This is a genomic window from Mycobacterium sp. NGS48 (assembly GCF_059812585.1).
Window position 1 is genome coordinate 1 of sequence record NZ_JCALCY010000019.1, and the last position, 56,961, is coordinate 56,961.

Sequence of the window (56,961 nt, forward strand, 5' to 3'; positions counted from 1 at the left end):
GCCGAAGCGCGGGTCATCGAAGAATACCTGCCTACCCCGCTCACCGAGGGTGAGCTCGCCGACGTCGCCGACACCGCGATCGCCCAGGTGGCCGAGCAGCTCGGCGAGCGGCCCAGCATGAAACAGATGGGCATGGTGATGAAGGCTGCCACCGCAATCGCGGCCGGCAAGGCCGACGGAGCCCGGCTGTCGGCGGCGGTGAAGGACCGCCTTTAGTCCCGGGCAATCGTTTGCCCTGGCGGTGCTGGGGTACCCGTCTGGAATGACACGGTTCGGCTACACCCTGTTGACGGAACAGAATGGCCCGAAAGACCTTGTCCGATACGCGATTTCGGCTGAGCGTCGGGGTTTTGACTTCGAGGTCTGCAGTGACCACTTCTCGCCGTGGCTCTCGTCGCAAGGACACGCCCCCAACGCCTGGGCAGTACTGGGAGCGGTCGCACATGCCACCGAACGGGTGGATTTGTACTCGTATGTGACCTGTCCGACGATGCGATACCACCCGGCGGTCGTCGCGCAGCAGGCCGCGACCGTGCAGATCCTTGCCGACGGCCGGTTCACCCTCGGGCTGGGCAGCGGCGAGAACCTCAACGAACACGTCGTCGGCCAGGGCTGGCCGGCGCTCAAGCAGCGCCAGGACATGCTGGGCGAAGCGATCGAGATCATCCGCGCTTTGTTCGGCGGCGAGTTGGTCGATTGGCGTGGGGACTACTACCAGGTGGACTCGGCACGACTGTGGGATCTGCCTGATGATGCGATCGGCATCGCGGTGGCGATGACCGGCGAACGGTCGATCGGCAAGTTCGCCACCCTCGCCGACCACCTGATTGCGGTTCAGCCCAGCGGAGACCTGGTCCGTGACTGGCACTCCGCGCGCCAAGCCGTCGGAATCGCCGGCGGCGGCCGGGTCGTCGGGCAGATACCGGTGTGCTGGGACCCGGACCGCGACGCCGCGGTGGAGCGCGCCCACGAGCAATTCCGCTGGTTCGGCGGAGGCTGGCATGTCAACGCCAACCTGCCGACGACGGCCGGTTTCGCCGCCGCCACCCAGTTCGTCCGCCCCGAGGACGTCGCCGAGAGCATTCCCTGCGGGCCGGACCTCGACGCGATCGTCGACGCGGTGCGGGCCTATTGGGAATCCGGGTTTACCGACGTCGCATTGGTGCAAATCGGTGGCGAGGCACAGGACCTGTTCTTCAAAGAGGCCGCCGAGCCGTTGCTCGAGGCGCTGCGGGCAGCCGACAACCAAGGGGGCGGTGATGACTAATCCGTCTTTTGCGAACAGCACCGCTCTGCTGGTGAAAGGGCTCGGTGGAGCGAGTCTGGCCTTGGGTCTCAGTGAATTGCTGGCGCCGGCGCAGGTTGCCGCGGTGGCCGGGGTCGACGACACCGACCGAACGCGGTCGGTGATCCGGGCGCTGGGTTTGCGTGAATGCGGACACGGCGCCGCGCTGCTGTTCGGGCCGGAGCGGCTGGTATGGACCCGCGTCGCCGGCGACGTCCTGGACCTGGCGCTGCTGGGCGTCGGGGTGGCCAATCGGGGGCCGGGGCGGCGGAAGCGGGGTGCAATCGCGGCCGCCGCACTGGCCGGCATCGGTGCTGCCGACCTCTACGCGGCGCTGCGCACCACTCGCGACAGTGGTGGACGACACGCCAACGGGCCGCGCCACCAGACGTTGCGGGCGGCGGTCACGGTGCGGCGCCCGCCCGCGGATGTCTACCGGTTTTGGCACGACCTGGAGAACCTCCCGTCATTCATGTTTCACCTGAAGTCGGTGACCGCCGGATCCGACGGTCGTACGCATTGGGTAGCCAACGCGCCTATGGGCCAGTCGGTGGAGTGGGACGCGCAGATCACCGACGACGAGCCCGATACCCGCATCGCATGGCAGTCGCTGCCGGGCTCAGCCATCGAAAACGGTGGCAGCGTCGAGTTCACGCCCGCGCCCGGCGGCACCGACACCGAGGTACGGGTGACGATGAGCTATCGCCTGCCGGGCGGCGCGCTGGCCAAAGCGGCGGCAACCGTATTCGGCGAGTCGCCGGACCAACAAGTCAACGACGACCTTCGTCGCTTCAAGCAGATTTTGGAGACAGGGCAGGTCACGCGTTCGGACGGATCGCCAAAAGGTGCCGCTGCCCGCAGCCAAATGCATCAGCAGCCCGGGCAGCCGAAAGGAACGGACCGATGAAAGCCACGGTGTGGGCCGGGCGTAACAGCGTGGAGGTGCAGTCGGTTCCCGATCCGCAGATCCTCAACGAGCGCGACGCAATCGTGCGCGTCAGTTCGACGGCGATCTGCGGTTCCGACTTGCACATTTACGACGGCTACATCCCGACCGTCAAGCACGGCGACATCCTCGGGCACGAATTCATGGGCGAGGTCGTCGAAGTCGGCAAGGCAGTGACGAAACTGGCGGTGGGCGATCGGGTGGTAGTGCCATTCCCGATTGCCTGCGGTGCGTGCTCGGCGTGTGAGCGCGGCCTGTACTCGCTGTGCGAGAACTCGAACCCGAACGCGGGCATCGCCGAGAAGCTGATGGGCCACTCACCTGCCGGACTGTTCGGCTACTCGCACATGCTGGGCGGATTCGCCGGTGGGCAGGCCGAATACGCGCGGGTGCCGTTCGCAGACGTGGGCCCGCTGAAGATCGAGGATGACCTGACCGACGAACAGGTGCTGTTCTTGTCGGATATCTTTCCGACCGGCTACATGGGTGCCGAGATGTGCGACATCAAGCCCGGTGATGTGGTCGCCGTCTGGGGCGCCGGCCCGGTAGGGCTGTTCGCGATGGCGAGCGCATATCTGCTGGGCGCGTCGAAAGTCATTGCGATTGACCGGGTTCCGTATCGGTTGGAGTTGGCTGAGGAAATACGTGCGGTGCCGCTCAACTTCGCCGAGGCGTCGGTGCTCGAAGAGCTTCGCGACATGACCGCCGGGCGCGGTCCGGACCACTGCATCGATGCGGTCGGTTTGGAGGCCCGCAGCGGGACCACCGTGGTGGACGCCTACGACCGGGTGAAACAGGCCGCTCGGCTGGAAACCGAACGGCCCCATGCCTTGCGGGAAGCGGCGATGAGTTGCCGCAACGGCGGCACGATTTCGATCGTCGGGGTCTACGGCGGGCTGATGGACAAGTTCCCCATCGGGGCGATCATGAATCGATCGCTGACCATCAAAACCGGACAATGTCACGTGCAGCGGTATATGCGACAACTGCTCGAGCGAATCCGCAACGGCGAGGTCGATCCGACGTTTTTGATCACCCACCGGCTTTCGCTCGACGAGGCGCCGCACGGATACGAGATCTTCAAACACAAACGCGACAACTGCACCAAGGTCGTGCTCAAACCCTAAGACGGCGAAGGAGAACCGCTATGTCACATGATCAACTGCAAGGCAAGAAGGTCGCCTTCCTGGCGGCGGACGGCGTAGAAAAGGTCGAACTCGAACAGCCGCGCGCGGCTCTGGAAGATGCGGGCGCGCGGACCGAATTGCTGTCGCTGAAATCTGGCGAAATCGAAGCGCGGAACCACGATTTGGAGCCGGCTGGGACATTTCCCGTCGACCGGGCGGTCAAGGATGTGTCGGTCGACGATTTCGACGCGCTGGTATTGCCCGGCGGCACCGTCAACCCGGACAAACTGCGGATGGACGATTCGGCGGTCTCGTTCGTGCGGGACTTCGTCACGTCGGGAAAGCCGGTCGCGGCAATCTGCCACGGCCCTTGGACGTTGGTGGAGGCCGGTGTGGCCAAGGGGCGCACGCTGACCTCGTATCAGAGCATTCGCACCGATCTGCGCAATGCCGGCGCCAATGTCGTCGACGAGGAGGTCGTCGTCGATGGAAATCTGATCACCAGCCGTTCGCCGTCCGATCTGTCGGCATTCTGTTCAACGATTGTCGAAAAATTCGCTCACGCACCCACGGGCGCCTGATCGGCTCTGGTTTCAACAACGTGGTTTACGGGCATAGTCACGCAAGCCGCGATCGACGTGGCAACGTGTCGAAAGGCCGCAGGTGACCACTTCCTACTTGGCGCCGCCCGTAACGGATTCGCTGGCCGCCGACGGCGTGTACCCGCCGCAACAGGACTCGCAACTGCTCGTCGACACGATGGAAGCCACTGCGCTCGTGCCGGGGCGCCGGGTACTGGATCTGTGTACCGGCAGCGGTTACATCGCGATCGCCGCTGCCGAATTGGGGGCGGCCAGTGTGACCGCATTCGACATTTGTCCGCACGCCGTGGCGTGTTCGCGAGGAAATGCGGTGCACGCCGGTGTCGATGTGGACGTGCGGGAAGGGTCCTGGGTGGGTGCGCTCAACTGCGCCCCCTTCGAGGTGATCATGTCCAATCCGCCGTATGTGGCGACCCCCCCGGCGGGCGACAGTGAGGTGATCCCGAAAAGCGCTGGCCCCGAATGGGCGTGGAACGCCGGAGTGGATGGGCGGCTGATACTGGATCCGCTGTGTGAGTCCGCATCGCGATTGCTCTGCGACGGCGGCTCCATGCTGCTCGTGCACTCCAGCTTGTCGGGTGTCGACCAGACGCTCGAGACATTGGGATCAACCGGCTTGAATGCCCGAGTCATTGCCTCCCAATGGATTCCGTTCGGACCGGTGATGTCGGCCCGGGCACGCTGGTTGGAAGAGACCGGCCGCATTCGGCGCGGTTGCTGTGTGGAGGAACTCGTGGTGATCCGGGCGGACAAGCCATGACCGGCTGCACGCGCGCCGGCGACGATGCAGAGCGAAGCGATGAGAAGGAGTGGCGCTGATGACTCGGGTGCAGGTGGTGCCCAACGGGCCGGTGCTGATAGCCGGGCCGGTGCGCATCGAGATGCCCGGGGGTGATGTCGTCGAGTCCGATCGGTTCATGGTGGCGGTCTGCACCTGTCGGCGCAGCAAGGACTATCCGCTGTGCGACACCAGCCATCGGCGCTGTCGCCGCACGCAGTCAGCGTCAGCCGAGCGGTCGTCGTAGCGAGCTCTGGCCGGCTTTCCACGCCGCCACCATCGCGTCACCGAGACGGTCTTCGACCTTCGCATGGGCGCGGATCCCGAACACCACGTCGCAGTCCAACTGCGGCTCCCGGCCGACCAGGTCGCCGACCACGTCGAGGCGCACCACCTGTTCGTGCACCGCGTCGGCCTCGACATGCTCGCTGTAGAACCGCACACACTCCGCGGGAGCCGCGAGTCGCTGCAGTGCCTCGACCAACCGGCGCGACCCCGGCGGAGAGGTGATCTCCGTCGACGCGAAATGCCCGATGGCCGCACCGCGCAACCGGCGGTGCAGACCGAACAGCGACATCAGGTTCACCACCGCCAGCGATTCGGCCGGAACCGCGTCCAGATAGGCCAGGTAGGCCGAGTCCAAACCCGCGGCGGTCAACAGGTCCGCGAACAGCTGTTGATGGACTCGCGGACCCTGCCCGGCGCCGTACTCGTCGAATTCGACCGCCACGAACGAGGCCTTGGCCTGGCCGGTGAGACGCGGGATCGCCCAGGCGTGCGGGTCGCCCTCTTTGAGGTGATACAGCGATCGATGCACAAAGTATTCGCACATCTGCGCCCAGGTTCCGTTGTCGCGCAGCCAGTATGACGGACCAGCGCCGTCGACGGATTCGACCGATAGAGCATCCATTTCGGCCGCCGCGGTGTGGCCGGGATCGATCGGACCAACATCTCGTTGCACGGCGGCCAGGAAAGTCCGCTCCAACTGGCCGCGCAGGTGCAGCAGCCCGGGATTCCACTCCCAGGTCGGGTCGACGCCGGCGAAGCCGCGGTAGTGCAGCTCGTAGCACATGTACAGCGCCAGCTGCAGGTCCAGACCGTAGGGATCCGATTCCCGCACCGAAGCTCCGATGCGGACCAACTGGTCCCGCGGCGCCGGTTCGGTGAGAGTACGCCGGACCGCCATCGACAGCGGTCCATGCGCTGCGGGCAGTCTGGGTTCGACCGTTGCTTCTGCCTGGGTCACGCCGGGGTTTACCCCGATTTGCGCACCGGCCAAACGACGCGGTCGCATAACAGGCGCCGGAACCCCTTCGTCGATCGCCGCGATAGAGGTCTAACGGCCGTCAAGTTCGCCCTCGTGGCACGGCCCGATTACGCGGGTTCCGGTAAAGCCGGTTCGTTTGTGCACTTTGTTGCCGCGGGACGGAGATATTCCCGAAGCAGGTCGAGGAAGGCCGTCGCGGCCGGAGAATGCGGGCGCTCGGCCGTCGTGACCACAACAAGTTCCCACGGGATGGCAGGTTCGGTGCGCACAGTGACGACACGATCGGAGCTCCGTGCTAACGATGGGGGCAGAAATGCGATGCCCAACCCGCTGCCGACAAGGTCGAGCAGGTCGCTGAGACTGTCAGTCTCGCAGCATATGTTGCGGTGGAGACCGACAGCGGCACAGCTGGCGTCGACGCGGGCGCGTATCGCAAATTCCGTTGGGCATCCTACGAAGTCGCGGCCTGCGAGGTCGCCGAGTGCGACGACCTGCTCAGCTGCGAGGGGGTCGTCGCGTGATACGGCGAGTACCAGGGATTCGGCCCCCAACGACAGTTCTTCAACACGACGTGGATCGAACGGGCGGTTGACGAAAGCCAGGTCCAGGCTGCCATCGACCGCGCCACGGACCAGGCCGTCCACGGTGCTGTGATGCAGAGTCAAGCTGATACCGGGATAGCGCTCGCGATACTGCGCGAGTAGTGAGGACAAATTGACGAGGCTGATTGCTTGAACGACGCCGATGGCCAGGCGCCCGCGCAGTAGGCCGCGCACCGCGTCAACGGCCGCGCGGGCATCTTCGGCGGCCGCCAACGCTCTCCGCGCGGCCGGCAGCAGTGCACGCCCCGCGGCCGTGAGTTCCACCCGGCGATTGTTGCGGATCAGCAGCGCGGTGCCGAGTTCGCGTTCGAGACAACCGATCGAGGCGGACAGCGTTGACTGGACGACGTGCACCCGCGCGGCGGCCCGGGTGAACTGCCGTTCCTCCGCGACGGCCACAAAATGCGTCAGCTGCCGCAGGTCCATGCATCGATAGTAATGATTGCGCCCATCGAAATTAACTGTCGAAAAGAGCGCCGCGGCAGTGGAGGCAGTGGCTGGCACTCGCTATCGTCGAGTCAGAACCTGCGAACCAGCGGGGCTTGTGTGCAAAAAAGTTCATGAACTGCTTTGTCGCCCAGCTACTTTGATGCTGTTGTGGTTGGCTGAGCGTCCCTTCGGCAAGTAAGGGCCGCTTCGATTGGCGCAGCAGTTGCGGATGGTTCGCATCATCGGTCTATCCGTTTTGCCAGGGAGATGCCCTCTTGCGATCACGCCTCGGGGCCGGCTCCGTAATTCCCGAGAGGCACGCCGTAGGGAACAGAGTGACTGAGAGTTTGCAACGCGGCGATGATTCGGCCGCCACCGGTCGTCCCGAATCACCGCTCTATCAGCGACGGAGCCGGCGAGTATTCGATCGTCGTATCAATCTCGGTTCCTGGGCAGGCGGATTACCGCAAGAAAAGGCTCGGGTGCCCGACGTTCGGATCGGTCGACGCTGGTACAGCACACTGTGGCTGATCCCGATCAGCGTAGCCGCGTTACTGATCCTGGTGGCGCTGGCCCAACAGCTGCGCCAGTACGACTGGATGAAGAATTTCATCGAGACCTATCCCGGCACATCGGCTACCTATGCGCCGGCTGTCACCACAGGATTCCCGGCATGGTTGCGCTGGCAGCATCTGTTCAACATCATCTTCATGATGTTTTTGATGCGGGCCGGAATACAGATCCTGGCCGATCATCCGAGGCTGTATCTCAACTCCGGCTGTAAGCCGGGCACCGCATGGCTGCGGATGCGCGATCCGGTCCCGGCGGACCGCATGGACGAAAACGATGCGGCTCGAATATGGACGGCAAAGGACGATTCGGTCGCCGTCCCGAAATGGTTGGGAATACCTGGCTTTCGGCACTCGATTGGGTTAGCGCGATGGTGGCACTTCAGCTTTGATCTATTGTGGCTGGTCAACGGACTGGTGTTTTATGTGCTGATGTTCGGCACCGGGCAATGGCAGCGCATCGTGCCGCGCTCCTGGGAGGTGCTTCCCAATGCATTGTCGACTGGAGTGCAGTACGCGTCGTTGGACTTCCCAACCAACGAAGGTTTCACCAACTACAACGGATTACAGATCGTCGCCTACTTCACCACGGTGCTGGTTGCTGCGCCGCTGGCGTTTGTCACCGGTCTGTTGCAGGCGCCCGCGATTGCCGCCCGGTTCGGATTGGGGCGCGGCGTTCTCAACCGTCAGGTCGCGCGCACCGTGCACTTCGCAATTCTGTTGTGGATGATATTTTTCATCGCAGTCCACCCGGTGATGGTTTTCATCACCGGGTTCGTAGGGAATCTGAATCACATTGTATTGGGGACGAACACCGAATCATATTGGGCGCTAGCCGTTTACCTCGCGGCGATGGCCGTTATCATCGGATTGTGGTTGGTTGCCTCGCCGATCACGATCCGTTATCCGGGTGTCGTTCAAGTCGTCGGTCGGTGGACCGTGGGATGGATCAAGGCGTTCATGGAATGGGCGCATCCGAAGGCCACCTACTCGGAAAAGGACATCTCACCGTACTTCTGGCCTAATGGTCACATACCCACCTCCGATCACTACAACTACTTGCTGTCCACTAACTGGTCGGAATGGTCGCTGCGCATCCATGGACTGGTGGAGAACCCGGTAGCGTTCTCTTACAGAGATATTCGGGCGCTGACGAAACATGAACAAATCACTCAGCATTACTGCATCCAGGGCTGGTCAGGAGTGGCTAAATGGGGTGGGGCGCGGATGTCCGACATCCTCGATATCGTCCGCCCCTTACCGTCGGCGCGCTGGGTGGTGTTTTACTCCATGGCGGACGCGGGCCCCGACCCCGAGGAAGGCAGATACTACGACTGCCACAAGATCGGGCACATGCGCGAGCCGACATGTCTGCTGGCGTACGAGATGAACGGTGACGCCCTCAACGAAACACACGGCGCGCCGCTTCGCTTGCGCAATGAGCGCGAGATCGGTTTCAAGCAAGTCAAATGGATCGACAGGATCGAGTTCGTGCAGAGTTTCGCGCATCTCGGATTGGGCCAAGGCGGGTCGCACGAGGACTACGAGTTCTTCGGCTATCGGATGCCGATCTGATCGCTTGTCGATGCCGGCCTGGTTGTCGCGCGCATCGGCCCCCTCAGAGAAATTGGACGAAAGGTGAACGAGTGCATATCGATTGGCGCCGACACTGCTTCGCGTGCGAGCGCTGTGCATCGACGCCATCAAGCGCGCAAACTCCGGGCACCCGCTCCCGGACTGGAGGCGTTGTCGCGTCCATTGCGGGGTATCACCTGTGACGAATAGTTGGTATTTAGTGGATAAGGAGCTGGTATGCGCGCATTGACCGTGCAACCGGGCCACAAGGGCTCGCTGAGCGTGTCCGACGTGCCCGACCCGACCCCGGCCGGCGGCGAATTGCTGGTCGACGGCATCGCGATGGGGGTCTGCGGCACCGACAAAGAGATCGTCTCCGGCGAGTACGGCTGGGCACCGCCGAACTCCTCGCGCCTGGTCCTCGGACACGAATCGCTCGGCCGGGTGCGTGAGGCACCGGCATCGAGCAGCTTCTCAGCCGGCGATCTGGTGGTCGGCGTAGTGCGCCGGCCCGACCCCGAGCCGTGCGGCGCGTGTGCGCACGGCGAGTTCGACATGTGCCGCAATGGCCGTTACCGCGAGCGGGGCATCAAGGAGCTGGACGGCTACGGCAGCCAAGCTTGGTGTGTGGAAACCGATTACGCCGTCCGGCTCGACCCGTCGCTGGAGCGTGTCGGCATGCTGCTGGAGCCGACGACAGTGGTGGCCAAGGCCTGGGAGCAGGTGGAGCGGATCGGCAGCCGCGGCTGGTTCGAACCGAAACGGGCACTGGTGACCGGCGCCGGACCGATCGGTTTATTGGCGGCGCTGATCGGTGTGCAACGCGGTTTGGACACGCACGTGCTGGACCGGGTGACCGACGGCCCGAAGCCGAAGCTGGTCAAATCGCTCGGCGCGACCTACCACCACGAAGACATCGAGTCGGTGGCCAAGCAATTGCGGCCCGACGTCGTCATCGAGGCCACCGGTGTGGGCAGCATCGTCTTCGGTGCGCTGATGAACACCGAAACCTACGGGATCACCTGCCTGACCGGTGTCTCGTCAGGTGGACACAACATTGACGTCGACGCCGGCCTGGTGAACCGTGACATCGTGTTGGAAAACGACGTGGTGGTCGGCTCGGTCAACGCCAACCTCCGCCACTACCAGCAGGGTGCTGACGTGCTGGCCCGCGCCGACAACGACTGGCTGGAAGGTCTGGTCACCCGACGCGTGCCGCTGGAGAAGGCTGCCGACGCATTCCAACCGGCCGACGGCGACGTGAAGGTGGTTATCGAACTCTGATGTCTCGAATTGAGGACTACGCCCTGCTCGGCGATCTGCACACCGCCGCCCTGCTGAGCCGTGAGGGCAGCATCGACTGGTTGTGCCTGCCGCGGTTCGACTCCGGTTCCTGCTTCGCGGCGCTCTTGCACGACGAGTCCGCCGGTCACTGGCGGTTGGCGCCGATCTCCGGCGGGCCCGCGACGCGACGCGCCTACCGCGACGACACGCTGATCATGGACACCGAGTGGGACACCGACGAGGGGTCGGTGCGAGTCACCGATTTCATGCCGCCGCGCGGTGAGGCCGCCGACGTGGTCCGAATTGTCGAAGGGCTGTCCGGACGCGTATCGATGCGGATGCACCTGGTGATCCGGTTCGATTACGGCAATGTGGTGCCCTGGATCCGGCGAAGCGAGGACGGTCTGGTCGCCATCGCCGGACCAGACACCTTGTGCCTGACCACGCCCGCCGACGTACGCGGCGACCACATGTCCACGGTTGCCGAATTCGAGGTGGCCGCCGGCGACAAGGTGCCGTTCGTACTGACCCACACGGCGTCGCACCGCCCGGATGCGGTGCGCGCGCAGGCCGATCAAGCCCTGCGTGACACCGAGGAGTTCTGGCGGGACTGGATCGGTCGGTGCAGCTACCGCGGTCCATACGAAGAGGCGGTGCGCCGCGCTCTGATCACGCTGAAAGCGCTCACCTATGACCCGACCGGGGGGATCCTCGCGGCCGCGACGACGTCGCTGCCCGAAGGTATTGGTGGAGTCCGTAATTGGGACTATCGCTACTGTTGGCTGCGCGACACTACGTTCACGTTGCAGGCGTTGCTGGGCACCGGGTACATCGACGAGGCCCAGGCGTGGCGGGACTGGTTGGTCCGAGCCGTGGCCGGTGACCCGGCCAAGCTGCAGATCATGTACAGCATCGACGGCACCCGCCGCATCCCGGAACTGACTCTTGACTGGCTGTCCGGGTACGAGAACTCGGCGCCGGTGCGTATCGGCAACGATGCCGCGGGACAGTTCCAGCTCGACGTGTGGGGTGAGGTGCTCGACGGGCTGCACCTCGCGCGTGAAACCGGGATGCAGGCGGTGGATTCGGCGTGGGACATCCAGCTGGCGCTGCTGGACTTTCTCGAAGGCAATTGGGACCAGCCGGATTCCAGCCTGTGGGAAGTGCGCGGCGACCGACGGCATTTCGTGCATTCGAAGGTGATGGCGTGGGCCGGCGTCGACCGTGCCGTGCATACGGTGGAAACGCAGGGCCTCGACGGCCCGCTGGATAAGTGGCGCGACTTGCGGGACCGCATCCATGCCGACGTCTGCGAGCACGGCTACGACCCTGAGCGGGAGACCTTCACGCAGTTCTACGGCTCCCAGGGGCTGGATGCCTCGTTGCTGCTGATTCCGCGCGTCGGCTTCTTGCCGTGGGATGATCCGCGGGTCGTCGGCACCGTCGATGCCGTGCAGCGCGAGTTGTCCAGCGAGGGATTCCTGATGCGTTATCGGCCGGACGCCGACGGCGGCGTCGACGGCTTGCCCGGCACCGAGGGCACGTTCCTGGCGTGCACGTTCTGGCTCGCTGATGCTTTGCACGGCATCGGCCGTGGTGACGAGGCCCGCGAGCTGTTCGAGAAGCTGCTCGAGCTGCGCAACGACGTCGGCCTGCTCAGCGAGGAGTACGACACCGGTGCGCAACGGCTGGTCGGGAACACCCCGCAGGCGTTCAGCATGGTCGGGCTGGTGAACACCGCGCGCCAGCTGAGCGGATCGTCGACGCAGACGGGCGGCAAGGGAGCGGGTGCCACCGCCCCGCGGCCCCAGCACTAGTGAATCGCGCCGGTGAGCGCTTTGCCGCGACCCGCTTCGAGCTCGGCCAAGGTGGTCGACACGATGATCGACGCGGGTAGCCCGTTGTGCTTGCCTAAATCACCGGAGGCCAACAGTGCGCGTCCGGCGGCGTTGAGCGCATCGTGGTTGCGCTGGCCGGTGCTGCGGGTGTCGCGCTCGATGGCCTCTTGAGAGGGGGTGCCGCCCAGGCAGGGGGTGGGGTTGTCGGGGTTGCACATGCCCGGGGCGGCCAATTTCGCCAGGACCGCGTCGATGGTGGCGCGCGCCTCGGGGGTCAAATATCCGGTGATCGGGCTCATGCCGTCGACGTCTTGTTTGCCGATGATCAGACTGCGGCGGCGGGCGCGGTCGTTGTCGGTGAAATCGCCGTCGGGGTTGAGGCAGTCGGTGAGTCTGTCGGCCAGCTTGGCCAGTTGGTCGGGCCGAAATTGGCTGCCTTGGCGGGCTAGCTGTGCTTCTGCCTGCTCCCTTCTCGATGTCAACTGCGTCGGGCAGCCGATGGTAGAAGTTGCGGATCACCCGCACGTGACCGTCGCCGATCTCACCGGCGCGCTGCGCTTCGGCAGTGCCCGGCAGCACCGGCGCCAGGGGCTCGCCGGTCATCGCGCGGCGCGGCCCCAAATCGGCAGCCTCGCCGATGCGCCGCGATGCTTCGGGCCGAGTAATACGCAACCGCTCGGCCAACGCAAACGCCAACTTGCCGCCCAACTCCGTCTCGTCGGCCTGTTCGGCGACTTTATTGATCAACGCGTGGTCAACCGCCGACATGCACCGACGGATTCGTTCCCAACGTTCCAGCAACGCCAAACACTCTGGGGTAGTCAACCCATCAAACGACAAGTCCACCGCGAGCCGCATATCGGCGTCGGCGGCATCGACGACCCCGACGATCTCCTCCCGGCTATTCGCTCGCATGTTCGAATAGTAGCGCCACCGACCGGCAAGCTAGGGCTCCAGCCGCCAAGTCTGTGGATGAACCGCCAACTGTGGACAGGCAGTTGAAACCGAAGTGGCACAAGTGGTTTCAGTTACCTATGCCAGCGTCGGTTAACTCACGCTATTTGCGTCGGCGCGGGATGAACTCCTGGGCCTTGACTTTGATGCCCTCCTTCATCATGCCGAATGCGTCCTCGTCGCCCTTGAGTACAGCGGTCGCGGCGGCCTTCATCTGGTCGAAGGTGGCATGCGGCGGTACGGGCGGGATGTTGGGGTCACAATGCACGTCGAGCACCGTCGGACGGTCAGCCCGCAGCGCCTGGTCCCACGCCGATGCGATCTGATCGGGATCGGTCAACGTTGCCGACGCCAGACCCAGACTGGCTGCGAAGCCGGCGTAGTCCACTGTCGGAAGGGTTTGTGACACCGGGAATTTCGGCGCTCCGGTCATTGCCCGCATCTCCCACGTCACCTGGTTCAGGTCGTTGTTGTGCAGAACCGCGACGATCAGCCGGGGATCTGCCCACTCCTCCCAGTAGTGCGCGATCGTGATCAGCTCGGCCATCCCGTTCATCTGCATTGCGCCGTCACCGGCGAACACAATCACGGGCCGGTCGGGGTTGGCGAACTTGCCGCCGATGCCGTAGGGCACGCCGGGGCCCATTGTGGCGAGGTTCCCCGATAGTGAGCCGCGCATGTTGCCGCGGAACTTCAGTTGGCGCGCATACCAGTTCGCGGATGACCCCGAGTCGGCGGTGACGATCGCGTTGTCGGGGAGTTTGGGCGACAACTCGGCGAAGAGACGCATGGCATTGATCGGATCGGCGGACACGTTGGCTTCCATCTCCATGGTTTCCCACCAACGCTGCACGTTCTTCTCGACTGTTTCACGCCAGGACCGATCGGACTTGCGCTGGATCAGCGGTATCAGCGCGCGCGCGGTCGCCGCCGCGTCGCCCACCAGGTTCACCTCATTGGGGTAGCGCATGCCGATCAATGCCGGGTCGATGTCGATCTGCACACCGCGCGCCTGGTCGTACCCCGGCAAAAATTGCGTGTAGGGAAAACTCGATCCGATTGTGAACAGCGTGTCGCAGTCGCGCATCAACTCCCAGCTCGGACGCGTGCCCAGCAACCCGATGGAGCCGGTCACCCAGGGCAGTTCGTCGGAGAGCACGTCCTTACCGAGCAGTGCCTTAGCAACACCGGCTCCGAGCAACTCGGCAAGTTCGGCGACCTCGTCGGCGGCGCCTTTGGCACCGTTCCCGACCAGCATCGCGACGCGTTCGCCCGCGTTGAGCACGTCGGCGGCCTGCTGCAGCCCGTCCTTGGAGGGCCCGACTTCGGGCCACTCGAATCCCAGACTGGACGGGACCATCTTGAATTCGTGGGTCGGCGGCGAATATTCGAGTTCCTGCACGTCGGCGGGGATGATGACGGCCGTCACGGTCCGCTTCGTGACTGCGGTGCGGATGGCCCGGTCCAGCACATTGGGCAGCTGCTCGGGCACGGTGACCATCTGGATGTACTCGCTGGCGACGTCCTTATACAGGCTCATCAGGTCGACTTCTTGCTGATAGGAGCCGCCCATCGCGCTGCGGTTGGTCTGCCCGACGATCGCCAGCACCGGCACCCGGTCGAGTTTGGCGTCGTAGAGGCCGTTGAGCAGATGGATGGCACCGGGGCCTGACGTCGCCGCGCACACCCCGAGGCGGCCGGAGAACTTCGCGTAGCCGACCGCCTCGAACGCAGCCATCTCCTCGTGGCGGGCCTGCACGAACTTCGGTTTGTTGTCGGCGCGACCCCAGGCCGCGAGCAGACCGTTGATCCCGTCGCCCGCGTAGGCGAAAACCTTGTCGATCTCCCAGTCGCGCAGTCGTTCCAGCACATAGTCGGCAACCAAAGCGCCTGCCATCGCACACCCCATTCCCGTTTTAGGCAGCAGGTAACGGGAAGGTGATTACCCAGGAGGCAGTCGACTTAGACCCACATGAGTCGGGGTGGCGGGATTCGAACCCACGACCTCTTCGTCCCGAACGAAGCACGCTACCAAGCTGCGCCACACCCCGCATGAAGCCACGACAGCGTATCGCACCGGCGCGGCGGCTCGTCAAAGTGGATTGGGCGCGGCAAACGACGGGTATCCGATGGAGGTCCGATCCCGGTGCAGTCGACAGCACTGGACGGATGTGACGGGTTGGTGATGCGCAGGTCACATCACGACTCGCAAGCGACGTGCCACACAGGATGCGGTGGAATACGCATTCCTGTCAGTAACGTTAAGCAAACTAATCAGCGCACGATTCGGTCCAACGGAAGCGAGAGAATCATGACGGTGTTAGGCGCCGTGGTGTTCGGCGGACTCTTGGCCCTTGGCGTTCTGTGGCTGCTTGTGACCGCTCCAGCGAACGAAGCTCAAGAAGCGTGGGATGATTCCCAGCGACAGGTACGTTCGAACTCGGCCAGCACCCCAGCGAATGCGGTCGGATCGAGTTCTTGGCTGTTGACCCATTCATCGCAGAAGTAGGTGTCCGCGTAACGGTCTCCGCTGTCAGCAAGCAGCGTGACCACCGAGCCCGACCGACCGTCGGCGACCATCTCGGCCAGTAACCCGAACGCTCCCCACAAGTTGGTTCCGGTCGAGGCGCCCACCCGTCGCCCAAGTACTGCGCTGGCATGACGCGCCGCCGCAATCGACGCGGCATCGGGCACCGCCACCATTCGGTCGACCACTCCGGGCAGAAACGACGGTTCGACGCGTGGCCGGCCGATCCCCTCGATGCGGGACGACGCGTTGATGACGACGTCGTAATGGTCTTCGGCGTAGGCCGGATAGAACGCGGAGTTCTCCGGGTCGACCACACAAAGCCGGGTGGCATGCCGGCGGTAGCGGATGTACCGGCCGATCGTCGCGCTGGTCCCGCCGGTGCCCGCCCCGACCACGATCCAATCCGGAATCGGATGCTTCTCGTCGCGCATCTGGACATAAATCGACTCGGCGATGTTGTTGTTGCCGCGCCAGTCGGTAGCCCGTTCGGCGTTGGTGAATTGATCCAGATAGTGCCCGCCGGTCTCTCGGGCCACCCGCTCGGCCTCGGCGTACACCTGACTTGATCGCTGCACGAAATGGCAACGCCCACCTTGTGATTCGATCAACGCGATTTTGGAGGCGCTAGTCGACTCGGGCATGACCGCGACGAACGGCAGGCCCAGCAGCGCCGCGAAATAGGCCTCTGACACCGCCGTCGATCCCGAGGATGCCTCCACCACCGTGGTGTCCTCACCGATCCAGCCATTGCACAGGGCGTAGAGGAACAGCGACCGCGCTAGCCGATGCTTGAGGCTGCCGGTGATATGCGTCGTCTCGTCCTTGAGATAAAGCGCGACGTCGGCGTCGTCGCACCACGCCGACGGGAGGGGATAGCGCAGCAGGTGAGTGTCGGCGCTGCGTCGCGCGTCGGCCTCGATCAGCCGGATCGCGTTGTCGGTCCAGCCGCGTGGTCGGCTGTGAGCCGCGACCCGCGCCGGTTGGCTCAACGCACCGAATAGCTGGGCTGCGACCGGCCCCGGTCGCTATGCGAGTTGTGGCCACCGGTCGGTGCCGCGATCAGCGTCAGCAGGGTTGCCTCGGGGCGGCAGCAGAACCGCACCGGCGCAAACGGCGACGTGCCGATCCCGGCCGAGACGTGCAATCGCATGGTCGCGCCCCAGCGCGACGCCCCCTTGGCGCGGGACCGGTCCAGACCCGAATTGGTCACCAGCGCACCATAGAAAGGCAGGCACAGTTGCCCGCCGTGGGTGTGGCCGGCCATCACCAGCTGGTAACCGTCGGCGGCGAAGCGGTCCAGTACGCGGGGCTCGGGCGAATGGGCCAGCCCCAGCCGCAGGTTGGCCGCCGGGCTGGCCGGACCGGCAATCGTCTCGTAGCGGTCGCGGCCGATATGGGGGTCGTCCACGCCGGCCGCCGCGATGTGCAGCCCGGCCACCTCGAATTCCCGACGGGTGTGGGTGAGGTCCAACCAGCCGCGCTCGGTGAACGCCGCCCGCAGATCCTGCCAGGGCAGCGGTTGACCGTGCACGCGATGGCCCGGGTTCGTCAGATAGTTCATCGGATTCTTCGGACGCGGCCCGAAGTAGTCGTTGCTGCCGAAGACGAACACCCCGGGCAGGCTCAGCAGATCACCCAGGCTTTGCACCACCGCGGGCACCGCCTTGGGGTGGGCAAGGTTGTCGCCGGTGTTGACGACCAGGTCAGGCTCCCAGGCGGCCAGCTCGCGCAGCCATGCCTGCTTGCGGCGCTGGCTCGGCCGCATGTGCAGATCGCTGATGTGCAGCACTCGCAGCGGCGACGAGCCGGGCGTCAACACCGGCATGGTCAGCTCGCGCAGGACGAACGCGTTGCGCTCGATCAGCGAGGCATAACCGATCCCGGCGACGGCCGATCCGAGCGCGACAGCGCCTGTGGTTTTCAAGAGAGGCGAAACAGCAGGCATGCCGGAAGCCTACTGCGGGTGGGCAAGTTGGTGGTGACCCACGGCTACGGTGGCGGCGGCGGTGGCTCACCCGGCGGCGGCGCCAGCAGCGGAATGGTGATCGGCGGCAATCCCGGTATCTCGATGACCTGTGAGCCGATCGGCACCGGCGCACCTTCGGGTGGTGGCGGGGGCGCCGGCGGGACGCCGTTGCTGGTCTGGATGGTGACCACCGCGCCCGGGATGGTCTGGCCGTTCGGCGAGGTCCCGACCACCTCCCCGTACTTGGCCGTGCTGTTGACCGACGTGGGTTGATCGGCGACCTGGAAACCGGCTTCCTTCAATCGCTGTCGCGCCCCATCGACGTCCAGACCCACGACGCTGGGAACGCGTGAGCCGGGACCGCCGTCCACATACCGCGGATCGGTCGGTGGCAGCTTCACGTCGCCGAAATTGGTGGCGATCGGTTTCATTGCGGTGAACCAGGTGCGGGCGGGCTCGTTGCCGCCGTACAAGTTGCCGTCGCCGCAGCGCCGGAGCGGAGACGAGCACAGGTCGGACGGCGAGGTCGAGTCGTCGTAGATGTAGTTGGCCGCCGCGTACTGGTTGGTGAAGCCCAAAAAGCCCGACGACCGGTGCGCCTCGGTGGTGCCGGTCTTGCCCGACATCGGCAGCGTCCAGCCCGCGGCGCCCGCCGATCCCGACGCGGTGCCGCCGGCCTGCGAGTCCTTGCTCAATGCATTGGCAAGCGTGTTGGCCAGGCCCTCGGGAACCACCTGCTCGCAGGCTTCGGTGGTGACGGCGACCTCGTTGCCATCGCGGTCGATCAGCTTGTCGATGGGGTTCGCCGGGCACCACTTGCCGCTGGAGGCGAGCGTCGCCGCGACATTCGACAATTCGAGGGCGTTCAGCTCGAAGGGGCCCAGGGTGAACGACCCGATGTTCTGCCGCTTGATGAAATCGGCCAGGCTCTCGTTGCTGTCCGGGTCGTAGTCGCGAGCGGTACCGGGATCGGCGTAGGAACGCAGCCCGAGTTTGACCGCCATATCCACCGTGCGCGGCACTCCCACCAGCTGGATCAGCTTGGCGAACGCGGTGTTCGGCGAGGTAGCCAGCGCATCGGTCACGTTCATCGAACCTCGGTAGTTACCGGCGTTGACCACGCACCAGGTTTCCTTGGGGCAGCCCTTGGCGCCGCCGCTGCCCATGCCCTTGGCCTGAAAGCTGCCCGGCACCTCCAGTTGCATGTTGATGCCCATGCCCATTTCGAGTGCCGCAGCAGTGGTGAAAATCTTGAAGATCGACCCGGCGCCGTCGCCGACGAGGGAAAAGGGCTGCGGTCGCATGGTCTCCCCGGCGTCGGTGTCCAGCCCGTATCTGCGGTTGCTGCCCATCGCCAGCACCCGGTGGGAGTCCTTGCCCGGCTTGACCACGCTCATCACGCTGGCGATCCCGTTGAGGTCCGGACTGGCGGACGCGTCGATCCCCTGCTTGACCGAGGCCTGCACGTCGGGGTCCAGGGTGGTGCGGATCAGATAACCGCCCCGGGCCACCTGTTCCTTGCTGATCCCGGCTCGGGCCAGATACGCCTGCACATAGTCGCAGAAGAACGCTCGATCGCCCGCGGCGATGCAGCCGCGCGGTAGCTCGTTGGGTTGCGGCAAGATTCCCAACGGCTCTGCCTTGGCCGCGCGCAAGGCGTCAGCTTCTTTGGGCAGGTTCTCGATCATGGTGTCCAACACCAAGTTCCGTCGGGCCAGCGCGCCATCGGGATTGGTATACGGATTGAGCGTGCTGGTGGATTGCACCAATCCGGCCAACAGCGCAGCTTGTTGCCAGTTCAGCTCTGAGGCGTTCACCCCGAAATAGGTTTGGGCCGCGTCCTGCACGCCGAACGCGTTGTTCCCGAAGGACACCAGGTTCAGGTAGCGGGTCAAGATCTCCGACTTGGTGAAGGTCTTGTCCAGCGTGAGCGCCATCCTGATTTCGCGCAGCTTGCGCGCCGGCGTCGTCTCGACAGCAGCGCGCTTCTCTGCGTCGGTCTGCGCGACCACCAGCAGTTGATAGTTCTTCACATACTGTTGCTCGATCGTCGAACCGCCGCGAGTGTCGAGGTCGCCCGATGCGTAGCCGGCCAGCCCGGTCAGCGTGCCCTGCCAGTCCACGCCGTTGTGCTCGGCAAACCGCTTGTCCTCGATCGAGACGATTGCCAGCTTCATGGTGTTGGCGATCTTGTCGCTGGGTACTTCGAAGCGGCGTTGCGAATACAGCCAGGCGATGGTGTTGCCTTTGACGTCGACCATCGTGGTCACCGCGGGGACGTCGCCCTCGAGCAGTTGGGCCGACCCGTTGGCAACGACCTCCGAGGCCCGATTGGACGCCAATCCGACCCCGCCGACCAGTGGAAATAGTAGTGCTGCGACGAGGACCCCGGCCAGCAGACAGCACCCCGCGAGCTTGGCGACCGTTATCGCGGTCGTGGGTCGCTCGGGCTCCGGCATGGCTACTAGACTAGCGGCGCCGCGACGCGTGTCATCTGGAGTGGTCTATGCGAAAAGTTGCGCCGGCGTAACAGTTCAGCCCGCTATTAGGCCGCTCTCAGCAGTCCCTCAGGGTCCATCGACCAGCACAAATCGGCTTTTCATGATCGGACGGCACACTTGTGCCAAAAAAGCCGGTATCAGACTGTTGCGCAATTGGTACCTGACCACCTAACTTATACGAACAGTGAGATACAGGTAACACTGACGGACTTGGTGTGGCGTAGGTCGCAGGGCGATCTGTATCAGGAGCGGGGGCCGTCGTCGTGGCGGTCGGCGAGAAGGGGAACGCTGGTGTCAGACACACGGACGACGGTGCGCAGGACGAGCGCGGTACCGACTCAACCGTCGCTCTATCGGGCGGATTCCGAGGCGCGGATCGCGTGGGTTTCCAAGGCTCTGTGCCGGGCGGCCGACCCGGACGAGCTTTTCGTCCGCGGCGCGGCGCAGCGCAAAGCCGCAGTGATCTGTCGGCATTGCCCCGTCATGCTGGAATGCGGCGCAGATGCCTTGGATAACCGGGTCGAGTTCGGCGTCTGGGGCGGGATGACCGAACGCCAGCGGCGGGCGCTCCTCAAGCAGCACCCGGACGTCGTGTCGTGGGCGGACTTCTTCGCTGCGCAACGCAAGCATCGCAGCGCTGGCTAAGTCCGGATATTGGACGTCCAGATTATGGACGGCGAACCAGCGCGTCAACTGGCTGCCGCCGTCATCTGATCGGCGATGGCGCGCAGCGCCTCCAGATCCGAAACGTCAAACGGCAGTGACGGCACGCCGACGATCGCAACGTGGGGGTTGGCACCGGTAAATCGCGACAACAAACGGATTTCCCGCTTGGAGATCGACGCGCGGTCGGCGTGGATGCGCAATACCGCTGTGGCGAGGGCAACGTCGTTACCCTCTGGTGCGCTCTCGAGTGTCTCGGCGCCGTCGATGGCCCGCTCCACCGGCAACGAACACAACATCGGATGCGTCCGGTTCAAGATGAGGCCGGCCAGCGGCATGCGCTCCTCGGACAGCCGATCGACGAAGAACGATGCTTCGCGCAGCGCATCCGGTTCGGCCGCCGAGACCACCACGAACTGGGTGCCGCGCCGCTTCAGCAGCGCATAGGTACGGTCCGCCTTCTCCCGGAAGCCACCGAAGGTGGCGTCCAGCGACTGCACGAAACTCGCGGCATCGGAAAGCATCTGAGAGCCCAGGACGGTCGACAGCGCCTTCATCGCCAGGCCGACGGCACCGGTGACCAATCGCCCGATACCGCGCCCGGGGCCGAGTAGCAACCGCCACAGCCGGCTATCCATGAAGCTGCCTAACCGTTTCGGTGCGTCCAAGAAGTCCAACGCATTGCGCGACGGCGGGGTGTCGACCACGACCAGGTCCCAGCGGTCCTGGCTCAACAACTGGCCGAGCTTTTCCATCGCCATGTACTCCTGGGTACCGGCCAGCGAAGTAGCGACTGTCTGGTAGAACTGATTGTCCAGAATCGCTTGCGCCCGTTCGGGTCCGGAGTACTGGAGCACCATTTCGTCGAAGGTGCGGCGCATGTCGAGCATCATGGCGTAGAGCTGCCCGGGCACCTCGGGCGCCAGCGGTACGCGTTGCGGCGAGTTGCCGAGGTCATTGATCCCCAATGCCTGGGCCAGTCTTTTGGCCGGGTCGATGGTCAGCACCACCACCGTGCGGCCGTACTCGGCGGCGCGCAGCGCCATCGCCGCGGCGGTGGTGGTCTTGCCGACTCCGCCGGCCCCGCAGCACACCACCACCCGATTGGCGGTGTCGGCCAGGATCGTGGCCATATCCAAAGTCGGTGGTGTGGTACTCATCGAACTCCTTGCTCGGCAAGTATCTCGGAGAGCTCGTAAAGACTGCCGAGGTCGACGCCGTCGGCGATCGTCGGGAGCTCCAGTCGCGGCACCTGCAGCTCGTCGAGTTGCTCGGCGGCCGCGGCGCGAGCGGTGATCCGGGTGGCGTGTTGGATGGTCTCAGTCAGCAGGCCGGCGAAGTCGCCGTCGCTGAGTTTGATTCCGGCCGTGGCCAATCCGGATCGCACTGCGTCGGCGTCGATGTCGCCTTCGGCCGCCTTGGCCAAGTCGTCGGGCTGAAGGTAGGCCGCGATGTTTCGGTTGACGATCACACTGCCGATCGGCAGCTGCAACTCCTGTAGTTCGTCTATCGCTTCCATCGTTTCCTGCATCGGTAGTGCCTCCAGCAGCGTCACAAGGTGGATCGCGGTCTGGTCGGAATGCAGCAGCCGGACCACGCCATCGGCCTGCGAGTGCACCGGTCCGCCCCTGGCCAGATCGGACACCGCCTTGGTGACGTCCAGGAAGCGCGCGATACGACCAGTCGGCGGTGCGTCGACGACGATCGCGTCATATACCGGGTTCTTGGTGCCCTTGTTCATGCGGATCACCGACTCCTTAATCTTGCCGGTCAGCAGCACGTCACGCAGGCCCGGTGCGATCGTCGTCGCGAACTCGACGGCGCCGATGCGTCGCATTGCCCGTCCGGCGATCCCGAGGTTGTAGAACATGTCCAGGTATTCCAGGAATGCCGCCTCGATATCTATCGCCAGCGCATTGACCTGACCGCCGTGCTCGGCGGTCGCGATCTTGAGTTCCTTGTAGGGCAGCGGAGGAACGTCGAAGAGTTGCGCAATCCCTTGGCGCCCTTCGACTTCGACAAGCAACACCTTGCGCCCGCCAGAAGCCAGAGTCAGCGCTAGCGCGGCGGCGATTGTCGACTTGCCGGTGCCGCCTTTGCCGGTCACGAAATGCAGCCGGGCCTTCTCCAGGCGCGATGGCCAGCCGATGGAAGTCCCGCCGCTCGGTGTGGTCGCCACCAAAGCATGCTAACCAACAGGCGTTGTCACCCGACCGATAAGCTCGGGCTATGACCCAACCGACCGCCTGGGAGTACGCGACCGTCCCGCTGCTGACGCACGCCACCAAACAAATCCTGGACCAGTGGGGCGCCGACGGCTGGGAGCTGGTGTCGGTGCTGCCCGGGCCGACCGGTGAGCAACACGTCGCATACCTGAAACGCCCGAAGTGAGCGCTTCGGCCCGGCTCGGGCAATTGGGTATCGAGCTGCCCGAAGTGGTGAAGCCGCTGGCCTCCTATGTTCCCGCGGTGCGAACCGGCAACCTGGTCTACACCTCAGGCCAGCTGCCCATGCAGGCCGGCAAGCTGACGCAGACCGGCAAGGTCGGCGCCGAGGTCAGCCCGGAGGAGGGCAAGGCGCTGGCGCGGGTATGCGCACTCAACGCGTTGGCCGCGGTGGATTCACTGGTGGGTATCGACTCGGTGGCTCAGGTCGTCAAGGTGGTCGGCTTCGTCGCCTCCGCGCCGGGGTTCAACGGCCAGCCCGGCGTCGTCAACGGCGCGTCGGATCTGCTTGGCGAAGTGTTCGAGGACCGCGGCGCGCATGCCCGGTCGGCGGTCGGGGTCTCCGAGTTGCCGTTGAATGCGCCGGTGGAAGTCGAGTTGGTGGTGCAGGTCGGGTAGCGACTTGTTGACCCACCCCGCATACGGACAACTGCGGCCGGTCACCGACACCGCGTCGGTGCTGTTGGCCGATAACTCCGGCAAGATGACGCTGGAGGGCACCAACACCTGGGTGCTGCGTGGACCGCGCAGCGACGAGGTCGTGGTCATCGATCCAGGACCCGACGACGACGAGCACATCGGCCGGGTCGCGGGACTCGGCCAGATTGCGCTGGTCCTGATCAGCCACCGGCACGGCGACCACACCGACGGCATCGACAAGCTGGTCGAAGCGACGGGTGCGACGGTGCGCTCAGTCGGCAGCGGGTTCCTGCGCGGCCTTGGTGGTCACCTGACCGACGGCGAGGTCATCGAGGCTGCCGGTGTGACGATCAAGGTATTGGCAACGCCGGGGCACACCGCCGACTCGGTGTCGTTTGTCCTCGAGGACGCGGTGCTCACCGCGGACACCGTGCTGGGCCGCGGCACCGCCGTCATCGACAAGGAAGACGGCAACCTAGCCGACTACCTCGACTCGCTGCGGCGGCTACAAGGCCTGGGCGCCCGCACCGTGCTACCCGGCCACGGGCCGGATCTGCCTGACCTGGCGGCGGTCGCCGAAGAGTATCTCGCCCACCGAGAGCAGCGGCTGGCTCAAATACGCGCGGCGCTGCGCGATCTCGGCGACGACGCGACCCTGCGTCAGGTCGTCGAACACGTCTACGTCGACGTCGACCAGGAACTCTGGGACGTCGCCGAATGGTCCGTACAGGCGCAGCTCGACTATCTACGGCGTTGAGATTGCGTGTAGGGCTGTGAATCCGCCGAGGTCACGACCCTGGATGCAATCTCAACGTCAGCGCGCGCGCCTGGCCAATCGCTCCGAGTCGGAGATCAGCACGCTCTTGCCCTCCAGGCGAATCCAGCCCCGGTGGGCGAAATCGGCCAGCGCCTTGTTGACCGTCTCCCGCGACGCGCCGACCAGCTGGGCGATTTCCTCCTGAGTCAGATCGTGGGTGACCCGCATTGCGCCACCTTCCTGGGTGCCGAAACGCTGAGCGAGCTGCAGCAGCTGCTTGGCGACCCGGCCCGGCACGTCGGTGAAGATGAGGTCAGCGAGGTTGTTGTTGGTGCGGCGCAACCGACGGGCCAGTACCCGCAGCAACTGCTCGGCGATTTCGGGACGATCGGCGATCCAGGCCCGCAGCGCGTCGCGGTCCATCGACACCGCCCGCACCTCGGTGATCGTCGTCGCGCTGGAGGTCCGCGGCCCCGGGTCGAAGATCGAAAGCTCTCCGAACATGTCGGACGGACCCATGATGGTCAGCAGGTTCTCCCTGCCGTCGGGGGACCGGCGGCCGATCTTGACCTTCCCGCCAACGATGATGTACAGCCGGTCGCCCGGCTCCCCTTCCGCGAAAACGGTGTGTCCGCGGGGGAAGTCGACGGGCTGCAATTGCTTGGTCAGCGCTGCGACGGCGCTGGGTTCGACCCCCTGGAAGATTCCGGCCCTCGCCAGGATCTCGTCCACGTTGCCCCTTAGCTGTTCGAATTACTGTGTTACGCGCAAGCGCCCGACTCGCACCTTGGCGCCGTACCAACTTATGCGGTTAGTGACATGAGTCTAGAGGCCAGCCGTTAACTCGACGTGCCAACGCTACACACGATTGGCATGTCGGGGCGGCTCAAATTGCCGATTCGCCCGGGAATGCCGATGGCGGCCGGGGTTTGCGGACGGGTCGAGGGCATAGCGAGCGCCGCTGTGCCCGCGCCCCGGATCGTCGATGCGCTCACCGCGCCGGCGGTGCAGGCCGTCGAGCGCCTCGGGCATGCCTTCGCGGGCCAGGGTGCCCATATCGGCGGCGTCGGCCTGCTCGAGAAACTCCGCGACGTCACGGGCGGTGAGTGTGTCGTCGACCAAGCCCGATTCCAGGCGTTGCAAGCCGAACGTCGCCAACATCAGCAACCCCGGGATGAAGGCCACTAGCAACCACGACACAAGGAGCAAGTAAACACGGCAAAGGTCTCATCGGGATCACAAAATTCAGTGGATATTCACCCAAGTACGCTGTCGGACGTGACAGTGGGCAAGCCCGCACGCGGCGCTGCGCCGGCCGCCGCCGGCCCGGACCGGCGGCAGGCCGCGGAAACCCGCCTGGGTTTGGTTCGACGCGCCCGCCGAATGAACCGCAAACTGGCCCAAGCCTTTCCGCATGTCTACTGCGAGCTGGACTTCACTACGCCGCTGGAACTGACGGTGGCCACCATTCTCTCGGCGCAGAGCACCGACAAGCGGGTCAACCTGACCACGCCGGCGTTGTTCGCCCGGTACAGGACCGCGCTCGATTACGCCCGGGCCGACCGCACCGAACTTGAAGAGCTGATTCGCCCGACAGGCTTCTACCGCAACAAGACTTCGTCGTTGATCGGACTGGGGCAGGCGCTGGTTGAGCGGTTCGACGGCGAGGTGCCGGCCACGATGGCCGAGCTGGTCACCCTGCCCGGGGTGGGACGCAAAACCGCGAACGTCATCCTCGGCAACGCTTTCGATATCCCCGGCATCACCGTCGACACACACTTCAAGCGGCTGGTCGGGCGGTGGCGGTGGACCGCTGAGGAAGACCCGGTGAAGATCGAGCACGCCGTCGGCGAACTGATAGAACGCGACGAGTGGACGCTGCTCAGCCACCGGGTGATCTTCCACGGCCGCCGGGTGTGCCACGCCCGCAAACCGGCCTGCGGTGTGTGCGTGCTGGCCAAGGACTGCCCCTCGTTCGGGACCGGTCCGACCGACCCGCTGATCGCAGCCCCCTTGGTCCAGGGCCCGGAAACCGAGCATCTGCTGGCACTGGCCGGCTTGTAGCCCCGCCACACCATCACGCCGTCATGACCGCCCGGACCCGCTGGACCGTCGCGATTCTGGTCGTGGTCGCGGCGCTGCTGGCCGCGCTGGTCGCCGAACTGCGTGATCACCGCGATACCTCGCCCGCGCCCTCGGCGAGCGGCCCGAGCCGCGAACACCGCGACGCCGACACCCCCGCGGCGCTGGCCGGACCGCGGCAACGCGCCGATCTGCCCCCGTGTCCGGCCGCCGGTGACGACGCGGGTCCGCCGGCGCTGCGCGATGTCACCGTGGAGTGCGCAGCCGACGGCTCGGCCGTTGATGTCGGCCGCGCGCTGGCCGGACGCCGGGTGGTGCTGAATCTGTGGGCGTATTGGTGTGAGCCGTGTAAAGCCGAGCTGCCCGCGATGGCTGAGTATCAGCGACGGGTCGGGTCGGCCGTAACGGTCGTGACCGTGCACCAGGACGAGAACGAGACGGCGGCCCTGCTGCGGCTGGCCCAGTTGGGAGTGCGGTTGCCGACTCTGCAGGACGGTCGCCGGCGGATCGCGGCCGCATTGCGGGTGCCGAACGTGATGCCCGCGACGGTGGTGCTGGCCGTGGACGGTAGCGTTGCCCAGAGCTTGCCGCGGGCTTTCGCCACCGCCGACGAGATCGCGGCTGCGGTCGGAGATCATGCATGATGAGCCAGGCTGGCGCCCTGAGGCGGGGATCCCCCCGCTTGCGGGGGCGAGCCGGGCAATTGGACCACACCAGGGAGGCGCCGGTGAGCGCTGCGGTTCCGCTCACACCCGAGCTCGGGCCGCCGTGGCTGCGCCCCCTTGTCGACAACGTGGGCGAGGTGCCGGAGGCCTTCCGACGCCGACTGCCCGCCGACGTACTTGCGCTGGTCACCGCGGCGAAGGCGACGGCGGCGTTGCGCGGTGACGGGCGCGAAGCCGCGGTGCTGGTGCTGTTCTCCGGCCCGGAATCCGGGCCGGCCGGCAGGTTTCCCGACGAAGCCGACCTGTTGGTCACCGTGCGGGCCTCGACATTGCGTCACCATGCGGGTCAAGCGGCGTTTCCCGGCGGCGCCGCCGATCCCGGAGACGACGGACCGGTGGCCACCGCCCTGCGAGAAGCTCACGAGGAAACCGGAATCGACCTCGGCCGATTGCATCCACTGGCCACGCTGGAACGAACGTTTATCGCGCCGTCGGGTTTTCACGTCGTCCCAGTGCTGGCATATTCTCCCGACCCCGGCCGGGTGGCAGTGGTCGACGAGGCCGAAACCGCAATCGTTGCGCGAGTCCCGGTGCGCGCTTTCGTCAATCCGGCCAACCGGCTGATGGTGTATCGCAGCGCGTTGCACCGGCGCTTCGCCGGCCCTGCATTCTTGTTGAACGAAATGCTGGTGTGGGGCTTCACTGGCCAGGTGATCTCAGCGATGTTGGATGTCGCCGGCTGGGCGCAGCCCTGGGACACCAGCGATGTCCGCGAACTCGACGAGGCGATGGCCCTGGTCGGCGATGAGGGTGGTGCATGATGACCCCGTCACAGTGGATCGACATCGCCGTACTCGCAATCGCCTTCGTCGCGGCCATCTCGGGTTGGCGCTCAGGCGCTTTGGGTTCACTGCTGTCGTTCGTAGGAGTGATGCTCGGCGCAGTCGCCGGAGTACTGCTGGCGCCGCACATCGTCAGCTACATCATGGCTCCGCGCGCCAAACTGTTCGCTGCGCTGTGCCTGATCCTCGGGCTGGTTGTCATCGGTGAGGTCGCAGGTGTAGTGCTGGGCCGGGCGGTGCGGGGGGCGATCCGCAGCCGCATCATCCGCTTTTTCGACTCGATCATCGGCGTGGCGGTGCAGCTGGTTGTGGTGCTCGTCGCAGCCTGGCTGCTGGCGACTCCGCTGACGTCGTCGTCGGGGCTGCCCAGTCTCGCTGCGGCGGTGCGTGGTTCGCGGGTACTGGCCGAAGTCGACCAGGTTGCGCCGCCCTGGCTGCAGACGGTGCCCAAGCGGCTGTCGTCGCTGCTGGACACTTCCGGTCTTCCACAAGTGCTTGGGCCGTTCGGCCGAACCCCGGTTGTCGCGGTCCCGACGCCCGATGCGGGACTGGCCGGCAACCCGGTGGTGGCCGCAACCGAGCCCAGTGTGGTCAAGATCCGCGCGATCGCGCCCAGCTGCCAGAAGGTGTTGGAGGGCAGTGGATTCGTGCTCTCGCCAGATCGTGTCATGACCAATGCCCACGTGGTGGCCGGCGCGAACAACGTCACAGTGGAGGTCAGCGGCAACCCGTACGATGCCACGGTGGTGTCCTACGACCCCACCATCGACATCGCAATTCTGGCGGTCCCGAACCTGCCACCGGGGCCGCTGGCCTTTGCCAGTGCCCCAGCCAAGGGCGGCACCGACGCCGTGGTTATGGGCTACCCCGGCGGGGGCGGTTTCGTGGCGACTCCGGCCCGGATCCGCGAGATCATCGAGCTGTCCGGCCCGGACATCTACCGAGACGCCACCGTCAACCGTGAGGTGTACACGATCAGAGCCACTGTGGAGCAAGGCAATTCGGGCGGTCCATTGATCGACATGAACGGCAAAGTGCTCGGGGTCGTCTTCGGGGCGGCAGTCGACGACAACGACACCGGATTCGTGCTGACAGCCAAAGAGGTGAGCAGTCAGCTCGCCCAGATCGGCGACACCGCCCCGGTCGCCACCGGCTCCTGCGTCAGCTGAGTCCGCTGCCGTACACCTGCTCCAGAAACCTCATCAGGTGACCGTTGACTTCCTGCGGCGCCTCTTCATGGCTGAAATGCCCTGCCCCGGCGATAGTTACGTAACCACCGTGGGGGGCATAGCGCCGGGTCCGCTCGACCGGATCGGCCAGCACGTAGGGATCGGTACCGCCGCGAATGTGCAACAGCGGAACGTTGGTGCCTCTGCTCATCGACCTCATGAATCGCCGGCCCTCGTCGCGTAGCTGGCTGCGTACCGCCCAGCGCTGATACTCCAGCGCGGAGTGCGCCGCCGACGGGATCTGGATCGCCTGCCGCAGGTGGCCAATCGTTTCGGAAAAGTCTTCGGATGCAGACCATTTGGCGCTGGCACGGCTACGCACCAAATGTTCGATCTCGGCGGCGTCGTGCCGGGTCAGCGATCGCTCCGGCCACATCGGCACCTGGTAACGCAGCAGCGACGGCAGCAGCGCCCGAGCCTGTTCTCTGCAGGTCAGCGCCGAGGCGCGTAACGCCGCGGGGTGGGGGGAGCTGATCACCGCGATCGCCCGGACCAGCCGGGAGTGCAGCACCGAGGTGGCCCAGCAGACCAGTCCGCCGTCGGCGTGGCCGACCAGGGTGGCCGACGCATGCCCGAGCGCGCGGATCAACCCGGCCGTGTCACCGGCAAGCGTCCAACCGTCGTAGCCCCGGGGCGGCTTGTCGCTGCCGCCATAGCCCCGCAGATCCACGGCGACGGCGCGCACGCCGGTCAAGGCGCGCAATTGATGGCGCCAGGACAGCCAGAACGAACCGAAGCCGTGCAACATGATCACCAGCGGCCGCGCCGTCTGCGGTGTGGTCGCATCGCGCTCGGCCGGGATTGCCTCGACGACGTGGAAGCGGATCCCGTTGGCGTGCACGTCCAGATGGCGCCATGGCCCGTCGATACGGGTTACCGACGGATCCGGTGCTGCCATTTACCAGCCCGAGGGGTCGGCAGGGGTGCCGCCCGGCGCGAGCTGCGCCGTCGCGCCGTCAGCCTTGTCGTGACCCGGGGTGAAGGCGGCGCGGGTCTCCTTGACCGATTCGATGGTCTGCTGCGGTCCGCGGATGCGACGGACCTTCAGATAACCGAACAGCGCCAGCAGCGCGGTGAACACAACCATGATGCCGAACACGATCAGGAACGCGACCCAGCGCCATAGCCAGGTGTCGAGCAGTTCGGCGAGGAAGAAGAAGAAAAAGAAGGTCGAGTAGAACAGCACCACCAGCGCCGAGATGAAGAAGACGCTGCCGGTCAGGCCTTTCTTGACGTCGCGGGTGATCTCGGCGCGGGCCAGTTCGACTTCGGCGCGCACCAGCGTCGACATCTGGGTTGTCGCGTCTTTGACCAGCTCACCGATTGACGGTTCGACGGGCAGCGCGTGCGGGTCGGTCAACGGAATCGTGGTGAGGGTGTTGGGCACCCCGTCCTTGCCGCCGTTACCACCGGCCTTCTTGCGGTCTGGCTTGCTCACGGACGGTCCCTCCCGGTTCGCTGTTGTCGCGGTTCATGTTGCCATGCGGTCCGGTGCCAGACGAGCGCAACCGAGATGGTCAGGACAGGACAGGCGCTGGACGGCCCCGACCACGTAGACTGACGCAGCCCTTCCGGATTCGCGACAGGAGTAGCCCTTTGCAGACAACGCATTGTCGGCTACTTCGTCTGGGGACGGTAATTGCGGTTGCAGCGTTGCTGTGCCTCGCCGGTCTAGGCGCCACCAGCGCGGTGGCCGACGACAGGGTGCCGATCGGCGGCGGCGCCGGCATCGTCATCGACGGCGACGCGCTGTGCACGCTGACCAGCATCGGCAACGACAACACCGGCGCACTGATCGGTTTCACCTCCGCGCACTGTGGTGGTCCGGGTGCCCAAGTGGCCGCCGAGGCGGCGCAGAATCGCGGCACGTTGGGCACCATGGTGGCCGGCAACGACATCCTCGATTACGCCGTCATCCGGTTCGATCCGGCCAAGGTGATCCCCGTCGCCGACTTCGGCGGGTTCGCGATCAACGGCATCGGCCCCGATCCAGCCGCCGGTCAGATCGCCTGCAAGCAGGGCCGCACCACCGGTAACTCCTGCGGCGTCGTCTTCGGGCCGGGCCAAGACCCAGGCACCCTGGTCATGCAGGTGTGCGGACAGCCGGGCGACTCGGGCGCACCGGTCGTCGTCGACAACCTGCTGGTCGGGATGATTCACGGCGCATTCAGCGAAGCCCTGCCGACCTGCGTCATCAAATACATTCCGCTGCACACCCCCGCGACGGTGGTGTCGATCAACGCCGTGCTGGCCGACCTCGCCGCCAAGAGCCGCCCGGGCGCCGGATTCGTCCCCGTCTCAGCCAGCCCGGCCGCTTAACGGCTACTTAGCCGCCCGGATCGCGTCGAACACGTCCGGGTCGAGCAGCGTCGAGGTGTCGCCGAGTTCCCGGTTCTCGGCGATGTCGCGCAGCAACCGGCGCATGATCTTGCCGCTGCGGGTTTTCGGCAACTCGGGCACCACGTGAAGTTCGCGCGGCCGGGCGATCGGCGAGATCGTCCGGGCCACCTCGCCGCGCAGCTCCTCGACGATCTTTTCGTCGACGGTTTCGGGTTGATCGGCCTGTAGTACGACGAAAGCGCAAATCGCTTGCCCGGTGGTGTCGTCGGAGGCCCCGACCACCGCGGCCTCGGCGACTCCGGAGTGGCCGACCAACGCGGACTCCACCTCGGCGGTGGAGATCCGGTGCCCGGACACATTCATCACGTCGTCGATGCGACCCACTACCCAGATGGCACCCTCTGGGTCGTAGCGGGCGCTGTCACCCGCGAAGTACCAGCCCTGTTTGGCGAACTTGGACCAATAGGTTTCACGGTAGCGGTCCGGGTCGCCCCAGATGCCGCGCAGCATGCCCGGCCACGGCTGGTCCATCACCAAATAGCCGGTGACATGCTCGCCTTCATCTGTGGACGGCGGCGTGAGCGTATTGCCGTCGTCGTCGACGATCTTGGCCGAGATGCCCGGCAGTGGTGTCATCGCCGAACCCGGTTTGGCCGCGGCCACACCGGGTAACGGCGAGATCATCGAGGCGCCGGTCTCGGTCTGCCACCAGGTGTCCACCACCGGGGTGCGATCGGCGCCGATGACGGTGCGGTACCACCGCCAGGCTTCCGGGTTGATCGGCTCGCCGACCGTTCCCAACAGCCGCAGGGTGGACAGGTCGTGCGCGTCGGGGATCTCGCGGCCCCACTTCATGAAGGTGCGGATCAACGTGGGGGCGGCGTAATAGATGGTGACGCCGAGCTTTTCGATGACCTCGAAGTGGCGGTGCTGGCTGGGTGTGTCGGGGGTGCCTTCGTAGATGACTTGGCTGACACCGTTGGACAACGGACCGTAGACGCTGTAGGTGTGCCCGGTGACCCAGCCGATGTCGGCGGTGCACCAGAACACGTCGGTGTCGGCTTTGATGTCGAAGATGCTGTGGTGGGTGTACGACGTCTGCGTGAGGAACCCTCCGCTGGTGTGCATGATGCCCTTGGGCTTACCGGTGGTGCCCGAGGTGTACAGCAAAAACAGCGGATGTTCGGCGTCGAAAGCTTCCGGAGTATGTTCGGCTGCCGCCGAGTCGACGACGTCATGCCACCAGAGATCCCGACCCTCGGTCCACGGCACGTCGATTCCGGTGCGCCGGACCACCAGCACATGCTCGACGGGGCTGTCGGCGTCGATCGCTTCGTCGGCCGCCTCCTTCAGCGGTGCCGGCTTGCCGCGCCGGAACTGGCCGTCGGCGGTGATCAGCAGTTTGGCCTCGGCGTCGGCGATCCGGGCCCCCAGCGCCTTGGCAGTGAAACCGGCGAACACGACGCTGTGCATGACGCCCAGCCGTGCGCAGGCCAGCATCGCGATGACCGCCTCGGGGATCATCGGCAGGTAGATCGCGACGCGGTCGCCGGCGACCAGGCCCAACTTGCTCAGTGCGTTCGCGGCCTTGCAGACCTGCGCGTGTAGCTCTGCGTAAGTGAGTTCGCGGCTCTCGTCGACCGGCTCGCCTTCCCAGTAGATGGCGGTCCGGTCGCCGTGACCGGCGTCGACGTGGCGGTCCAGGCAGTTGTAGGCGACGTTGAGCCGGCCGCCGACGAACCACTTGGCGAACGGCGCTTCTGACCAGTCCAGCACCTGCTCGAACGGCGTGGCCCAGGACAGCCGGTTGGCCTGCTTGGCCCAGAACGCCAGCCGGTCCTGCTCAGCCTCGCGGTAGATGTCGTCCCCGACGTTCGCGTGTGCCGCGAACTCGTCCGGCGGCGGGTATGACGACGGCGCCTCGGCATGCGTTTCGGTCACTCCTGAGAGCCTAATCGCGCTGGCGTCGCACCCGCAGGCTCTAGGGTCGGCGTCATGGTTCGTGCGGCGACGGCGGTCTTCATTGCCATCGCCGCACTGGCGGCGCTCACCGGCTGCGGCGGGCCCGCGGTGCGCACCGACGTGGTGATGGTCAACGCCGGCGAGCCGCAGAACCCGCTGATCCCCACCAACACCAACGACAGCAACGGCGGGCGCATCATCGACCGGTTGTTTGCCGGCCTGATGTCTTACGACGCCCAGGGCACACCGTCATTGGAGGTGGCTCAGTCGGTCGACACCACCGACAATGTCAACTACCGCATCACGCTCAAACCGGGGTGGAGCTTCACCGACGGGTCCGCGGTGACAGCGCACTCCTTCGTCGACGCCTGGAACTACGGCGCGCTGACCACCAACGCACAGCTGCAGCAGAGTTTCTTCAGCCCGATCGCAGGTTTCGACGAAGTCGCCGCCGCCACGCCGACCACGACCACGATGTCCGGCCTGCACGTGGTCAACGACCACGAATTCACCGTCCGGCTCAAGAGTCCGACCATCGACTTCACACTGCGGCTCGGGTTTTCACCGTTTTACCCGCTACCGCACGCGGCGTTCGAGGACATGGCGGCCTTTGGGCAGCATCCCGTCGGCAACGGCCCGTACCGGCTTGTCGACGGATACGCCTGGCAGCACAACGTGAAACTCGACCTGGTGCCCAACCCCGGCTACCACGGCAACCGCGTACCGCAGAACAAGGGGCTGCGTTTCGTTTTCTACGCGAATCTGGACACCGCCTACGCCGATCTATTGTCGGCCAATCTCGATGTGCTGGACACCATTCCGCCGAGTGTGCTGCCGGTCTATCGCAAAGACCTCGGCGATCGCGCGGTCAGCGCGCCGGCGGCAAGCAACCGGGCTCTCGACACGCCGCTACGGTTGGCTCATTTCGGCGGAGAGGAGGGCCGGCTGCGCCGGCTCGCACTGTCTGCGGCGATCAACCGCCCGCAGATCTGCCGGCAGTTCTTCGCCGGAACATGCTCGCCCGCGCGCGAATTCACGGCCAGTTCGCTGCCTGGATTCGATCCGAACATCGACGGCAGCAACGCATTGGACTTCGATCCGGACCGGGCGCGACGGCTGTGGTCACAGGCCGACGCCATCTCGACATGGACCGGTCAGTACGCGATCGCCTACAACGCCGACGGCGGTCACCAGGAGTGGGTGGACGCGGTGGCCAACGGCATCAAGAACGTGCTGGGGATCGACGCCGCCGGCGCGCCGCAGCCAACCTTCGCGGGGTTTCGCACCCAGGTCACCCGTCGCACTATCACCACCGCCTTCCGCGCCGGCTGGCAAGGGGATTACCCGTCGATGCTGCAGTTCCTCGAGCCACTGTTCGTCACCGCAGCCGGATCCAACGACGTGGGTTATTCCAACCCCGTATTCGACACAGCGCTGGCCGACGCCGAAGCCGCGCCGACCGTGCCGCAATCCCATGCACTGACCAACGCGGCGCAGCGAATCCTGTTGCGCGACATGCCCACCGTACCGTTGTGGTATACCATCGCCGTCGCGGGCAGGTCACCGGCGGTCAGTGACGTCGCGCTCACCTGGAACGGTCTGCCCGACTACGAACGCATCGTCAAGGCCTGACATGGGTTGGTACATCGCCCGACGCATCGCCGTCATGATCCCGGTTTTCCTCGGCGCGACGCTGATGATCTACGGGATGGTTTTCCTGCTGCCCGGTGATCCACTGGCGGCGTTAGGCGGGGACCGGCCGTTGAGCCCCGCGGTGGCCGCGCAGCTGCGTGCCCAATACCATCTCGACGACCCGTTCGTGCTGCAGTACCTGCATTACCTGGGCGGCATCCTGCGCGGCGACTTGGGCCGCGCTTACTCCGGGCTGCCGGTCAGCACGGTTCTGGCACAAGCGTTTCCGGTAACCATTCGGCTCGCGCTGATCGCACTGGCTGTCGAGGCGGTGCTGGGTATCGGGTTCGGGGTGATCGCCGGGCTGCGCCGAGGCGGGGTTTTCGACGCCGGCGTGCTGATTGCCAGCTTGGTGATCGTCGCGGTCCCGATTTTCGTGCTGGGTTTTTTGGCGCAGTTCGTGTTCGGCGTTCGGTTGGGCATCGCGTCTGTGACCGTGGGTGATCAGGCGGCGTTGGGCCGGCTGCTGCTGCCCGGAATCGTGTTGGGTTCGGTGTCGTTCGCCTACGTGGTGCGGTTGACCCGTTCGGCGGTGGCCGCCAACGCGCACGCCGATTATGTGCGCACCGCCACCGCCAAGGGGTTGTCCCGGCCGCGGGTGGTGACGGTGCACATCCTGCGCAATTCACTGATCCCGGTGGTGACATTCCTCGGCGCCGATCTTGGCGCGCTGATGGGCGGCGCGATCGTCACCGAGGGCATCTTCAACATCCACGGTGTCGGCGGTGTGCTCTATCAGGCGGTCACCCGCCAGGAAGCGCCGACCGTGGTGTCGATCGTGACGGTGCTGGTGGTCATCTATCTGATCACCAATCTGTTGGTGGATCTGCTCTACGCCGCGTTGGACCCCCGGATCCGCTATGGCTGATCGTGAAGACGTTGGGACAAGCGGCTTCTGGCGCGACACCTGGCGAGAACTGCGCGGCCGGCCCAAGTTTCTCGTCGCCGCTGCGCTGATCCTGCTCGTCGGTGTCATGGCGGCGTTTCCGGCGTTGTTCACCGCCGCCGATCCCGGCTATGCCGATCCGAACCAGAGCCTGCTGACGCCGTCCGCGGCGCATTGGTTCGGCACCGATCTGCAGGGCCACGACATCTACGCCCGCACCGTCTATGGCGCGCGCGCATCGATCACCGTTGGGTTGGGCGCCACCGCGGCGGTGTTCGTCATCGGCGGGGCGCTGGGGGCGCTGGCCGGCTTTTACGGTCGTTGGCTCGACGCGGTGGTCTCTCGGGTGGCCGACGTCTTCTTCGGAATCCCGTTGCTGCTGGCCGCCATCGTGCTGATGCAGGTGATGCATCACCGCACGGTGTGGAGCGTGATCGCGATCCTCGCTCTGTTCGGCTGGCCGCAGGTGGCCCGGATCGCCCGCGGTGCGGTGATCGCCGTGCGCAACAGCGACTACATCGTGGCCGCAGAAGCATTGGGGCTGGGCAGGTTTGCAACCCTGGTGCGCCACGCGCTGCCCAACGCCATCGGCCCGGTTATCGCGGTCGCCACCATCGCGTTGGGAATGTTCATTGTCACCGAGGCCACGCTGTCCTACCTGGGAGTCGGGCTGCCGCCCTCGGTGGTGTCCTGGGGCGGCGACATCAATATCGACCAGACCCGGCTGCGGGCCGGCTCGCCGATCCTGTTCTATCCCGCGGGCGCGCTCGCGATCACGGTGTTGGCGTTCATGATGATGGGCGATGTCCTGCGGGATGCCCTCGACCCGGGCTCACGGTCATGGCGACCGTAACCGCACCGCCGCTGCTGAGCGTGCAGGGCCTGGAAGTCAGGTTTGACGACGACCCTCCGGCGGTCCGAGAGGTGGATCTGGCCGTGCACCGCGGCCAGACTGTCGCCATCGTCGGCGAGTCCGGATCGGGGAAATCCACCACCGCCGCAGCCATTCTGGGGCTACTGCCCGGAGGAGGACGGATCACCGCAGGCCGCATCGTCTTCGACGGGCTCGACATCACCGCCGCCGACCGTCGCCGCGTCCGTGCGATCCGCGGCAGCGGCATCGGATATGTGCCGCAGGACCCGATGACCAACCTGAACCCGGTATGGAAGGTGGGCTTTCAGATCCGGGAGGCGCTGCGCGCCAACGACGTCGACGACACCGATGCCGTACAGCTGCTCGAAGCGGTGGGTATGCCGGATCCGGTGACGCAGGCCAGGAGTTATCCGCATCAGCTGTCTGGCGGCATGTGCCAGCGCGCGCTGATCGCGATCGGGCTGGCCGGCCGCCCACAACTGCTGATCGCCGACGAGCCGACCTCGGCGCTGGACGTCACCGTGCAGCGCCGGCTGCTCGACCATCTGCAACGTCTCACCGGTGAACTGGGCACCGCGGTGCTGCTGATCACCCACGATTTAGCGCTGGCCGCCGAACGCGCCGATCACCTGATCGTCATGCACCGCGGCCTCGTCGTCGAAGCCGGCGCGGCGCAGACGGTCCTGCAAACTCCGCAGCACGACTACACCCGACGACTGGTGGCCGCGGCCCCGTCGATGCACCGGCCAGCCGAGCACACCCCCGTAGGAAGCGACGATGTGGTCGTGGTCCAGGGGCTGACCAAAGTCTTCCGGCAGTCGCACGGCGCCCCGTGGCGCAGGACGGAATTCCGCGCCGTCGACGATGTGTCGTTTCGGCTGCGACGGGGGTCCACGCTGGCAATCGCCGGCGAATCGGGATCGGGGAAATCCACGCTGGCCCGGATGATGCTCGGGCTGCTGCAACCCACGTCGGGCATGGTGACTTTCGACGGTCAAGACATCACCGCACTGGACCGTCGTGCGACCTTGGCGTTCCGCCGGCGGGTCCAGCCGGTGTTCCAGAACCCCTACAGCAGTCTGGATCCGATGTACTCGGTGTTCCGCGCCATCGAGGAACCGCTGCGGATTCACCGGATCGGCGATCGTCGCGGCCGCCGCACTGCGGTGCATGAGCTCGCCGACCAGGTGGCGTTGCCGTCCTCGCTGTTGAACCGGCGACCACGCGAGTTGTCCGGCGGCCAGCGCCAGCGGGTCGCGATCGCCCGGGCGCTGGCGCTGCACCCTGAGGTGCTGGTCTGCGACGAGGCGGTATCCGCGCTCGACGTCGTCGTGCAGTCGCAGATCCTGGATCTGCTCACCGAGCTGCAGGCCGAGCTCGATCTGAGCTACGTGTTCATCAGCCACGATTTGGCGGTGATCCGGCAGGTCGCCGACGAGGTCGTGGTGATGCGCGCCGGGCGGGTGGTCGAGCACGCGCCCACCGAAGAATTGTTCACCCGTCCGCGGCATGACTACACCCGCGAGCTGCTGGCGGCGATCCCCGGCGCTTAAGGTGACTGGTCGTGACTGACCCGCTGGCACCACTGATGGAGCTGCCCGGCATTGCCGTCGCCGCCGAGCAGGCACGCGATGCACTCGGACAGGCGCACCGGCATCAGGCCAACAGGCGGGGCTGGCCGGTAAGCGCCGCCGAGGCGGCGTTGCGGGCAGCGCGGGCCTCGTCGGTCTTGGATGGCGGGCCCATACAGCTTGACGAGTCCGCGACCAGCGACCCAGTGTTCGGCGGCGCGCTGCGGGTGGCGCAGGCGCTCGAAGGCGGCGAGACCAACCTGGTGGCCGTGTGGCGGCGGGCGCCGCTGCAGGCGTTGGCGCGGCTGCATATGTTGGCCGCCGCCGATCAGGTCGACGAAAAACGGTTGGGCCGGCCGCGGGCCGACGCTGACGTCGGGCCGCGTCTGGAGTTGTTGGCAGAGGTGGTGAGCGGCGGCACCCGGGCGCCGGCACCAGTGGTCGCCGCAGTCGCGCACGGCGAGCTGCTGGCGCTGGCACCGTTCGGCAGTGCGGACGGCGTGGTGGCCCGCGCGGTGTCGCGGCTGATCGCCATCGCCACCGGGCTGGATCCGCACGGGCTGGGCGTGCCGGAGGTGACGTGGATGCGTCGCGCCGCCGATTATCGCGACGCCGCGCGCGGCTTCGCCGGGGGCACCGCCGAGGGGATGGCGGCCTGGCTGAAGTTGTGTTGCCGGGCCATGCAAGACGGTGGGCGGGAGGCCTTGTCGATCGCCGAAACACTTGCCAACTAGATTGCCAGCGGTCGGCGCCGGGAATGGTCGGACATGCGAAGCGGGCGGCGATCCGAAAAGTTCGGCTCACCGCCCGCTAGCACGGCACTCGGTTACCAAGCGTGCATCCTCGGGGTTGCGTGGGTGGCCTCGGCGATCTTGCGAGGCGCCCGGTTGCGGCCCTACCCAAAGGGCCGTCGAACCCGTCCGCTTCTCGCAATTACGCAGGCCCGCAACACTTCTGCCATTATCGCGGCTATGACTCCGCGTGGGTGCCGAGAACCGTGCTGGGGGCCCGGATTGGGAGATCGAACCTTCTCTTCCGGATCGACCTTGGCCTCACCGGGCTTCCGTGACTCCTTTGTACTACGTGACCCGTATCACAGCAAGGGTCAATTGGGTAAAGCTTTGAAACAACTTGAAATAGCAATCGCAATCAGTTTGCTGGCGGGCTACCAAGCGAAACGCCGCAGCAACGAATAGGTCACTGCTCCGGCGGCCAGCGCGCTGACCCCCACCGCGGCCGTCGTGGCGACCGCGGCCCCCGACGGTGCCGGGATGCGATCGCGCAGCGACACCGGACGGGAGAAACTGAGCACCGGCCATCCGCGGGCCGTCGCCTCCTTGCGCAGAGCGCGGTCGGGATTGACCACACTCGGATGCCCGACGACCTCCAACATCGGTATGTCGGTGATCGAGTCCGAGTAGGCATAGCAGTGGTCGAGCACGTACCCCTCGCGGGCGGCCAACTCACGAATAGCTTGAACCTTGCCGTCGCCGTAGCAGTAGAAGCCGATCTCTCCGCTGTACTTGCCGTCTTCGACGACCATGCGCGTGGCCATCGCGTGGGTGGCTCCCAGCGCGCGGGCGATCGGCGCCACCAACTCATCGCCCGATGCCGACACCACCACGACGTCCCGCCCGCACAACTTGTGGGCGGCGATCAGGTCGGCGGCTTCGGCGAACACCAGCGGCGTCACGATGTCGTGCAGGGTTTCGTTGACTATCGACTTGACCTGCTCGACGTCCCACCCCGTGCACATGTTGGTCAGGTGGATGCGCATCCGATCCATCTGATCGTGGTCGGCGCCGGACAACAGGTATAGGAACTGGGCGTAGCTGGATTTGAGCACCGCGCGGCGGTTGATCAGGCCCTGATTGAAGAACGGTTTACTGAAGGCCAGGGTGCTCGATTTGGCGATGATGGTCTTGTCGAGGTCGAAGAAAGCAGCGGTGCGCGCGGGCGGAACGGCGGTGTCCCGCACCTCCGGTGAAGTTTGCTGATCGGCGGCCGGGTCGGGGACGGTCACCGGCTCAGCATAGGGCGGCGTCCGCCTGCTCCGCGAGAACTGCGGATAAAACACCGGCTCAACCGCGGTGCGATCGCCGGTCACAACCGGCCAGAGTTCCCGGCGCCTAGTTCGAAGTCCTGCTTCCTTTTGCAAGCGGATCTTGCGCTCAGGAGGCCTGTCGTGTGTATAGTAAGCGGTACTCGGCTTTGTGCCGAGGGTGCATCAGCCCGACCCCCCGGGGCTGATACACGACGACCCTCGCCTCCTCCCCCCCTGGCGGGGGTCGTCCCTTTTGCCGGGTTAGCCGCTTTCAAAATTGGCCGCCGACCGTTTGCGCACAGATCCGACTTTGTCCACAGATTGTGGTTTGCCGATGGCGCTCTGCGGTCGCGCCCCGGCACGGTGAGCGGGTGACTGCGACAACTGGTGTCACCGGTGTGCTGGCGCTGTTGGCTGCCCCTACTTTGCGCGACGAAGTGGACCGTGTCGGCGCCGCGGTCGGCGTGCGGGTGGTACATGCGCGCGACGGCGCGCCGGTGAGCCGCAAAGCGTGGGCGGCCGCCGCGGCGGTCGTGCTGGACGCTGCGGCAGCGCGGCGTTGCGTGCGCAGTGCACTGCCGCGGCGCGCCCACGTCGTCTTGCTGACCGACAGCGAACCGGCTCCGGAGACCTGGGCGGCTGCGGTCCAGGTCGGCGCCCAGCACGTTCTGATGCTGCCCGGGCACGAGGATGAGCTGGTCTGCGAGCTCGCCGACGCTGGCGAATCGGTACGCGGCGGCCAGGCTCACGGCCGGGTTGTCGCGGTCATTGGTGGCTGCGGCGGTGCCGGCGCCTCGCTGTTCGCCGCCGCGCTGGCCTACACCGCCGCGGAGCCGCTGCTGCTCGATCTCGATCCGTGGAGCGGAGGCATCGATCTGCTGCTCGGCGGTGAGAACACCGCCGGGTTGCGCTGGCCGGACGTGACGTTGCAAAGCGGGCGGCTGAATTGGGCATCGGTGCGCGAAGCGCTGCCGCGACACCGCGGGATCAGCATGCTCTCGGGCACCCGGCGCGACCACGATGTGGAGGCCGGGGCGGTCAACGCCGTCATCGACGCCGGCCGACGCGGCGGTGCGACCGTCGTCTGCGACCTGCCCCGGCGGTTGACCGACGCCGCCCAAACCGCGCTGGATGCCGCCGATCTCGTCGTCGTGGTCAGCCCCTGCGATGTCCGGGCGTGTGCGGCGACCGCGACGATCGCTCCGGTACTCGCCGGCATCAATCCCAACATCGGACTGGTGGTACGGGGTCCGTCACCGGGCGGGCTGCGGGCCGGCGAGATCGCCGACATCGCCGGGGTGCCGCTGCTGGCGTCGATGCGCGCCCAGCCGCTGCTCGCCGCGCAACTCGAACACGGCGGCCTGCCGCTGCGTCCGCGATCTGCTCTGGCGACGGCGTCCCGCCGAGTTCTTGCGGTGCTAACGGCGGCTGACAGCGAAGCCCGGGCGGCATGACCGGTTCGCTGATCGACCGGGTGCGCGAGCGGCTGGCCGCCGAGTCCGTTCCGCTGCGGCCCACTGCGGTGGCCGAGGCGATCCGCGCCGAGTCGGGCGGCGTGCTCGGCGACACCGAGGTGCTGAGCAACCTTCGCAGGTTGCAGACCGAGTTGACCGGTGCCGGCATCCTCGAGCCGCTGTTGTGCGCCGACGGCACTACCGACGTCCTGGTCACCGCGCCAGACGCGGTCTGGGTCGACGACGGCAACGGAGTGCGGCGCAGCGCGGTCCGGTTCGCCGACGACGCGGAGGTGCGACGTTTGGCGCAACGGCTGGCCTTGGCCGCCGGCCGCCGGCTCGATGACGCGCAACCGTGGGTGGACGGCCAACTGAGCGGCGTGGGCGCCGCGGGCATTGCGGTGCGACTGCACGCCGTCTTGCCGCCGATCGCTGACGGAGGCACCTGCCTGTCGCTGCGAGTGTTGCGCCCCGCCACTCAGGACCTGGCGGCGCTGACCGCCGCGGGCGCCATCGCGCCGCAAGCCGCCACGCTGCTCGGTGAAGTCATTGCCGCCCGGCTGGCGTTTCTGGTGACCGGCGGCACCGGAGCCGGCAAGACCACGCTGTTGGCGGCGATGCTCGGCGCGGTGTCGGACCGTGAGCGCATCGTGTGCGTCGAGGATGCGGCCGAGCTGGCACCTGCGCACCCGCACCTGGTCAAGCTGGTCGCGCGGTGCGCCAACGTCGAAGGCGTCGGCGAGGTGACGCTGCGTCAGCTGGTCCGGCAGGCGCTGCGGATGCGTCCGGACCGCATCGTGGTCGGAGAGGTCCGAGGCGCCGAGGTGGTCGATCTGCTGGCCGCGCTCAACACCGGCCATGACGGCGGCGCCGGCACCGTGCATGCCAACAGCCCGGGCGAGGTGCCGGCCCGGTTGGAGGCATTGGGCGCGCTCGGTGGCCTGGACCGCGGAGCGCTGCACAGCCAACTCGCCGCGGCAGTCCAGGTCCTGGTCCATGTGGCTCGCGGTGGTGCCGCAGGCCGGCGGCTCAGCGAAATCGCGGTGCTGCGCCGAACCGACGGGCAGGTTCGCGCGGTCACCGTCTGGCACGTCGATCGCGGGTTCACCGACGCGGCCACCGACCTGCGTCGGCTGCTGCAGAGCAGGGCGGTGGCGTGACCGGCCCGGTACTGGCCGCGCTGGGTTTGTCGCTGGCGGTCTCGGTGACGCCGTCGTCGCCGCGGCGGCGGCTCGCGCCGCCGCATCCACGCCCACGCAAGTCGCGAGCGGTGGTCGCGGGGTCTGGGGTGTGTGCGGCGGCTGCCGTCGCCTTGGTGCTGGCGCCGACTACGGTTCTCGCCGCCGCGGTGCTGGCCGCGACGCTGGGCCTGCGCTACCGGCGTCGCCGCCGCAGCCACGTCGGCTTGCGGGAGAGGCGGGCACTGGACACGGCGATCGATGTCTTGGTCGGCGAGCTGCGGGTCGGTGCCCACCCGGTTCGGGCGTTCGCCGTGGCGGCCGACGAAACCGGCGGGACGGTCGCGGCCTGCTGTCGCTCGGTGGCGGCTCGCGCCCGGCTGGGCGCCGACGTGGTAGCCGGCCTGCGCAGCGTGGCGGCGACCTCGGCACTGCCTGCGCAGTGGGAGCGGATAGCGGCCTGTTGGCAGCTGGCCACTGATCACGGCCTGGCCATGTCCACCCTGATGCGCGCCGCTCAACGTGACATCGCCGAACGGCAGCGGTTCTCGGCGCAAGTCACCGCGGCGATGGCCGGCGCTCGCGCCACCTCGGCCATCCTGGCCGGCTTGCCGCTGCTTTCGGTACTGCTCGGCCAGCTGATCGGAGCGCAGCCGGTGAAGTTTTTGCTGGGCGGCCATGCAGGCGGCCGGCTGCTGGTGGTCGGGGTGACGCTGGCGTGTGTCGGCCTGCTGTGGTCAGACCACATCACCGATCGGGTGACGCGATGACTACGCCCGCGATTCTTTTGGCGGCGGCGCTGCTGTGTGGTGCCGCGCCGTCAACGGTCCGGGCGCGGGCCGGGACGGCGAACTGCACCCGCCGCGTCGCGCGGTTGTCGCCGCGCCGAACCGACCCACTGGCGGTCCCATCGAGCTTGGATGTGCTGGCGGTGTGTCTGGTCTCGGGCATGGCGGTCTCCACCGCCGCGGCGATCACCGCGCCGTCCGCGCCGCCGGCGCTGGCCCAGGTGTTGCGGCGCGCCGCCGACCTGCTCACGTTGGGCGCCGACCCGGCCGTCGCATGGTCGGCACCGCCGGACATGCCGGTCGGATCGATCGGCGCACAGACCGACGCGCTGTTGCGGTTGGCGCGGAGGTCGGCATCCTCGGGTGCGGCGCTCGCCGAGGGCGTCGCCGACCTGGCCACCCAGTGCCGCCAGGAGGCTGCGCACACCGCGACCGCTGCCGCCGAGCGTGCGGCGGTGCTGATCGCCGGCCCGCTCGGAATGTGCTTTCTGCCCGCATTCGTATGCCTGGGCATCGTCCCGGTGGTGGCCGGACTGGCCGGTGACGTCCTGCAGTCAGGCCTGCTGTGACCGCAAACAGCCACACCGAGGGCGGCGGAGAAGAAACAGATGGAGGGAGTCAACATGTTTCGGCGACTACAAGTGCGGTTGATGCTCTTGGCGACCGACGACTCAGGTATGTCCACCGTGGAGTACGCCATCGGGACGATCGCGGCGGCGGCATTCGGTGCGATCCTGTACACCGTCGTCACCGGCGATTCCATCGTCGCCGCGCTCACCAACATCATCGGGCGGGCCTTGAATACCAAGGCATAGTCAGTCGTGCCCGCGCAACTGCCGGCGCCAGCACCGTCGAGGCGGCGCTGGCCCTCGCCACGCTGGTCGCGGTGCTGCTGCTCTGCGTTGCCGGTGTCACCGCGGTGTCGATGCAGGTGCGCTGCGTGGACGCTGCTCGGGAGGCTGCCCGGCTCGCCGCGCGCGGCGACGAGCGCTCGGCGATCGATGTCGCGCGGCATCTCGCGCCCGGCGGCGCGGTGGTGCAGGTGCACCGCGACGGCGAGTTCATCGTCGCGACGGTCTCCGCCCACTCACGCCTGCTACCGGCGCTGGCCATCGGCGCCACTGGCATCTCGGCGGTGGAGCAGCGATGAGCGCGGCTCGGCCACCGTCGCCGCCGCCGCGATGATCGCGGTGCTGCTGAGTATCACGTGCGGGGGCGCCTATCTGGGTTCGGCCGTGGTGGCGCGGCATCGTGCCCAGGCCGCGGCGGATCTGGCCGCACTGGCCGCCGCCGCGCGGCTACCCGCCGGTGCAGACACGGCGTGCGGGCGTGCCAGGGCGGTGGCCCATGAGTTGCGGATCAGCGGCATCGACTGCACAGTGCACGGCCTGGACGTCGTCGTCACGGTCGAGCTTGCCGTCCCGCTCGGCGGATGGAGCAGGGCGCGCGCCGCCGCACGCGCCGGCCCGGACTAGCCGGTGTCGGCCGCGGACAGGCCCGCTTCGGCGAGCTCGGCATCGGTGGGTAACCGCAGCGAGATGAGTCCGGCGAAGGCCTTCTCATCGAGCTCGACCTGGGTGCAGGTGACGTGTACCGGCACCCAGGTGTCGCCGAAGCCGGGCATCCGCAGCACCATGGTCGCGGCGCCGTCAGCAAATTTGGCGGTCATCGCCGTCAACTTCGGCTCGTCGGCGGGATGGACCCGCGGCGCATTTCGCGCGCTGCGTCGCCAGTCGTAGAACGGGCACGGCTCGTCGAGCCATTTGAGTAGCGTCCAGTTGTTGAGATCGACCAACGCCCGGTGAACTCCCGGCTGAGCCAGTCCACGCAGAATCCGTTGTGCCAGGCGGTCGGGTGGATCCACCGGAGCGGCCGGGTCGGCGCGCCAATTCATGCCGCGCCCGATCAGATGGTCGCGGCCGTCCGGTCCGGGCTCTAGTGCGCTGCGCGCGACGAAACTCACCCTGATCGGGTTGCCTTGCCAGTCGGTGCCGTCCCAGGTGGACCAAAGCGTCTGGTTGGGTTCGGCTTTGATGGCAAGCGCGAGCACCTTGCTTTCGTTGTGTTTGATGCTGCGCGATGGCCAGTTCTCGGCGAACGCGCGGCCCTCCGTTTCCTCGACGTCCGGGTTTTTGCCGCTGTTAAGCAGCGACTCACGCGTGTCGACGGCCACGCCGATGGTCAGGTCCCACTTCATCGGACCCGGGAGCGGCCGCTCGGGTGGTTCGACGGTAGCCGGTCCACTCCAGACATGCACGCCATGCATCCGGCCGTCCGACATCAACACCGGCTCGGTCCGGATTACCCTGTCGCTCTTGGGTGTAACGCTGACCAGGCTTTGGCCGGTCTTCATCGACTCGGCGATCGCCGACCGGATTGCGGCAAGATGGGGATTGCGTCGCAGAAACGCAGTGACCGGGACGAGATTGCGCTGCTGACGGCCGAGCGCTACCACGGCTGGTTCTTTGCCTAGCGTCTCCACCAGGAGCCAGTCATGGGCCATAACCACACTTTACCGACGAGTAATGACGCGTTTCGCTCGTTCTGGCGTGGCCGGTGTCGTCGTGACTTGACTTCTGTCAAAACGCATGCGGGCTCGCCGTGTTGGTCCGACTTGCACGCGAGTGAGCAGTCGGGTTATTTTGCTGCTGCGCCCCTCGGGCATGAGAACGGCTCGCGTAGTCCGGCCGTTCGTCACGATTCGGCACGCCCGTCTTCTTCAGCAGCGAGGAAGTGCTTTCGCGCCACGATGTGTGGTGGTCGACCGTCGAGGGGTCGGTCGTCAGCCATACCTCAGGATGAACCGTTAGCCACCTCAGCAAGCACCAAGCGCAACACCCGCACAGCACCCGCCTTGTCCAGCGGTTGGTTACCGCTGCCGCATTTCGGCGACTGCACGCACGACGGGCATCCCCGCGTGCATTCGCAGGACTCGATAGCCGCGGCGGTGGCGCCCAGCCAGGCGCTGGCCTGGCGGAATCCACGCTCGGCGAACCCGGCCCCGCCGGGGTAGCCGTCGTAGACGAATACGCTGGGCAGCTGGTCGGACTCGGGGCCCACCGCGGTTGACAGACCGCCGATATCACCGCGATCGCAGCTGGCCACCAGTGGCAGCAACCCGATTGCCGCGTGCTCAGCGGCATGCAGCGATCCGGGGAGCTGTAACGCGTCGATCCCGTTGCGATCCAACGCGTCCGGTGTGATCGTGTACATCGCGGCAGTAGTGCTCAAAGTTTGTGTCGGCATTTCCAGTTCGACGAAATCGATTACCTCCCCGGACAGTCGGCGGCGCAGATAGCCGACGACCCGGCTGGTAACCGTGACCGGGACCAGCCCTAGCGTGACCGGTCCGAATGCCGCCCGTTCGCCCGTCCCCGTCACGGCGATGTCGGTGAGTTCCCGTGCGAATGTGGTGTATCCGGGATCGGCGGCATGGACGAATGCGATGCCCTCCTCGAAGTCGAGCGAATCGACCAGGTACGTCTCGCCCTGGTGGAGGTATACCGCCCCCGGGTGTACCGAGGCGGCGGCTTGGCCGGCACCCGCGGTGCCCAGCAACCGTCCGGTGTCGGCCTCGACGATCACGATCTGGCCGCCCGTCGGTCCGCGGATGTCCACGGCCGGATGCGGGTCGACGCCCGGCGCCGGATAGTACTTTCCGGACCGTCGTCGCAGCAGCCCGTCGTCGGCCAACTTGCCGGCGAGCGCCTCGGCGCCCAGCGCCCGGATCTCGGCATCCTCGAGTGGCAACTCGGTTGCCGCACAGAGTAGTTGAGGCCCCAGAAGGTACGGGTTGGCCGGATCGATCACGACGCGTTCGATCGGCTTGTCCAATAGCGCGGCGGGGTGGTGGACCAGATAGGTGTCCAGTGGATCGTCGCGGGCGACCAGCACGATCAGCGCGCCCTGGCCGCGTCGTCCGGACCTGCCGGCCTGCTGCCAAAACGAGGTGACCGTCCCCGGGAAGCCGGCCAGCACCACAGCGTCCAGCCCGGCGATATCTACGCCCAACTCCAGTGCATTGGTGGTAGCCAGGCCGCGCAGTTGCCCGTCGGCCAGCGCGTGCTCCAGCGCGCTACGGTCCTCGGGCAGATAACCCGCGCGGTAGGACGCCACCTTCTCGGCCAGTTCGGGAGCGACGTCATCCAGCCGTGCGCGGGCGGCCATCGCCGTCAGTTCCGCGCCGCGGCGTGACCGAACAAAAGTCAGGGTGCGAGCCCCTTCAGCGATCAGATCGGCCATCAATCGCGCCGCCTCCGCGCCGGCGGACCGCCGCACCGGGGCGCCGTTCTCACCGACGAGATCGGTGCGCAGGGCCGGCTCCCACAACGCCACCGTGCGTGCGCCCTGCGGCGAGCCGTCTTCGGTGACTTCGGCCACCGGCCGGCCGATGAGCTCAGCGGCCGTCGTGCCGGGCGACGCCGTCGTCGCGCTGGCGAAAATCACGGTCGGCGCACCCGAATAGCGCTCGCACAGCCGCAACAGCCGGCGCAGCACCATCGCCACATTTGAACCGAAAACGCCTCGGTAGTAATGACATTCGTCGACCACCAGATAGCGAAGCCGACGCAGGAAAACCGCCCAGCGAGCATGGTTGCGCAGCATCGACAGGTGCACCATGTCCGGGTTGGAGAACAACCATCGAGAACGCTCCCGCGCGAAGCGCCGCACCTCGACGGGGCTGTCGCCGTCATATGCCGTGGGCGCCACGTCGTGCAGCCGCGGGATGGCCGCGGTGAAGGCATGCGCGGTGCGCAACTGATCGTGCCCCAGCGCTTTGGTCGGCGACAGGTACAGCACCCGGGCATGTCGGTCGGTTGCCAGCGCGTCCAGAATCGGAAGTTGATAGGCCAGTGATTTTCCCGACGCGGTGCCGGTGCTGATTACAACGTGGCGACCGGCGTGGGCCAACTCGGCGGCCTCGAATTGGTGTGACCACGGCACGCTGATGCCGCGGTCGGTGAACGCGCGCACCACTTCCGGTTCGGTCCACTGCGGCCAGGCGTACGGCCGGCCTTCGCGCGGCGGCAGTTCGGCGACATGCCGCAGCGGGTTCTCGCCCGGCTCGGCGCCGGCCACCGCAACGGCAAGCAATTCACTGCCGAATGTCACCACTGCGCACCTCTTCAAGCCGGTTTCCTTCTGGATTGTTCACCGACTTGTTGCTCAATTGATCACCGGAGGCTGTCGCGGACGCGATGAACGTGATTGACTAATGCACGGTCGCAGCTTCTGTGTTCGTGTCAAACTTTCGCAGGATCGACGTTGCGGCCGCGGTTCCTGCGAGGTTTTAGCTCGGGTGAAGTTCCGGCAACTCCGCGAGGTATGGCGGTCACAGCGGGCCCGGGGCGCCGGAAGGCGGTGCACCGCACCCGAGTAGTAAAGGAAAGATCGAGAAATGCCACAGGGAACTGTGAAGTGGTTCAACGCGGAGAAGGGGTTTGGCTTCATCGCCCCCGAGGACGGTTCGGCCGACGTGTTTGTCCACTACACGGAGATTCAGGGTTCGGGCTTCCGCACCCTTGAAGAAAACCAGCGAGTCGAGTTCGAGGTTGGCCAGAGCCCCAAGGGTCCCCAGGCCACCGGCGTCCGCTCCATCTGAGCAACTCCTGACCAAACCCCCCGCGCTCGTCCCTCAACGGGGCCGGCCGGGGGGTTTCGGTTGTCTAGGGTGGCGGCGCCCGAACGTGACGTGAGCGCCACGCTCGTCGTATGCAGGACGAACATCGCCGGGCGTGACCTACTGTCGGTGACGTGAGCCAGCTGTCCTTCTTTTCGGCTGAGTCGGTGCCGCCCGCGGTCACCGATCTCACTGGGATGTTGGCAGCGCCCGGACAGATAGTGGGCGTCGGGAGCGGCGCCCGGCTGTCGGTGGTCGTGGATGACCTTTGGCGCGCCGAGGCGCTGGCCGAGATGATCGACGACGCCGGCCTGACGTCGCAGCTCACCCGGACCGACGAGGACACCCCGCTGGTCCGCACGGCGGTGGACGCGCGACTGCGGGCGATCGCTGCGGAATGGACACGCGGCGCGGTCAAAACGGTGCCTCCGCTGTGGCTGCCCGGACCGCGGGAGCTGCGAGCCTGGACGCTGGCGGCGGGCAGCCCGGAGGCCGATCGTTATCTGCTGGGACTCGACCCGCATGCCCCGGACACACATTCGCCGCTGGCATCGGCGTTGATGCGGGTCGGGATCGCGCCCACCTTGATCGGTACGCGGGGCAACCGCCCGGCCCTGCGGATCAGCGGCCGACGCCGGCTGTCGCGCCTGGTAGAAAATGTGGGAGAACCACCCGATGCTGTCGAGGCCAAGGCGAGCTGGCCGCGGGTTTAGCGGCGACCGGGAGGGCTATTTACGGGGGGTCAGTTTGCGTCGGCTCGTTCCGGGTGTCACATTGTCAGTTGTCCACAGGCTCGGGGGAGACCGGCGACGACGCCGGTATCGGCCGATTTAAGGGCGGAGCCGGATCGGGAGCGGAAAAGGCCCAGGGCCAAAAAGAGAGTGAGCGTAAGCGCAGTTGGCTAACGGCGACAGCGGCACCCCGTTAAACAGGGGGAATGGCAGCGCGCGGCGACTCGTCATCGTCGAGTCGCCGACTAAGGCGCGCAAATTGGCCGGCTACCTGGGCTCCAACTACGTCGTCGAGTCGTCGCGAGGGCACATCCGCGACCTGCCGCGCAATGCCGCCGACGTCCCCGCGAAATACAAATCGGAGCCGTGGGCCCGGCTCGGGGTCAACGTCGACGCCGATTTCGAACCGCTCTACATCATCAGCCCCGAGAAGAAGAGCACGGTCAGCGAGCTCAAAGGGCTGCTCAAGGACGTCGACGAACTCTATCTGGCCACTGATGGTGACCGTGAAGGCGAAGCCATCGCGTGGCACCTGCTGGAGACTCTGAAACCCAACATCCCGGTCAAGCGGATGGTTTTCCACGAGATCACCGAGCCGGCGATCCGTGCCGCCGCCGAACACCCCCGCGACCTGGACATCGATCTCGTCGACGCCCAGGAGACCCGGCGCATTCTGGACCGGCTGTACGGGTATGAAGTCAGCCCGGTGTTGTGGAAGAAGGTCGCACCGAAACTGTCCGCGGGCCGGGTGCAGTCGGTGGCCACCCGCATCATCGTGGCGCGCGAACGCGAGCGGATGGCGTTTCGCAGCGCCGCCTATTGGGACGTAGTCGCCGAACTGGACGCCAGCGTCTCGGACCCCAAAGCCTCTCCGCCAACCTTCACCGCCCGGCTGACCAGTGTCGACGGCCTGCGGGTGGCCACCGGCCGGGACTTCGACTCGCTGGGTGCGGTGCGCAAGCCCGACGAGGTCGTGGTGCTAGACGAAGCCCGCGCCGGTGTGCTGGCCGCTGGGTTGCGCGGCGCGCAGTTGTCCGTGGCGTCGGTGGAGGAAAAGCCCTACACCCGCAAGCCGTACCCACCGTTCATGACGTCGACGCTGCAGCAGGAGGCTGGGCGCAAGCTGCGGTTCTCCTCGGAACGCACGATGCGCATCGCGCAGCGACTCTACGAGAACGGCTACATCACTTATATGCGCACCGACTCCACGACGCTCTCGGAGTCGGCGATCAACGCCGCGCGCACTCAGGCCCGTCAGCTCTACGGCGAGGAGTACGTCTACCCCTCGCCGCGCCAGTACACCCGCAAGGTGAAAAACGCCCAGGAAGCCCACGAGGCGATCCGGCCGGCCGGTGAGACGTTCGCGACGCCGGACGCGGTGCGTCGTGACGGCGTCGGTGATGATGAGTTCCGGCTCTACGAGCTGATCTGGCAGCGCACGGTCGCCTCGCAGATGGCCGACGCCCGCGGCACCACGCTGAGCCTGCGGATCGCCGGTGCCTCGGGTGAGCAGCAGGTGGTGTTCTCGGCCAGCGGACGCACTCTGACCTTCCCGGGCTTCCTCAAGGCCTATGTGGAAACCGTCGACGAGCTGGCCGGTGGTGAGGCCGACGACGCCGAGCGCCGGCTGCCGCAGCTGAGCGAGGGGCAACGGGTAGACGCCACCGAGCTGACCCCCGATGGACACGCCACCAATCCGCCGGCCCGGTACACCGAGGCGTCACTGGTCAAGGCGCTCGAAGAGCTGGGCATCGGCCGTCCCTCGACGTACTCGTCGATCATCAAAACCATCCAGGATCGCGGCTACGTGTATAAGAAGGGCAGCGCCCTGGTGCCGTCGTGGGTGGCGTTCGCTGTGATCGGTTTGTTGGAACAGCATTTCGGCCGGCTGGTCGATTACGGTTTCACCGCGGCGATGGAAGACGAGCTCGACGCGATTGCATCCGGCAACGAGAGTCGCACCACCTGGCTCAGCCACTTCTACTTTGGTGGTGACCACGGTGTGCCCGACTCGGTGGCCCGCTCTGGCGGCTTGAAGAAGCTTGTCGGTGTCAACTTGGAGGGCATCGATGCCCGAGAAGTCAACTCCATCAAGGTGTTCGATGATGCACAGGGACGCCCCATCTACGTGCGGGTCGGCAAGAACGGGCCCTATCTGGAGCGCATGGTGGCCGGTGACGACGGCGAACTCGCTCCGCAGCGGGCCAACCTCAACGACACGCTGACACCCGACGAGTTGACTCTGGAAGTGGCCGAAGAGCTTTACGCCACACCGCAAGAGGGCCGGGCACTTGGGGTGGATCCGGAAACGGGTCACGAGATCGTCGCCAAAGACGGTCGCTACGGGCCCTACGTCACCGAGATTCTTCCCCCACCACCGGATGACGACGATGGCACACCGGCCAAGAAGGGCAAAAAGCCGACCGGTCCCAAGCCTCGCACCGGTTCGCTGCTGCGCAGCATGAATTTGCAGACCGTCACGCTCGACGATGCGCTGAAGCTGTTGTCGCTGCCCCGGGTAGTCGGTGCGGACCCCCAATCCGGTGAGGAGATCACCGCGCAGAACGGACGCTATGGTCCATATCTGAAGCGCGGCACCGATTCTCGCTCGCTGGCCACCGAGGACCAGATCTTCGAGATCACGCTCGACGAAGCGCTGAAGATCTACGCCGAACCCAAGCGCCGCGGCCGCCAAGGCGCTGCCGCGCCGCCGCTGCGTGAGCTGGGCACCGATCCGGCGTCCGGCAAGCCGATGGTCATCAAGGACGGCCGGTTCGGGCCGTACGTCACCGACGGCGAGACCAACGCGAGTCTGCGCAAAGGCGACGACGTGTTGTCGATCACCGACGACCGGGCCGCCGAACTGCTGGCCGACCGGCGAGCGCGCGGCCCGGTCAAGCGGACCGCCAAGCGAAGTGCCCGCAAGGCGCCGGCAAAGAAAACCGCCAAGCGCGGCTAGCTGCGGACCTCACTGGAAACCTCCTCGGGTGCAGCCAGATTCAACGGACGGGCCAGCTGAGTGGGCGCGGAGCGGCCGCGCAGCGAGACAACTTCGCCGACGTCCCAGCACAGGGCTTCTGCGTCGAGGGCGCCGCTGACCGCGATCGCCGAGGCCAGCACGTGGCCCTCCTCGAGCTTGGCCAACTCGGTCAACCGCGCGGCCTCGTTGACCGGGTCGCCGATCACTGTGTATTCGAACCTCGCCTGCGCGCCGATATGGCCGGCGATGGCACGGCCGGCCGACACGCCGATGCCGAACTCCCAAGTGTCCAGCACCGGCAGGAGTTCGTCGTGCAGCTCACGCGCGGCCGCCAGCGCGCCACCCGACGAGTCCGGGTGCTCGATGGGCGCGCCGAAGATCGCCAGCGCGGCGTCGCCCTGGAACTTGTTGACGAAACCGCCGTGCCGGCCCACGGTGTCGACCACCACCCGGAAGAACTCGTTGAGCAGGCTGACCACCTCGGCGGGCGGCCGCGTCGCCGCGAGCTGAGTCGAGCCGACCATGTCCACGAACAACACCGCGACATCGCGTTCCTGGCCGCCTAATTCGGTGCCGCGCTCCAGGGCACGCCGTGCCACGTCTTCGCCCACATAGCGGCCGAACAGGTCGCGCAGTCGTTGCCGTTCAGCCAGGTCGCGCACCATGTCGTTGAAGCCGGCCTGCAGCAGGCCCAGCTCGCTGGCGTCGTAGATCTGCATGTGCGCGTTGTAGTTACCGCGCTGCACCTCGCCGAGCGCCCAGCGCAGTTGACGTAGCGGGTCGGCGATCGACATGGCGACCAGCAGCGTGCCGAATAACCCGATCCCCAGCGCCGCCAACGCCAGCAACAGAATCGGGTTGAACAGCTTCTCCGGCGGCGCGTGCAGAAACGACGCTTTGTCGGCTACCACCGCCAGCACGATCGCCAGGAGCGGCACCGCGGTGGACAGTGTCCAGGCCAGCATCTGTCGTCCGATGACACCCGATGCCCGGATGTTTTCCGGCAGCCCGCCGCGCAATGCGGCGACCGCCACCGGTCGCAGTACCCGCTCGGACTGCAGGTAGCCGATGATCGCGGTGGCCGCGGCGCCCAGTGCCACGGCGACACCCACCACCGGTGCCAGGTGACTGGTCTCGCGCCAGCTGGCGATGATGAAGACCGTACCGCCGATCGACCAGTAGCCCAGGGTGATCAGCGTGCGGTAGAACGGCATCCGCAGTGCCCGGCTGCGGGCCACCTTGGTGGCAGCGGGGTCGGTGTCGGCGAGCAGGCCGTCGCGGCGCTGCCAGCGGAACACTGGCACCAGCAGCCGGAAGCTCAGCATTGAGCCGCAGCCGAACAACACCACCAGCGCCGCCGCGAAAGACGCGAGGTTGACCCCCGGCAGGTCCTGCAGTTGGATGCGGTCTTCGGGCGGCAATCCGTAGCGCAGGAAGCCGAACACGAGCAAAGCGCCGATGATGTCGGCCTGCAGAACGCTCAGTAAGAACACCGGCCACGGGGTGCGCACCACCCACTGGAGGAATCCACTGATCCGCCCAGGCAGTGCGGTCGCGGTGCTCACCAGCCCACCGTATCGGTCGGCGGGGACCAAAAAATAGCGAAAAACGCCGGTGTGCGGCCGTCGGCAGGATCACTGTGTCAGCACTGACCACTACTGTTGCCGGTGATGTCCGGGGTATTTGCGCGGCTGGTGGGCCAGGAGTCGGTGGAAGCGGAGCTGGTGGCCGCTGCGCAAGCGGCCCGCGGTGATTCGGCTCACAGCGCCGCTTTTGAAGGCGCGATGACACACGCCTGGCTGATCACCGGTCCACCCGGCTCTGGTCGCTCGGTCGCGGCGCTGTGTTTCGCCGCGGCGTTGCAGTGCACCTCTGCGGAGTTACCCGGCTGCGGGCAGTGTCGTGCCTGCACGACGACGATGGCAGGGACCCACGCCGACGTGCGCCGGGTAATCCCCGAAGGGTTGTCCATCGGTGTGGACGACATGCGGGCCATCGTGCAGGTTGCCTCGCGGCGGCCCAGCACCGGGCGCTGGCAGATCGTGTTGATCGAGGACGCCGACCGGCTCACCGAAGGCGCGGCCAACGCGCTGCTCAAGGTTGTCGAGGAACCACCGCCGTCGACGGTGTTCGTGTTGTGCGCGCCGTCGGTGGACCCCGAGGACATCGCGGTCACGCTGCGGTCGCGCTGCCGGCATATCGCGCTGGTGACTCCCTCGGCGGCTGCGATCGCCCAGGTGCTGGTCGACAGCGACGGGCTGGCGTCGGACACGGCGGGCTGGGCGGCGTCGGTCAGCGGCGGACACGTCGGTCGGGCGCGGCGGCTGGCCATCGACCCCGACGCGCGTGAGCGACGGCAGCGGGCGCTGAGTTTGGCCCGGGACGCGGCCACGCCGTCGCGGGCTTACGCCGCCGCGGAGGAGTTGGTGGCCGCGGCCGAGGCCGAAGCAAAGGTGCTGACCGCCGAACGTGACGAGGCTGAAACCGAAGAACTCCGCACCGCGCTGGGCGCCGGCGGCACCGGCAAAGGGACCGCTGGTGCGCTGCGTGGAGCAACTGGCGCGATCAAAGACCTTGAGCGACGGCAGAAGTCGCGGCAGACCCGGGCGTCGCGGGATGCGCTGGACCGGGCGCTGATCGACCTGGCGACCTACTTCCGCGATGCACTGTTGGTGGCCGCGGGGGCCGGCGGAGTGCGGGCCAACCACCCGGACATGGCAGAGCGGGTGACCGCGATGGCCGCGCACGCCCCGTCCGAGCAGCTGCTGCGCTGCATCGAAGCGGTGCTGGAGTGCCGCGAAGCGCTCGCGATCAACGTCAAGCCAAAATTCGCCGTCGACGCCATGGTCGCGACCATCGGCCAGGCCCTGCGCTGACTTGGGCAGGCCAGCCGGCCTGCCGTAGACTCGTGCCGCCCGGCAGGGCACGCCACCTTAGCTCAGTCGGCAGAGCGGCTCACTCGTAATGAGCAGGTCAGGAGTTCGATTCTCCTAGGTGGCTCCGCATTTTCGCCGAACGTGCGTGTCCCCGGCCGACACGCCGCGGTAGTCCTCGGGACTGCGCACGCTCGCGAGCCAAAGTATTACCGCGGCACCACATACCCCACTGGCCCGGCCGCGATGCACACCGCAAGGGCGGCGGTGTCGGCCCGCACAGCGATCGCATTGCCGGCGCCCGGCAACCGTACGTAGACGCGGTTGAGCCCGGGACGCACCGGAACCTTGACGTGCGACCCTTCCGACAGCGACATCGTCATCGAGCCGTCGCTGTTGGCCAGGTAGTTGATCTCAGCGGTCCAGTCCGCCGGCAACAGCGGGCCGTCGAGCGGAAGCGTTACCGGGTGGTCGGGCTGCACGAAGTACCCGCACTGCGGCGCTGGACCCGGTGCGATCGTGCGGATCCAGGCCACCCGCGCGTCGACCATTCGGCCGGAGCTATCTAATGCTCGCAGTTGTGTTGTGGCCGTGGCGAATTCCGGTCGATCCG

Annotated in this window: 53 protein-coding genes, 2 tRNA genes and 1 pseudogene (1 of these 56 only partly in view); 36 read left to right on the forward strand and 20 right to left on the reverse strand. The window is 66.6% G+C overall.

Features of this window, described 5'->3' with window-relative positions:
* From AC5Y42_RS21135 to AC5Y42_RS21165, 7 genes are all read left to right on the forward strand, one after another.
* Nucleotides 1–216, forward strand: a 216-nt coding sequence (locus tag AC5Y42_RS21135) for a GatB/YqeY domain-containing protein (RefSeq protein ID WP_499900526.1), incomplete at its 5' end; no start/stop codon positions are given.
* 46 nt (nt 217–262) lie between these two features.
* Entirely contained in the window at nt 263–1,267 is a 1,005-nt protein-coding gene (locus AC5Y42_RS21140; protein WP_499900527.1) for an LLM class F420-dependent oxidoreductase, read from the forward strand.
* Nucleotides 1,260–2,192, forward strand: coding sequence for an SRPBCC family protein (locus tag AC5Y42_RS21145; RefSeq protein WP_499900528.1), 933 nt, complete (start codon nt 1,260–1,262; stop codon nt 2,190–2,192). The genes AC5Y42_RS21140 and AC5Y42_RS21145 overlap by 8 nt, the downstream gene beginning before the upstream one ends.
* On the forward strand, nt 2,189–3,358 hold the full coding sequence (locus AC5Y42_RS21150) for a zinc-dependent alcohol dehydrogenase (protein ID WP_499900529.1): 1,170 nt from the start codon (nt 2,189–2,191) through the stop codon (nt 3,356–3,358). The genes AC5Y42_RS21145 and AC5Y42_RS21150 overlap by 4 nt, the downstream gene beginning before the upstream one ends.
* A gap of 20 nt (nt 3,359–3,378) precedes the next feature.
* Nucleotides 3,379–3,939, forward strand: a complete 561-nt coding sequence (locus AC5Y42_RS21155) for a type 1 glutamine amidotransferase domain-containing protein (RefSeq protein WP_499900530.1) — start codon at nt 3,379–3,381, stop codon at nt 3,937–3,939.
* Between the two features lie 82 nt (nt 3,940–4,021).
* Entirely contained in the window at nt 4,022–4,720 is a 699-nt protein-coding gene (locus tag AC5Y42_RS21160) for a HemK2/MTQ2 family protein methyltransferase (protein ID WP_499900531.1), read from the forward strand.
* Nucleotides 4,721–4,778: 58 nt separating this feature from the next.
* Nucleotides 4,779–4,985 (forward strand): CDGSH iron-sulfur domain-containing protein, encoded by a 207-nt coding sequence (locus AC5Y42_RS21165; RefSeq protein ID WP_499900532.1) that lies wholly within the window; start codon nt 4,779–4,781, stop codon nt 4,983–4,985.
* Here AC5Y42_RS21165 and AC5Y42_RS21170 read toward each other — a convergent pair.
* On the reverse strand, nt 4,965–5,924 hold the full coding sequence (locus tag AC5Y42_RS21170) for an iron-containing redox enzyme family protein (protein WP_499900533.1): 960 nt from the start codon (nt 5,922–5,924) through the stop codon (nt 4,965–4,967). The genes AC5Y42_RS21165 and AC5Y42_RS21170 overlap by 21 nt on opposite strands.
* 188 nt (nt 5,925–6,112) lie before the next feature.
* Entirely contained in the window at nt 6,113–7,033 is a 921-nt protein-coding gene (locus AC5Y42_RS21175; RefSeq protein ID WP_499900534.1) for a LysR family transcriptional regulator, read from the reverse strand.
* 338 nt (nt 7,034–7,371) lie between these two features.
* On the opposite strand from AC5Y42_RS21175, the gene AC5Y42_RS21180 reads away from it, so the two are divergent.
* The 3 genes from AC5Y42_RS21180 (at nt 7,372) to AC5Y42_RS21190 (ending at nt 12,281) form a co-directional block, all read left to right on the forward strand.
* A complete protein-coding gene (locus AC5Y42_RS21180) occupies nt 7,372–9,180 on the forward strand; it encodes a molybdopterin-dependent oxidoreductase (protein WP_499900535.1) in 1,809 nt (602 codons plus the stop codon).
* A gap of 237 nt (nt 9,181–9,417) precedes the next feature.
* Nucleotides 9,418–10,464 carry a glucose 1-dehydrogenase gene (locus AC5Y42_RS21185; RefSeq protein ID WP_499900536.1) on the forward strand — a complete coding sequence of 349 codons (1,047 nt, stop codon included), beginning with the start codon at nt 9,418–9,420 and terminating at the stop codon, nt 10,462–10,464.
* Nucleotides 10,464–12,281, forward strand: a complete 1,818-nt coding sequence (locus tag AC5Y42_RS21190; protein WP_499900537.1) for a glycoside hydrolase family 15 protein — start codon at nt 10,464–10,466, stop codon at nt 12,279–12,281. The genes AC5Y42_RS21185 and AC5Y42_RS21190 overlap by 1 nt, the downstream gene beginning before the upstream one ends.
* Before the next feature lie 8 nt (nt 12,282–12,289).
* Here the strand turns inward: AC5Y42_RS21190 and AC5Y42_RS21195 are convergent.
* The 6 genes and pseudogenes from AC5Y42_RS21195 to ponA2 all read right to left on the reverse strand — a co-directional run.
* Nucleotides 12,290–13,217 (reverse strand): annotated as a pseudogene (locus tag AC5Y42_RS21195) (13E12 repeat family protein); the annotation flags it as partial.
* Nucleotides 13,218–13,359: 142 nt separating this feature from the next.
* Nucleotides 13,360–15,153: a thiamine pyrophosphate-requiring protein gene (locus AC5Y42_RS21200; RefSeq protein WP_499900538.1), complete on the reverse strand. Its 1,794-nt coding sequence runs from the start codon at nt 15,151–15,153 to the stop codon at nt 13,360–13,362.
* Between the two features lie 80 nt (nt 15,154–15,233).
* Nucleotides 15,234–15,307: transfer RNA gene (locus AC5Y42_RS21205), tRNA-Pro, on the reverse strand.
* A gap of 346 nt (nt 15,308–15,653) precedes the next feature.
* Nucleotides 15,654–16,775 (reverse strand): L-cysteine desulfhydrase Cds1, encoded by a 1,122-nt coding sequence (cds1, locus tag AC5Y42_RS21210; protein WP_499900539.1) that lies wholly within the window; start codon nt 16,773–16,775, stop codon nt 15,654–15,656.
* Entirely contained in the window at nt 16,772–17,731 is a 960-nt protein-coding gene (locus tag AC5Y42_RS21215) for a metallophosphoesterase (protein ID WP_499900540.1), read from the reverse strand. The genes cds1 and AC5Y42_RS21215 overlap by 4 nt, the downstream gene beginning before the upstream one ends.
* 44 nt (nt 17,732–17,775) lie before the next feature.
* A complete protein-coding gene (gene ponA2, locus AC5Y42_RS21220; protein WP_499900541.1) occupies nt 17,776–20,211 on the reverse strand; it encodes a transglycosylase/D,D-transpeptidase PonA2 in 2,436 nt (811 codons plus the stop codon).
* Nucleotides 20,212–20,544: 333 nt separating this feature from the next.
* On the opposite strand from ponA2, the gene AC5Y42_RS21225 reads away from it, so the two are divergent.
* Nucleotides 20,545–20,898 (forward strand): WhiB family transcriptional regulator, encoded by a 354-nt coding sequence (locus AC5Y42_RS21225; RefSeq protein ID WP_499900542.1) that lies wholly within the window; start codon nt 20,545–20,547, stop codon nt 20,896–20,898.
* 44 nt (nt 20,899–20,942) lie between these two features.
* Here the strand turns inward: AC5Y42_RS21225 and bagB are convergent, their stop codons facing one another.
* Together bagB and bagA are read right to left on the reverse strand one after the other, a co-directional pair.
* Nucleotides 20,943–22,076 carry an ATPase BagB gene (gene bagB, locus AC5Y42_RS21230; protein WP_499900543.1) on the reverse strand — a complete coding sequence of 378 codons (1,134 nt, stop codon included), beginning with the start codon at nt 22,074–22,076 and terminating at the stop codon, nt 20,943–20,945.
* Entirely contained in the window at nt 22,073–23,098 is a 1,026-nt protein-coding gene (gene bagA / locus AC5Y42_RS21235) for an ATPase BagA (RefSeq protein ID WP_499900544.1), read from the reverse strand. The genes bagB and bagA overlap by 4 nt, the downstream gene beginning before the upstream one ends.
* Before the next feature lie 47 nt (nt 23,099–23,145).
* Here bagA and sp36 point away from each other — a divergent pair, with 47 nt between their 5' ends.
* From sp36 to AC5Y42_RS21250, 3 genes are read left to right on the forward strand one after another with little or no spacing between them, the layout of a single operon-like run.
* Entirely contained in the window at nt 23,146–23,307 is a 162-nt protein-coding gene (gene sp36 / locus AC5Y42_RS21240) for a Sp36 family protein (protein WP_099539648.1), read from the forward strand.
* On the forward strand, nt 23,304–23,759 hold the full coding sequence (locus AC5Y42_RS21245; RefSeq protein ID WP_499900545.1) for a RidA family protein: 456 nt from the start codon (nt 23,304–23,306) through the stop codon (nt 23,757–23,759). Before sp36 ends, AC5Y42_RS21245 begins: the two co-directional genes overlap by 4 nt.
* Nucleotides 23,719–24,537 (forward strand): MBL fold metallo-hydrolase, encoded by an 819-nt coding sequence (locus tag AC5Y42_RS21250; protein WP_499900546.1) that lies wholly within the window; start codon nt 23,719–23,721, stop codon nt 24,535–24,537. The genes AC5Y42_RS21245 and AC5Y42_RS21250 overlap by 41 nt, the downstream gene beginning before the upstream one ends.
* A gap of 57 nt (nt 24,538–24,594) precedes the next feature.
* Here the strand turns inward: AC5Y42_RS21250 and crp are convergent, their stop codons facing one another.
* Both crp and AC5Y42_RS21260 read right to left on the reverse strand, forming a co-directional pair.
* On the reverse strand, nt 24,595–25,269 hold the full coding sequence (gene crp, locus AC5Y42_RS21255) for a cAMP-activated global transcriptional regulator CRP (RefSeq protein WP_499900547.1): 675 nt from the start codon (nt 25,267–25,269) through the stop codon (nt 24,595–24,597).
* A gap of 126 nt (nt 25,270–25,395) precedes the next feature.
* Nucleotides 25,396–25,737 carry a hypothetical protein gene (locus tag AC5Y42_RS21260; protein WP_499900548.1) on the reverse strand — a complete coding sequence of 114 codons (342 nt, stop codon included), beginning with the start codon at nt 25,735–25,737 and terminating at the stop codon, nt 25,396–25,398.
* A 183-nt stretch (nt 25,738–25,920) separates the two neighbouring features.
* Between AC5Y42_RS21260 and nth the strand changes: the two genes are divergently transcribed.
* Genes nth through marP form a run of 4 tightly spaced genes read left to right on the forward strand, consistent with a single transcriptional unit; the run spans nt 25,921 to nt 29,295 of the window.
* Nucleotides 25,921–26,601, forward strand: a complete 681-nt coding sequence (nth, locus tag AC5Y42_RS21265) for an endonuclease III (protein ID WP_499900580.1) — start codon at nt 25,921–25,923, stop codon at nt 26,599–26,601.
* 23 nt (nt 26,602–26,624) lie between these two features.
* Entirely contained in the window at nt 26,625–27,263 is a 639-nt protein-coding gene (locus tag AC5Y42_RS21270; protein WP_499900549.1) for a TlpA family protein disulfide reductase, read from the forward strand.
* The gene (locus tag AC5Y42_RS21275) at nt 27,263–28,105 is read left to right on the forward strand and encodes an NUDIX hydrolase (protein WP_499900581.1); all 843 of its coding nucleotides are present in this window, start codon (nt 27,263–27,265) and stop codon (nt 28,103–28,105) included. Before AC5Y42_RS21270 ends, AC5Y42_RS21275 begins: the two co-directional genes overlap by 1 nt.
* Nucleotides 28,105–29,295, forward strand: coding sequence for an acid resistance serine protease MarP (marP, locus tag AC5Y42_RS21280; protein WP_499900582.1), 1,191 nt, complete (start codon nt 28,105–28,107; stop codon nt 29,293–29,295). The genes AC5Y42_RS21275 and marP overlap by 1 nt, the downstream gene beginning before the upstream one ends.
* On the opposite strand, the gene AC5Y42_RS21285 is transcribed toward marP, so the two are convergent.
* The gene (locus AC5Y42_RS21285) at nt 29,288–30,253 is read right to left on the reverse strand and encodes an alpha/beta fold hydrolase (protein WP_499900550.1); all 966 of its coding nucleotides are present in this window, start codon (nt 30,251–30,253) and stop codon (nt 29,288–29,290) included. The two genes, marP and AC5Y42_RS21285, sit on opposite strands and share 8 nt — an antisense overlap.
* Nucleotides 30,254–30,793 (reverse strand): phage holin family protein, encoded by a 540-nt coding sequence (locus AC5Y42_RS21290; protein ID WP_499900551.1) that lies wholly within the window; start codon nt 30,791–30,793, stop codon nt 30,254–30,256.
* A 158-nt stretch (nt 30,794–30,951) separates the two neighbouring features.
* Here AC5Y42_RS21290 and AC5Y42_RS21295 point away from each other — a divergent pair, with 158 nt between their 5' ends.
* Nucleotides 30,952–31,674, forward strand: coding sequence for a chymotrypsin family serine protease (locus tag AC5Y42_RS21295; protein WP_499900552.1), 723 nt, complete (start codon nt 30,952–30,954; stop codon nt 31,672–31,674).
* A gap of 3 nt (nt 31,675–31,677) precedes the next feature.
* Here AC5Y42_RS21295 and acs read toward each other — a convergent pair whose 3' ends face one another.
* Nucleotides 31,678–33,636 carry an acetate--CoA ligase gene (gene acs / locus AC5Y42_RS21300; protein WP_499900553.1) on the reverse strand — a complete coding sequence of 653 codons (1,959 nt, stop codon included), beginning with the start codon at nt 33,634–33,636 and terminating at the stop codon, nt 31,678–31,680.
* 54 nt (nt 33,637–33,690) lie between these two features.
* Between acs and AC5Y42_RS21305 the strand changes: the two genes are divergently transcribed.
* From AC5Y42_RS21305 to AC5Y42_RS21325, 5 genes are read left to right on the forward strand one after another with little or no spacing between them, the layout of a single operon-like run.
* Nucleotides 33,691–35,289 carry a peptide ABC transporter substrate-binding protein gene (locus tag AC5Y42_RS21305; protein ID WP_499900554.1) on the forward strand — a complete coding sequence of 533 codons (1,599 nt, stop codon included), beginning with the start codon at nt 33,691–33,693 and terminating at the stop codon, nt 35,287–35,289.
* A 1-nt stretch (nt 35,290) separates the two neighbouring features.
* Nucleotides 35,291–36,217, forward strand: a complete 927-nt coding sequence (locus AC5Y42_RS21310) for an ABC transporter permease (protein WP_499900555.1) — start codon at nt 35,291–35,293, stop codon at nt 36,215–36,217.
* Nucleotides 36,210–37,088, forward strand: a complete 879-nt coding sequence (locus AC5Y42_RS21315) for an ABC transporter permease (protein WP_499900556.1) — start codon at nt 36,210–36,212, stop codon at nt 37,086–37,088. The genes AC5Y42_RS21310 and AC5Y42_RS21315 overlap by 8 nt, the downstream gene beginning before the upstream one ends.
* A complete protein-coding gene (locus AC5Y42_RS21320) occupies nt 37,076–38,662 on the forward strand; it encodes a dipeptide ABC transporter ATP-binding protein (protein WP_499900557.1) in 1,587 nt (528 codons plus the stop codon). Before AC5Y42_RS21315 ends, AC5Y42_RS21320 begins: the two co-directional genes overlap by 13 nt.
* Nucleotides 38,663–38,697: 35 nt before the next feature.
* Complete coding sequence (locus AC5Y42_RS21325) at nt 38,698–39,414, forward strand: oxidoreductase (RefSeq protein WP_499900583.1); 717 nt, start codon at nt 38,698–38,700, stop codon at nt 39,412–39,414.
* A 431-nt stretch (nt 39,415–39,845) separates the two neighbouring features.
* Here AC5Y42_RS21325 and AC5Y42_RS21330 read toward each other — a convergent pair whose 3' ends face one another.
* Nucleotides 39,846–40,703 (reverse strand): HAD-IB family hydrolase, encoded by an 858-nt coding sequence (locus tag AC5Y42_RS21330; RefSeq protein ID WP_499900558.1) that lies wholly within the window; start codon nt 40,701–40,703, stop codon nt 39,846–39,848.
* A gap of 428 nt (nt 40,704–41,131) precedes the next feature.
* On the opposite strand from AC5Y42_RS21330, the gene ssd reads away from it, so the two are divergent.
* The 7 genes from ssd to AC5Y42_RS21365 are packed head-to-tail and all read left to right on the forward strand — an operon-like array spanning nt 41,132 to nt 45,619.
* On the forward strand, nt 41,132–42,178 hold the full coding sequence (gene ssd / locus AC5Y42_RS21335; protein ID WP_499900584.1) for a septum site-determining protein Ssd: 1,047 nt from the start codon (nt 41,132–41,134) through the stop codon (nt 42,176–42,178).
* Nucleotides 42,175–43,338: a TadA family conjugal transfer-associated ATPase gene (locus AC5Y42_RS21340; protein WP_499900559.1), complete on the forward strand. Its 1,164-nt coding sequence runs from the start codon at nt 42,175–42,177 to the stop codon at nt 43,336–43,338. Before ssd ends, AC5Y42_RS21340 begins: the two co-directional genes overlap by 4 nt.
* Nucleotides 43,335–44,126, forward strand: a complete 792-nt coding sequence (locus tag AC5Y42_RS21345) for a type II secretion system F family protein (RefSeq protein ID WP_499900560.1) — start codon at nt 43,335–43,337, stop codon at nt 44,124–44,126. Before AC5Y42_RS21340 ends, AC5Y42_RS21345 begins: the two co-directional genes overlap by 4 nt.
* Complete coding sequence (locus AC5Y42_RS21350; protein WP_499900561.1) at nt 44,123–44,713, forward strand: type II secretion system F family protein; 591 nt, start codon at nt 44,123–44,125, stop codon at nt 44,711–44,713. The genes AC5Y42_RS21345 and AC5Y42_RS21350 overlap by 4 nt, the downstream gene beginning before the upstream one ends.
* Before the next feature lie 39 nt (nt 44,714–44,752).
* Nucleotides 44,753–44,959 (forward strand): DUF4244 domain-containing protein, encoded by a 207-nt coding sequence (locus AC5Y42_RS21355; RefSeq protein WP_499900562.1) that lies wholly within the window; start codon nt 44,753–44,755, stop codon nt 44,957–44,959.
* Nucleotides 44,956–45,294 (forward strand): TadE family type IV pilus minor pilin, encoded by a 339-nt coding sequence (locus AC5Y42_RS21360; RefSeq protein ID WP_499900585.1) that lies wholly within the window; start codon nt 44,956–44,958, stop codon nt 45,292–45,294. Before AC5Y42_RS21355 ends, AC5Y42_RS21360 begins: the two co-directional genes overlap by 4 nt.
* Nucleotides 45,295–45,325: 31 nt before the next feature.
* Nucleotides 45,326–45,619, forward strand: a complete 294-nt coding sequence (locus AC5Y42_RS21365; RefSeq protein WP_499900563.1) for an Rv3654c family TadE-like protein — start codon at nt 45,326–45,328, stop codon at nt 45,617–45,619.
* Here AC5Y42_RS21365 and AC5Y42_RS21370 read toward each other — a convergent pair.
* Both AC5Y42_RS21370 and AC5Y42_RS21375 read right to left on the reverse strand, forming a co-directional pair.
* On the reverse strand, nt 45,616–46,647 hold the full coding sequence (locus AC5Y42_RS21370; RefSeq protein WP_499900564.1) for a PAS domain-containing protein: 1,032 nt from the start codon (nt 46,645–46,647) through the stop codon (nt 45,616–45,618). The two genes, AC5Y42_RS21365 and AC5Y42_RS21370, sit on opposite strands and share 4 nt — an antisense overlap.
* 290 nt (nt 46,648–46,937) lie before the next feature.
* Nucleotides 46,938–49,259, reverse strand: coding sequence for a DEAD/DEAH box helicase (locus tag AC5Y42_RS21375; RefSeq protein ID WP_499900565.1), 2,322 nt, complete (start codon nt 49,257–49,259; stop codon nt 46,938–46,940).
* A 283-nt stretch (nt 49,260–49,542) separates the two neighbouring features.
* On the opposite strand from AC5Y42_RS21375, the gene AC5Y42_RS21380 reads away from it, so the two are divergent.
* The 3 genes from AC5Y42_RS21380 to topA all read left to right on the forward strand — a co-directional run bounded on the left by AC5Y42_RS21380 (nt 49,543) and on the right by topA (nt 53,454).
* Nucleotides 49,543–49,746 carry a cold-shock protein gene (locus AC5Y42_RS21380; RefSeq protein WP_003925183.1) on the forward strand — a complete coding sequence of 68 codons (204 nt, stop codon included), beginning with the start codon at nt 49,543–49,545 and terminating at the stop codon, nt 49,744–49,746.
* 152 nt (nt 49,747–49,898) lie between these two features.
* Nucleotides 49,899–50,477 carry a hypothetical protein gene (locus AC5Y42_RS21385; RefSeq protein WP_499900566.1) on the forward strand — a complete coding sequence of 193 codons (579 nt, stop codon included), beginning with the start codon at nt 49,899–49,901 and terminating at the stop codon, nt 50,475–50,477.
* A gap of 184 nt (nt 50,478–50,661) precedes the next feature.
* Entirely contained in the window at nt 50,662–53,454 is a 2,793-nt protein-coding gene (topA, locus tag AC5Y42_RS21390) for a type I DNA topoisomerase (protein ID WP_499900567.1), read from the forward strand.
* Here topA and AC5Y42_RS21395 read toward each other — a convergent pair.
* Entirely contained in the window at nt 53,451–55,070 is a 1,620-nt protein-coding gene (locus tag AC5Y42_RS21395) for an adenylate/guanylate cyclase domain-containing protein (protein WP_499900568.1), read from the reverse strand. The two genes, topA and AC5Y42_RS21395, sit on opposite strands and share 4 nt — an antisense overlap.
* A gap of 75 nt (nt 55,071–55,145) precedes the next feature.
* Between AC5Y42_RS21395 and AC5Y42_RS21400 the strand changes: the two genes are divergently transcribed.
* Nucleotides 55,146–56,351 (forward strand): DNA polymerase III subunit delta', encoded by a 1,206-nt coding sequence (locus AC5Y42_RS21400; RefSeq protein ID WP_499900569.1) that lies wholly within the window; start codon nt 55,146–55,148, stop codon nt 56,349–56,351.
* A 51-nt stretch (nt 56,352–56,402) separates the two neighbouring features.
* Nucleotides 56,403–56,475 (forward strand) — tRNA-Thr (locus AC5Y42_RS21405).
* An 82-nt stretch (nt 56,476–56,557) separates the two neighbouring features.
* Here AC5Y42_RS21405 and AC5Y42_RS21410 read toward each other — a convergent pair.
* On the reverse strand, nt 56,558–56,961 hold the end of the coding sequence (locus AC5Y42_RS21410; RefSeq protein WP_499900570.1) for a hypothetical protein. Its footprint extends 1,417 nt past the window's final position; the window shows 404 of its 1,821 coding nt (coding positions 1,418–1,821); its start codon lies beyond the right edge, outside the window — the gene reads right to left on this strand; its stop codon occupies nt 56,558–56,560.

Bases quoted from the DNA above. Each gene is read 5' to 3' on its own strand.
- AC5Y42_RS21200 (WP_499900538.1), bottom strand. From the start codon at position 15,153: ATGGCAGGCGCTTTGGTTGCCGACTATGTGCTGGAACGACTGCGCGAC.
- AC5Y42_RS21320 (WP_499900557.1), top strand. From the start codon at position 37,076: ATGGCGACCGTAACCGCACCGCCGCTGCTGAGCGTGCAGGGCCTGGAA.
- AC5Y42_RS21150 (WP_499900529.1), top strand. From the start codon at position 2,189: ATGAAAGCCACGGTGTGGGCCGGGCGTAACAGCGTGGAGGTGCAGTCG.
- AC5Y42_RS21325 (WP_499900583.1), top strand. From the start codon at position 38,698: ATGGAGCTGCCCGGCATTGCCGTCGCCGCCGAGCAGGCACGCGATGCA.
- sp36 (WP_099539648.1), top strand. From the start codon at position 23,146: ATGACCCAACCGACCGCCTGGGAGTACGCGACCGTCCCGCTGCTGACG.
- AC5Y42_RS21215 (WP_499900540.1), bottom strand. From the start codon at position 17,731: ATGCCTGCTGTTTCGCCTCTCTTGAAAACCACAGGCGCTGTCGCGCTC.
- marP (WP_499900582.1), top strand. From the start codon at position 28,105: ATGACCCCGTCACAGTGGATCGACATCGCCGTACTCGCAATCGCCTTC.
- AC5Y42_RS21380 (WP_003925183.1), top strand. From the start codon at position 49,543: ATGCCACAGGGAACTGTGAAGTGGTTCAACGCGGAGAAGGGGTTTGGC.
- AC5Y42_RS21175 (WP_499900534.1), bottom strand. From the start codon at position 7,033: ATGGACCTGCGGCAGCTGACGCATTTTGTGGCCGTCGCGGAGGAACGG.
- AC5Y42_RS21250 (WP_499900546.1), top strand. From the start codon at position 23,719: ATGCGCCGGTGGAAGTCGAGTTGGTGGTGCAGGTCGGGTAGCGACTTG.
- AC5Y42_RS21400 (WP_499900569.1), top strand. From the start codon at position 55,146: ATGTCCGGGGTATTTGCGCGGCTGGTGGGCCAGGAGTCGGTGGAAGCG.
- ponA2 (WP_499900541.1), bottom strand. From the start codon at position 20,211: ATGCCGGAGCCCGAGCGACCCACGACCGCGATAACGGTCGCCAAGCTC.
- AC5Y42_RS21285 (WP_499900550.1), bottom strand. From the start codon at position 30,253: ATGGCAGCACCGGATCCGTCGGTAACCCGTATCGACGGGCCATGGCGC.
- AC5Y42_RS21165 (WP_499900532.1), top strand. From the start codon at position 4,779: ATGACTCGGGTGCAGGTGGTGCCCAACGGGCCGGTGCTGATAGCCGGG.
- AC5Y42_RS21370 (WP_499900564.1), bottom strand. From the start codon at position 46,647: ATGGCCCATGACTGGCTCCTGGTGGAGACGCTAGGCAAAGAACCAGCC.
- AC5Y42_RS21275 (WP_499900581.1), top strand. From the start codon at position 27,263: ATGAGCCAGGCTGGCGCCCTGAGGCGGGGATCCCCCCGCTTGCGGGGG.
- AC5Y42_RS21350 (WP_499900561.1), top strand. From the start codon at position 44,123: ATGACTACGCCCGCGATTCTTTTGGCGGCGGCGCTGCTGTGTGGTGCC.
- AC5Y42_RS21365 (WP_499900563.1), top strand. From the start codon at position 45,326: ATGATCGCGGTGCTGCTGAGTATCACGTGCGGGGGCGCCTATCTGGGT.
- AC5Y42_RS21270 (WP_499900549.1), top strand. From the start codon at position 26,625: ATGACCGCCCGGACCCGCTGGACCGTCGCGATTCTGGTCGTGGTCGCG.
- AC5Y42_RS21315 (WP_499900556.1), top strand. From the start codon at position 36,210: ATGGCTGATCGTGAAGACGTTGGGACAAGCGGCTTCTGGCGCGACACC.
- AC5Y42_RS21155 (WP_499900530.1), top strand. From the start codon at position 3,379: ATGTCACATGATCAACTGCAAGGCAAGAAGGTCGCCTTCCTGGCGGCG.
- AC5Y42_RS21170 (WP_499900533.1), bottom strand. From the start codon at position 5,924: ATGGCGGTCCGGCGTACTCTCACCGAACCGGCGCCGCGGGACCAGTTG.
- AC5Y42_RS21185 (WP_499900536.1), top strand. From the start codon at position 9,418: ATGCGCGCATTGACCGTGCAACCGGGCCACAAGGGCTCGCTGAGCGTG.
- AC5Y42_RS21310 (WP_499900555.1), top strand. From the start codon at position 35,291: ATGGGTTGGTACATCGCCCGACGCATCGCCGTCATGATCCCGGTTTTC.
- AC5Y42_RS21340 (WP_499900559.1), top strand. From the start codon at position 42,175: ATGACCGGTTCGCTGATCGACCGGGTGCGCGAGCGGCTGGCCGCCGAG.
- AC5Y42_RS21305 (WP_499900554.1), top strand. From the start codon at position 33,691: ATGGTTCGTGCGGCGACGGCGGTCTTCATTGCCATCGCCGCACTGGCG.
- AC5Y42_RS21190 (WP_499900537.1), top strand. From the start codon at position 10,464: ATGTCTCGAATTGAGGACTACGCCCTGCTCGGCGATCTGCACACCGCC.
- AC5Y42_RS21140 (WP_499900527.1), top strand. From the start codon at position 263: ATGACACGGTTCGGCTACACCCTGTTGACGGAACAGAATGGCCCGAAA.
- AC5Y42_RS21145 (WP_499900528.1), top strand. From the start codon at position 1,260: ATGACTAATCCGTCTTTTGCGAACAGCACCGCTCTGCTGGTGAAAGGG.
- bagB (WP_499900543.1), bottom strand. From the start codon at position 22,076: ATGAGTACCACACCACCGACTTTGGATATGGCCACGATCCTGGCCGAC.
- nth (WP_499900580.1), top strand. From the start codon at position 25,921: ATGAACCGCAAACTGGCCCAAGCCTTTCCGCATGTCTACTGCGAGCTG.
- AC5Y42_RS21355 (WP_499900562.1), top strand. From the start codon at position 44,753: ATGGAGGGAGTCAACATGTTTCGGCGACTACAAGTGCGGTTGATGCTC.